Source organism: Isoptericola sp. NPDC019693 (assembly GCF_044389085.1).
Lineage (GTDB): Bacteria > Actinomycetota > Actinomycetes > Actinomycetales > Cellulomonadaceae > Isoptericola.
This window is the reverse complement of the sequence record NZ_JBIRXP010000006.1, coordinates 226850-282378: the sequence shown is the minus strand read 5'-3', so window position 1 is coordinate 282378 and position 55529 is coordinate 226850. Positions and strand designations below refer to the sequence as shown.

The window sequence follows — 55529 nt, the reverse complement described above, 5'->3', positions numbered from 1 at the left end:
CGATCTCGGAACGGATGACCGAACTCGGCGCTCACCCTCCTACTGCGCCGGCTTGACCGCCAGCACCGGGTGCTCGGCCTGCAGCAGGATCCGCTGGGCCACGGAGCCCATGATGAACTTCCCCACCGGGCTGCGGCGGCGCAGTCCGATGACGATGAGGGTCGCGTCGTGCCGCTCGGCGAGCTCGAGGATCTCGTCGCTGAAGTCGTCGCGGTGCGTGCCCCGCACCACCCGGGCGACGACACCGGCGTCGGCCGCCGCGGCGAGCACCCGCTCCAGGTCGGCGTCCGTGGCGACGGTCGTCTCGACGAGCGAGCCCTCCCGTGCCGAGTTCACCACGAGGAGGTCCTCGCCGCGCAGCCGCGCCTCCGTGATCGCGACGGTCGCTGCCGCCTCCCCCACCGGGGTGGGGACGTAACCCACGACGATGCTCATACGGACGCTTCCTCTCGGTCAGGGGTCGGCGCCGAGGCGGGCCGACGACGGCGGACGGACTGGACCAGGGGCCAGACCGCGACCACCACGAACAGGACCAGCAGGGTGGCCGAGATCGGCCTGGTGACGAACCCGGAGGGGTCGCCGCCGAACAGCAGCAGCGAGCGCCGCACGCTCTCCTCGAGCAGCGAGCCGAGCACGAACGCGAGCACGAGCGGCCCCGGCTCGAAGCCGAACTTCTTCATGAGGTAGCCGACGGCGCCGAAGACGACGACGAGGAGCACGTCGAAGACGGAGTTGTTGATCGTGTACGCGCCGATCATCGTGATGAGGGCGGTGATCGGCGCGAGGATCGCGGCGCGCACGCGCAGGATGCGCACGAACACGCCCACCAGCGGGATCGACATGATCAGGAGCAGCACGTTGCCGATGTACATCGAGTTCACGACGCCCCAGAACAGGTCCGGGTGCTGGTCGACGAGCTGCGGGCCGGGCGTGATGCCCTGGATGAGCAGGGCGCCGAACATCAGCGCCATCGTGGCGTTGGCGGGAATACCGAGCGTGAGCAGCGGGATGAACGAGCTGGTCGCGGCGGCGTTGTTCGCCGTCTCGGGGCCGGCCACGCCCTCGATGGCGCCCTTGCCGAACCGCGACGGGTCCTTCGCCCGCTTCTTCTCCGCGGCGTAGGCCGCCATGGAGGCGATCGTCGCCCCGCCGCCGGGCAGGATGCCGAGGAAGAAGCCGAGCACCGACCCGCGGGTCACCGCACCGGACGACTCGCGCAGCTCGGAGCGCGACGGCCAGACGTTGGTCACCTTGCCCGGGGCGTGCACGGCGCGGTGCCGCTCCTCGAGGTTGTAGAGGATCTCGCCGAGCCCGAAGAGACCCATCGCGACGGGGACGAAGTCGATGCCGTCCGCGAGGTCGAGGCTGCCGAAGGTGAACCGCTCCGTGCCCGTGAAGGCGTCGCGGCCGACGGTCGCGAGCAGCAGGCCGAGCGCGGCCGCGATCAGCGCCTTGACCCGCGCGCCGGACGCGATCGTCGAGACGAGGAGGATGCCGAGCAGGGCGAGCGCCGCGTACTCGGGGGGCCCGAAGTCGAGGGCGAAGCTCGCGACCAGCGGCGCCAGGAAGGTCAGCCCGACGATGGCGACGGTGCCGCCGATGAACGACCCGACGGCCGCGATCCCGAGCGCCGTGCCGGCCTTGCCCTGCCGGGCGAGCGCGTGCCCGTCGAGCACCGTGACCACCGAGCTGGCCTCGCCGGGCAGCCGGAGCAGCACGGACGTGATGGTGCCGCCGTACTGCGCGCCGTAGAAGATCCCGGCGAGCATGATGATGGCGGTGACGGGCTCCACGCCGTAGGTGAGCGGCAGCAGGATGGCGATCGTGGCTGCCGGGCCGAGGCCCGGCAGCACGCCGATCAGCATCCCGATGAGCACCCCGACGAGGCAGTACAGCAGGTTGGTGGGTTCCAGCACGACCTCGAACCCGGCGATGACGTTCTGCAGGTTGTCCACGTGACGTCTCCTTCGGGTCGGTCAGAACAGGTGCGGCACGTTGGTGCCGAGGGCGGCGACGAACACGAGGTACAGCGCGGCCACCGCGCCCACGGAGCAGACGACGGACGTGCGCCACGACTCCCCGCCGAGGAACTTCATCCACACGAGGCTCAGCAGCAGGGACGGGATCTCGAAGCCGATCACCGGCAGCAGGGCCACGAGGCCGAGCAGCGTCGCGAGGCCCACCAGCGGCATCCACGAGTGGCGGGTGAACCGCTCGCCGTCGCCGCCGGCGCGCCCGGCGACCAGCTGCGCCAGCGACAGCACGACGAGCGCGACGCTGACGACGAGCGGCCACATGCCCGACCCGGGCTGGGCGGGCGTGCCCACCCCGAGGGACAGGGAGACCACGACCCCGCCGGCGCCGAGCGCGAGCGTGACGAGCCCGGCGCCGAGGTTCGCGAGCGGGCCGGCGGGCGGGGGCCCGTCGTCCTGGGCGGCGGCCTCGGGGGGCACGCCCTCCCCGGGGTCGTGGGCCCCGTCGGGGGGCGAGGGGTGCGGGGCGGTCATCATCGGTCTCCTCCGGCGTCCTCGCGGCTCACTCCTCGGCGAGCGAGATGTCGTACTCGTCGGTCAGCGCCTTGTACTTCTCCGCGAGCGCCGTCCACTCCTCGACGACCTCCTCGCCGCTGATCTCGTGCGGGGTGAGCAGGTTGTTCTCGTTGAACGACGTGTACGCGTCCTCGCCGACGGCGGCGTCGGCCGACTCCACGAGGCGTGCCTTGACGTCCTCCGGCAGCCCCTTGGGCGCGGCGAGCGCCCGGTACTGCGAGACGGGCACGTCGTAGCCCTCCTCGACGGCGGTGGGCACGTCGGGCAGGAACTGGTTGCGCTCGGCGGAGAACGCGAGCAGCGGCACCACGTTCCCGGCGTCGATCTGTGGCTTGGCCTCCCCGAGCTGGATGGTCGCGACCTGCACCTGGTCGCCGACGACGGCGGTGAGCGCGGGCGAGCCGGAGTCGAACGGCACGCTGGTGCCCTCGATCTCGGCCTGGGCGAAGAGCACCGCCTGGGCCAGCTGGGAGCCGGTGCCGACGCCCGTCGTGCCGTAGGTGACCTTGCCGGACGCGGCCTTGAGATCGTCCAGGTCCTGGTAGCCGGACTCCTTGCTGGCGACGAGCACATAGTCGTCCTGCGACAGCCCCTTGAGGACGTCGACATCGTCGAGCGAGACGGCCTCGTCCTCGGACACCGCCAGCGGCGTGATCGTGATGAGCGACGCGTTGAGCAGCACGAGGCTCGAGCCGTCGGCGGGCTTGCCCGCCACCTCCTGGGTGGCGACGGCACCGTTGGCGCCCGCGCGGTTCACGACCGGCACGGAGACGCCGAGGTCGGAGGCCATGCCGTCGGCGAGCGCACGGGCGATGAGGTCGGTGGAGCCGCCGGCGTCCTGGCCGACGGTCAGCGTCACGGGGCCCGAGGGGAAGTCGGCCGAGGCCTCGCCCCCCGACCCGCCGGACACGTTGCCGCCGCAGGCGGCGAGGGTGAGCGCGGCGACCGCGGCGGTGGCCCCGGCGACGGCACGGCGGTGGGCAAGTCTCATCACGGCTCTCCTCGTTGAGATCTCGATCGAGCGGCGCGAGCGTCGGCGCCGCGGCAAGTCCGGTCGGGCGACGACTCTAGGGAGCCATACGATGCCTGTCTAAGCCTCAATCTGCATGACTTGATCCAATGAGGGCATCAATCACGCCACCCGCGAGGAGCGCACCGGATGACCACCGCGTACACGCTCGACCAGGTCCGCTGCTTCGTGGCCGTGGCCGAGGAGCTGCACTTCGGCCGCGCCGCCGAGCGCCTGAGCATGACGCAGCCCCCGCTGAGCCGGCAGGTGCAGAAGCTCGAGCACGCCGTCGGCGTCGCGCTGCTGGAGCGGGACAACCGGCACGTGGAGCTCACCACCGCCGGCGCCGTCTTCCTCGCCGAGGCGCGCCGGCTGCTGACGTCGGCCGACGCCGCGCCCGCCCTGGCCCGCCGGATCGCGGCCGGTCGCGCGGGGGTGCTGCGGCTCGGGTTCACCGCGGCGACGGGTTTCAGCCTCCTCGGCACCCTGGTGCAGGAGATCGCCGAGGCCATGCCCGACGTCGACCTCGACCTCCAGGAGCTCGTCACGATGGAGCAGCTCGAGGCCATCCGGCGCGGGGAGCTCGACCTCGCGCTGGGCCGCCCGCCCTTCGACGACCCGCGGCTCGACTCGCGCCTGCTCCTGTCGGAGGACCTCGTGCTGGTGGTGCCCGAGGGGCACCCGCTCGCCGCGCTGCGGCGGCCCGTGCGGACCGCCGACCTGCGCGACGTCCCGCTCATCGGCCACCACCCGACCAAGGCGCGGTACTTCTACGACATGGTCGTGCGGTACGTGGACGTGGAGCACGCGAACGTGGTGCACGTGGTGAGCCAGGTCCTCACGATGTGCTCGCTGGTCGGGGCCGGGCGCGGCGTCGCGTTCGTGCCCGAGTCCGCACGTCTGCTCGGCCTGCCCGGCGTGCGCTTCTGCGACCTGGCCGACGTGCCGCACGCCGTCGTGGAACTGCACGCGCTGTGGGACCGGGGTTCCAAGAACCCCGCCCTGCACGAGTTCCTGCGCCATCTGCGGACGGTGCACGACTGATCGGGCCGACCCCGGCGGCATCGATGCCCGCAGGGCATGAACCGATGCCATTCAGGGCTTGGACAGGCATCGTGAACGCTTCTTAGGTTGTCCGACGAACTGTCACCGCCGACGTCTGTCACCAGGAGGGGCCATCGTGGCCACGTACTCACCCTCGGAGCTCGCCGCCACCCTCAAGGAGGGCCTGCTGTCGTTCCCCGTCACGCCGTTCACCGCGGAGGGCGAGGTCGACACGGCCCGGTACGCCGAGCACATCGCGTGGCAGACGAGCTTCGGGATCGGCGGGCTCTTCGCCGCGGGCGGCACGGGCGAGGGCTTCAGCCTCACGCCGGCCGAGACCGCGCGCGTGGTGGCGCTCGCCGTCGAGGCGGCCGACGGCGCGACCCCGGTGCTCGGCAGCGCCGCCGGCAACACGGCCCAGGCCGTCGAGAACGCGCGGGCGGCCGAGGAGGCGGGCGCCGAGGGCGTCCTGCTGCTGCCCCCGTACCTCACGGACTGCGACCAGGACGGGCTGCTCGAGCACGCGTCCGCCGTCTGCGCCGCGACGAGCGTCGGCGTCATCGTCTACAACCGCGCCAACGCCGTGTACTCCGCGCGGACGGTCGCCCGCCTCGCCGACCGGCACCCGAACTTCATCGGCTTCAAGGACGCCCTCGGCGACATCGAGCAGCTCACGCGCGTGGTCGCCACCAACGGCGACCGCCTGTTCTACCTCGGGGGCCTGCCCACCGCGGAGACGTTCGCGCTGCCGCTGCTGCAGCTCGGCATGAGCACCTACTCCTCGGCGATGTACAACTTCGTGCCCGAGTTCGCGCTCGAGTTCTACCGCGACGTGCGGAACCTCGACCGCGCCGCCGTCACCGAGAAGCTCACGCGGTTCGTGCTGCCCTATCTCGACATCCGCGACCGGGCCAAGGGGTACGGCGTGTCGATCGTCAAGGGCGGCCTGCGCGCCGTCGGCCGCGACCTCGGGGGCGTCCGGCCCCCGCTGCAGGACCTCACCGAGCGCGACGTCGACGACCTGCGCGCCCTCGTCGACGCCGCGGGCGTCCGGCCGTCCGACGTCGCGCTCGCCCGCTGACCGCCGCCGTCCGCACCCGCGCCCCCAGGAGGGATCACCCATGACCGTCACCGCCACCCTCACCGGCCACTCGATCGTCGGCGGCGAGCCGCTGCCGGGCACCGCCGGCAGCGCCGCCGCCCACGACCCCGCCACCGACGAGGTGCTCGAGCCCGCCTACTCCCTGCTCGACGTCGACCAGCTCGCCCTCGCCACCGCCGCCGCGCAGGAGGCGTTCGCGTCCTTCTCCGCGCTCGCGCCGGAGCCGCACGCCCGCTTCCTCGAGCGCATCGCCGCGAACCTCGAGGCCTCCGGGACCGCGATCGTCGACCGTGCCCGGCGCGAGACCGGCCTCCCCGAGGCCCGCCTGGTCGGCGAGCTCGCGCGCACCACGGGCCAGCTGCGCCTCTTCGCGGCCGTCGTGCGCCAGGGCGACCACCGGGGCGTCCGCGTCGACCCGGCGATCCCGGACCGCGCTCCCCTGCCCCGGGCCGACATCCGGCAGCGCCAGGTGCCCGTCGGCCCCGTGGCCGTCTTCGGCGCCAGCAACTTCCCCCTCGCGTTCTCCGTCGCGGGCGGCGACACCGCCTCGGCCCTCGCCGCGGGCTGCCCGGTGGTCGTCAAGGCCCACGGCGCCCACCCGGGCACCGGCGAGCTGGTGGGGCGGGCCGTCGCGGACGCCGTCGCCGCCGAGGGGCTGCACCCCGGTGTCTTCTCGCTGGTCTACGGTCCCGGCGCGCGCGTCGGCCAGGCGCTGGTCGGCGACCCCGCGATCCGGGCCGTCGGGTTCACCGGCTCCCGCTCCGGCGGGCTCGCGCTCGTCGCCGCCGCCGCCGCCCGCCCTACGCCGATCCCCGTCTACGCCGAGATGAGCTCGGTCAACCCGGTGATCGTGCTGCCGGGAGCCCTCGACGGGGACGACGCCGACGTCGACGCCCTCGCCGCGGCGTACCTCGCCTCGGTGACCGGCTCGTCCGGCCAGCTGTGCACCGCCCCCGGGATCGTGCTAGCGCCGCGTTCCGCCCGCGGGGACGCGTTCGTCGACGCCGTCCGCCGCGCCGCCGAGGCCACCACCGGGCAGACCATGCTCACCGCCGGCATCGCGCAGGCGTGGCACGAGGGCGTGGACGCCCTCGCCGCGCAGGACGGCGTCGACGTCGCGGGCCGGGGGACGCCGGGCGGCACCCGCAACGCGCCCGCCCCGGCCGTCTTCGTCGCGGACGTCGCGACCTTCCTCGCCAACCCGGTGCTCGAGGCGGAGATCTTCGGCGCGGCGTCGCTCGTCGTCCGGTACGCGGACGACGACGAGCTGCTGGCCGCCGTCGGCCGCCTGGAGGGGCAGCTCACGGCCACGCTGCACCTCACCGAGGGCGACGCGGCCACGGCCCGTCGCCTGCTGCCCGTGCTGGAGCGGACGGTCGGGCGCATCCTCGCCAACGGCTGGCCGACCGGCGTCGAGGTGGGGCACGCGATGGTGCACGGCGGCCCGTTCCCGGCGACGTCGGACGGGCGCACGACGTCCGTGGGCACCCTCGCGATCGAGCGGTTCCTGCGCCCCGTCGCGTACCAGAACCTGCCGGCGTACCTGCTCCCGGAGCCCGTGCACCCCGACAACCCGTGGAATCTCACCCGGCGCGTCGACGGCGTGCTCCGACCCGCCGACGCCACCGCGGAGGCGGCCCGGTGAGCTCCCCGACCGTCGCGCGCGTCCAGGTCGTCCCCGTCGCGGGGCGCGACTCCATGCTGCTCAACCTGTCCGGCGCCCACGCACCGTTCTTCACCCGCAACGTCGTGATCGTCGAGGACTCCGAGGGCCGCACCGGCCTGGGCGAGGTGCCGGGCGGGGAGAAGATCCGGGCGACGGTCGAGGAGGCCGCGGCCCTCGTCGTCGGGCAGCCCGTCGCGCGGTTCCGGTCCGTGCTGCGCGGGGTCTCGGCGCGGTTCGCCGGCCGGGACGCGGGCGGGCGCGGCAACCAGACGTTCGACCTGCGCACCACCGTGCACGCCGTCACCGGGCTGGAGTCCGCGCTCCTGGACCTGCACGGGAAGGCGCTCGGCGTCCCCGTGGCCGAGCTGCTCGGCGAGGGTCAGCAGCGGGACGCCGTCCCGATGCTCGGCTACCTCTTCTACGTCGGCGACCCGGACGCCACCGACCTGCCGTACCTGCGCGAGCCCGGCGCGCCCGACGCCTGGTCGCGGCTGCGCAGGGAGGCCGCGAGCACGCCCGACGACGTCGTGCGCCTCGCGGAGGCGGCGCGGGAGCGGTACGGCTTCCGCGACTTCAAGCTCAAGGGCGGGGTGCAGGCGGGCGACGCGGAGGTCGACGCCGTCGTCGCGCTCAAGGAGCGGTTCCCCGACGCCCGCATCACCCTCGACCCGAACGGCGGCTGGCTGCTCGACGAGGCCGTCCGGCTCGGGCGGCGGATGCGGGGCGTCGTCGCGTACGCGGAGGACCCGTGCGGCGCCGAGGGCCGGTTCTCCGGCCGCGAGGTCATGGCCGAGTTCCGCCGCGCCACCGGGCTGCGCACCGCGACCAACATGATCGCCACCGACTGGCGCGAGCTGGGGCACGCGATCCGTGCCGACGCCGTCGACATCCCGCTGGCCGACCCGCACTTCTGGACGATGGCGGGCTCCGTCCGCGTCGCGCAGCTCTGCCACGAGCTCGGCCTCACGTGGGGCTCGCACTCCAACAACCACTTCGACGTCTCGCTCGCCATGTTCACGCACGTGGGCGCCGCGGCCCCCGGGGAGATCACCGCGCTCGACACGCACTGGATCTGGCAGGACGGGCAGGGCCTCACCACCCGTCCGCTCGAGATCTCCGGGGGTGAGATCCGGGTGCCCACCGCGCCCGGGCTCGGCGTCGAGCTCGACCCGGACCGGCTCGCCGAGGCGCACGAGCTCTACGAGGAGCACGGCCTCGGCTCCCGCGACGACGCCGTCGCCATGCAGTACCTCGTGCCCGGCTGGGAGTTCGACGCGAAGCGACCGTGCCTGGTGCGGTGACCGCCCGGGCCGGCAGGGCCGCCGCCCGATGAGCGGCGTCCTGCTCGGCTTCGCCGTCGTGCTCGTGCTCGTGGGCGTCGGATGGGCGGTCACCTGGCTGCTGCCCGCCCGCGCCCCCGAGATGCAGCGCGGCATCGCGCCGCTCGTGTACTACGTGACCAACCCGGCGCTGATGTTCGTGCTGGTCTCGCGGTCCGACCCCGCGGCGGTGCTCGGCACGTACGCGCCCCTGGCCCTGGTGGTCGCGGCGGCGACCGGGCTGCTGTTCGCGGTCGTCGCCGGCGGGCTGCTGCGCCGTCCTGCCGGGACGGTCGCCACGGGCGCGATGGCGTCGTCGTACGTCAACGCCGGGAACATCGGCGTGCCCGTCGCCCTGTACGCCGTGGGGTCCACGGCGCCCGTGGTGTCCGTGCTCCTGGCGCAGCTGCTCGTCGTCGCGCCCGCCTACCTCGCCGTCTTCGCGTGGTGCCGGCACCGCGCCGACCGGGGCGCCGGCGGCGACGGCGACGGGCTGGGGCGGATGCTGGGGCGCGCGCTCGCGAACCCGGTGACGGTGTCCACGGCCGTCGGGCTGCTGGCCGCGCTGCTGTCGGCGGAGCTGCCGGAGGTGCTCGACGTGCCGCTGGGGATGCTCGCGGACGCGTCCGTGCCGCTCCTCCTGCTGCTGTTCGGGATGTCGTTGCGGGGCAGGGCGCGCGGCGACGGCGGCACGGACCGCGCCGCGGTGGCCGTCGGCACCGCGCTCAAGGTCGCGGTGATGCCGGCCCTCGCCTGGGCGGCGGGCCGGTTCCTGTTCCACCTCGACGGCACCGACCTGCTGGGCGTCGTCATCATGGCCGCCCTGCCCACCGCGCAGAACGTCTTCCTCTTCGCCGGCCACTTCCGCCTGTCCACCGCCGTCGTGCGCGACGTCTCGCTGGCGAGCCTGGTGCTCGCCCTCCCCGTGTCCGTGGGGATCGCCGTCGTGCTCGGCTGAGCCGCCACCCGGCACCGGACGGCGCGACCGTCGTTCCGCACCGCTTGCCGGCGGCGACGACCCTGGTTAAGTTAATTTGGATTCACGCTGGGTTGGATCGAGCAGCACACGACCAGGCTCGACGGCGCCGCGGGACAGGGGGCGAGACGACGAGGCGCCGACGATCCACGAACGAAGGGGTTCGACGTGGACGAGATCAGCAGGCGGAGCGTTCTCAGGGCAGGCGGGACGATCGGGGCGCTCGGTGCGCTCGCCGGCGTGGCCCCCGCACACGCGTGGGCGTGGTCGTCGGCCGGGTCGATCGCCGGCACGGGCACCGGCCGCGACCCGCGAGGGGTGTGGGACGAGCTGGCCGACCCGGTGCTCGCCGACCTGCTCGACACGGGCGGGGTGCCCGCGGTGAACACGGCCCTCGCCTCGTGGACCACCAACGGGCAGGCACTGCCGGCCGGGCTCCCCGCCGACGTCGAGCGGCTCGTCACGCAGGCGCGCGAGCTGCCGTCGTGGGCGGACCACGCCAAGCTCGACAGGGCGTTCACCTTCACGACCAAGCGCGGCCTCTACCTCGGCGTCCTCTACGGGATGAACAGCGGCATGATGAGCGCCGCGATCCCGCGAGAGGCGCGGGCGGTCTGGTACTCGAAGGGCGGCGCCGACCTCACCGACCGCATCGCCAAGACCGCGAAGCTCGGCTACGACATCGGCGACCACCACGCCTACCGTCCCGACGGGAAGATGATCGTCACCTGCGTGAAGACCCGCCTGGTCCACGCCGCGGTGCGCCACCTGCTGCCACAGTCGCCGCACTGGTCCGCCGTCGCGGACGAGGCCGTGCCGATCAGCCAGTTCGACATCATGGTCACCTGGCACAGCCTCGCCTCCTCCGTCTGGCAGAAGCTCGTCGAGTGGAAGGTGCCCATCTCCTCCGCGGAGGCGGACGCCTACCTGCACCTGTGGCAGGTGACCGGCCACATGCTGGGCGTGCTCGACGAGTACATCCCGTCGAGCTGGGACGAGGCGCTCGCCCAGCGCGAGCAGGTGCTCGTTCCCCTGCTCGCCCGGACCGACGAGGGCGTGCTCATCGCCGACAAGCTCGTCAAGCTGGGCGAGAGGCTCGACTTCACGCTCGTCACCAAGCCCGCCTTCGAGGCCGTCACCCGGTACATGCTCGGCGACCGCGTGACGGACATGCTCGAGCTGCCCCGCCGGCCGGTGCTCGACGCGACCATCTCGGCCGCCTGGATCCCGTTCGTCCGCGCCCGCGAGCTGGGGCTCCTCCTGCCCGGATCCCCGGCCGTCTACTGGCTGTTCGACGAGCTCCTGCGCAAGGTCGCGCTGCTGTACCTCGAGCCCATGCAGCCGATCAACATCGACATCCCGACCATCAACAACCCGGACTACGACTGACAGCGACCGGCACCTGTCGGCCCCGACCGCTACTTTCGCGCCATGACCGACGACGTGACCGACGACGTGACCGACGACGTGACCGCTGACGCTGCCGCGGTACGAGACCTTGCCATGGAGTCCCTCGGACTGCCGGAGACCTGGATCGAGCCCCAGGGGTACCGGGACTCGCTCGCCCTGTCGGCGATCGACGCCGTCTACTCGCTGCGCGCCCACTACGCGGGCGTCGTGAACATCCTCGACCGGTACCGCGCGCTGCGGCGGTCCGAGGGAGCCGACCCCTACCAGGACTCCGGGCCCGACCTCCTCGCGGTCATCGAGCAGGCGGGAGGCCCGGAGCCCGCCGCGTCGAGAATCTTCAACGACGCCAAGGCGCCGGGGACGAGGCCCGCGGTGCTGAAGTCGGTGGTCCTGGTCGACGCCGTCGACGCCCTGCGCCGCGTCGGCATCACCACCAGCGCCGAGCTGCGCGACGCCACGCCCGCGCGTCTCGCCGCCGCGAGGACCGCATGGCTGTCCGTGACCGGGGTGGGGCCCGTCTCCTGGGACTACCTGGAGATGAACGTCGGCCTCCAGGGCGTGAAGGCGGACACGATGGTCTGCCGCTTCGTCACCCGAGCCGTGAACGCGGAGAAGACGGTCCCGGTCGACCGTGCGCGCGCTGCGGTGAAGGGTGCGGCCGACCTGCTCGACGTCTCCCACAAGGCCCTCGACCACGCGATCTGGAAGGCGCAGTCGGGACGCTCCTGAGGACGACGAAGGCCCGGAACCGCGAGGTTCCGGGCCTTCTGAGGTGAGCCGCCTATCAGAATCGAACTGATGACCTATTCATTACGAGTGAATCGCTCTACCGACTGAGCTAAGGCGGCGTGCCGTGCCCGGCGTGAAACCGGATCAACGAGCGCGCCTACAGTACCTGACGCGCGGGGCGGTCTCCAAAACGTGGGCACCTGGCGGCCCTGCTTCCGCGCGACAGCGCCCGCTGACCTCCGCATACTCGTGCTCATGCAGCCCACGACGACGCAGACCTCGGTCATCACCACGGGCCGAGGGTGGTGGTGGAAGACGCTCGTCCTCGGCGTGCTGCTGTGGGCCGTCACCGCCGCCGTGACCTTCGGCACGCAGAACACGAACCTCATCCCGACGGTGATCCTGCTGGGCAGCTTCCTGGTGCCGTTCAGCGTGGTGCTGTTCGTGGTGGAGCGGGCGCACGGCTCGATCGACATCATGCTGCTGCTGGCGGCGTTCTTCTTCGGCGGCATCTTCGGCGTGCTGGGCGCGTCGATCCTGGAGTCGCACCTGTCGCCGTCGCTGTGGATCTACGTGGGCGTCGGCGCGATCGAGGAGGCCGTGAAGATCGTCGTGTTCCTCGTGGTGGGCGCGCGGGTGGCCGAGAAGACGGGGCTCAAGGGCGCGCTGCTCGGCGCGACCGTCGGCGCCGGGTTCGCGGCCTTCGAGTCCGCGGGCTACGCGTTCAACGCCAGCCTCACCCGCCTCGGCCAGATCGACCTCAACGCGCTGCTGCAGACGGAGGCCGTGCGCGGCCTGCTCACCCCCGTCGGGCACGTGCTGTGGACGGCGATCCTCGGCGCGGCGATCTTCGGCGCGGCGTCGGCCGCCGGCCGCTACCGCCTCACGGGCGGGGTGGTGCTCGCCTACCTCACCGTGGTCGCGCTGCACGCCCTGTGGGACTCGATGGGCTTCCTCTCCGCGTACCTCGCGATCAAGGTCACGGGCGGGGTGCACTACGAGCTCGCGTACGGCCAGCTGCTGCCCGCGGCGTCCGCCGACGCCTCCACCTGGTCGACCGTCTTCTACGTCCTCGGGCTCGTCGTCATCTCCGTGCTGGGCGTGCTCGCCCTGCGGCACTGGTCCCGGACGACCCCTCAGCAGGTGGCGCCGTCGGCCGGCACGTCGCCGTCCACGAGGTAGGACTCGACCGCGTCCGCCACGCACGCCCGCGACGGCTGGTACGCCGTGTGCCCCTCGCCCTCGTACGTGAGCAGGACGGCGGAGTCCAGCGTCTTCGCCAGCCCCTCGGCCCACACGTACGGGGTGGCCGGGTCGTTGGTCGTGCCGACGACGACGATCGGCGGCGCACCCTTCGCGTGGACGTCGAACTCCTGCTCCACCTGCGGGTACTCCGCGCCGGCGCACGTCAGCCCGCCGTAGCCGAAGAACGAGCCCATCGTCGGGGCGTCGGCCTCGATCGCCGCGGCGTCGGCCCGCATCTGCTCGACGTCGGTGGTGGCACGGTCGTCGAGGCAGTTCACCGCGCGCATCGCCTCCTCGGAGTTCGAGGAGTAGCTGCCGTCCGCGTTGCGGTCGAAGTACTGGTCGGAGAGGTAGAGCAGCACGTCGCCCGTGCCCTGGTTGATCGCCTCGTCCAGGCCCTGCGTGAGGGCGGGCCAGCTCCCCTGGTTGTAGAGCGTGACCGCGATGCCGTAGAACGCGAGGCTCTGCGTGACGGTGCGGTCGGACGTCGAGGTGGCGTAGGGCCGCTCGTAGGCGTGGTCCAGCACCTGCCGGATCTGCCGCATCCCGTCGTCCACCGACCCGCTCAGGGGGCAGCCCGCCCCCGCCTGGCAGTCCTGCACGTACGCGCGCAGCGCGTTCTCGAAGCCGACGGCCTGCCCGTGCGAGATCTCCTCCGAGGTGAGCGTGGTGTCGATCGCGCCGTCGAGCACGAGGCGGCCGGCCCGGTCCGGGAACAGCCCCGCGTACGTCGCGCCGAGCTGGGTGCCGTACGAGAAGCCGAGGTAGTGCAGGGTGTCGTCGCCGAGCACCACGCGCAGCATGTCCATGTCGCGGGCCGCGCTCTGCGTGTCCACGTGGCCGAGCACCTCGCCCGAGTTCTCGGCGCACGCCGCGTTCCACGCCTCGTTCTCGGCCGCCATCGCCTCGAGGCCCGCGTCCGTGCTCCGGTCGAAGTCCTTGGCGAGGGACTCGCCCTTGCGGGCGTCGTCGAAGCACGTCACCGGGGTGGAGCGCTGCACGCCTCGCGGGTCGAAACCGACGATGTCGAACGCGTCCTGCAGCTTCTTGCCGAACGTGGAGCCGCCGCCCTGCGCGTCGCTGCGCACGAAGTCCACGCCCGACGCGCCCGGCCCGCCCGGGTTGACCAGCAGCGACCCCTCGGGGTCCTTGCCGTCGGCCGGGTTGCGCACCAGCGACAGCTCGATGCTGCCCGCGTCCGCGTCGTGCCAGGACAGCGGCGCCGACGCCGTCGCGCACTGCAGGCCGTCGTCGCAGTCCTCCCACTCGAGCGCCTGCCCGTAGTACTGCTCGAAGCCCTCCGGCGCCTGGGAAGCGGCCGGCCCCGAGGCCGAGCCCACCGGCGCCTGCTCCTTGGCGGGCGCCGTGCACCCGGCGAGCAGCACCGCGCCGGCGGCGACGGCGGCGAGGGCGCGCAGGCCGGAGCGGCGGGGACTCGGGCGGGCGGAGGTCGTGCGGCGGGCGGTCGGGCGGCGCTCGTCGGAGATCACCCGCCCAACCTACCGTCGTCCCGCGACCAGCCCCGACGCCCTCAGCCGGCGGCGGGGACCCAGGCCACCGGGCCCGCCGCGTCGTCCTTCGCGCGAGGCGTCAGCTCGACCTCGCCGAGGTCGCCGAGCCGCACGGTCACCGGGGTCCCGGCGTCGGCGCCAGGCGGGACGGCGACCGCGCTGGTGGTGGGGACGTAGTCCATCGTGCAGACCTGGTCGGGGTCCGGCTCTACCATGCGGACGTCGACGGTCCCGCCCCCGTCGTCCCAGCCCGCCTCGGCCTCGGCGAGCAGCGGGCACGAGCTCGACCCGTACGTCACGACCAGCAGCACGGCAGGGTCGGGCGACCAGGCGACCCCGGCGGGGCTGTCGAACGTCCCCTCCGCGCCGTCGGGCAGACCCCGCACATGCTCCCCGGGCGCCGGGACGCCCGTGACCTCGCCGGACGCGGACGGCGCCGCCGAGGGCTCCGGGGAGGCCGACGGCGCCCCGGAGCCCGACGGCGCGGGCGACGCGCATGCCGTGACGACGACCGCGAGCACGCTCACGACACCGCCCAGGAGGAGTCCCCGGGCCGTGCGGGCCGTCAGTCGGACGATGGTCACGGAGCGACCGTCTCGCGCACGTCCACGAACCGCAACCGCTCGGGCGTGGCCCCGGGGGCCGCCTTGCGCAGGAAGTCGCGCCGCTTGGCGGAGAAGCCCCGCCGGTCGTCGAAGAGGTCGCGCGCCATCTCGGCCAGCTCGATCGTGCGGTAGTACGACAGCGGACGGCGCGGGGCGCGCACGCCGGCGGCGGCGACGGTCTCCGCGTGGCCCTCGGGCGTGGTGAGCTCGACGGCGCGGTCGGCCAGCCACGCGGCGAACCGCTCGGGGTCCCGCGGCCCCACGGCGTCCACGAGGCCGATCCGCTCCGCCTCGGCGGCCGACACCGGGAGCTTGCTGCTCAGCAGCCGGTCGGCGTCCACCTCGCCGAGCCGGGCCGCGACCGTCCACGTGTGCAGCTCCGAGCCGAAGATGCCCATGTCGTAGTACGGGTTGAGCACCACGCCGTCGCGCGCGACGACGACGTCGGCGCACAGGCCCGCCATGACGCCGCCGGCGCCGGCGTTCGCCGTGAAGGCGGCCACCGTGAGCTGGTCGGCCGCGGCGATCGCCTCGCACAGGTCGTCGATCGCCTGGATGTTCGCCCACGCCTCGGCCGCCGGGTCGTCGGCCGCCTCGATCGCCCCCAGGTGGATGCCGTTGGAGAACGCGTGCTCGGTGCCGCGCACCACGAGCACCGCGGTGTCCTCGGTCAGCGCCTTCTCCACCGCGGTCGTGAGCCGGCGGCACTGCTGCGTGTGCATCGCGCCGCTGTACGACCGGATGGTCAGGTAGCCGACGTCGCCGACGCGCTCGTACGCGGACTCCGCCAGGGCGGCGGGCGCCGGGCGGTACGGCGCCCCTGCGACGTCGAGCACCCACGCCGCGGGCAGCTTGGTGCCGCGCTTCTCGGCCAGGGTCGCGGCGTACCCGACCCACAGGGTGCCCCCGCCCGTGGCGATCGCCACGGCGTCCTCGTCGCGGCCGACGACCGTGCCGGGGGCGGCCGACGGGTCGACCTCGCCGGGGACGGCGACGGCGTCGAACAGGCAGAAGCGGGCGCCCTGGAGCGTCGCGGGGGCGCCGGGCGCGCCGTCGGCCGCGGCAATGGTGCGCGCCAGCTCGGCCGCGGGGCGGGACAGGTCGAGCTCGAACGCGGCACGGCGCAGCAGCGGCAGCTCGCCGGTGCCGGGCACCTCCCGCTCGAGCCGGTCGGCCGGCGTGGGCCCCTCCCCCGCCGCGACCTTGCGCAGCACCTCCTCCACGCACGCCAGGGCGGCGTCGGCCACGAGCCCGTTGTAGAGGGCGGACTTGGCGACCGGCGCGTCCTGGCCCGTCGGCAGGGCGAACGTCGAGGTCGCCCACACCGGGCCGGCGTCCATCTCCTCCACGGTGGACAGGGCGGTCACCCCCCAGCGGTCGCGGCCGTCCAGGATGGCGTGGTCGAGGGACGACGGGCCGCGGTCCCCCACCGGGCCGGGGTGCACGACGACGGTGGTCCAGCGCCGCCACACGTCCTCCGGCACGCGGTGCTTGAGGAACGGCGCCAGGATCAGGTCCGGGCCGATCTCCTCGACGCGCGCCGTGAGCTCCTCCGGCGAGCCGAACGTCGGCGCCAGCTCGACGCCCACGTCGTGGCCGTGGTCCGTCAGGTACCCCCACACACGCTGCGTGAGCCCGTTGAACGCCGAGACGAGCAGAAGGATCCTCATGCCAACCCCCAGTCTGGTCACGGGGCCACCATGGCCCCCGCCGCGGAACACCTCACCGCATCGAGGGGTGATGAGGCAACTGTCGCCCGCGGTCGCGGCGCGGCCGGGTCAGCCCTGGGGGCGCAGCGCGACCGCCATCGCCTCGAGGGCCAGCAGCGGGGCCACGTTGCCCTCGAGGCGCTCGCGCGCGACGCCGATGGCGTCCATCCGGCGGATGGTCTGCTCGGGCGTCGAGTCGGCGGCGAGGGCGCGCACGGCGCCGTCGTGCTCGGCGTTCACGAGGTCGACCGTCGCGCCCAGCTGCACCACGAGCACGTCCCGGTACAGGGACAGCAGGTCCACCATCGACCGGTCGAGGACGTCGCGCTGACGGCGCGTCGCACGCCGCTTCTGGTCGTCCTCGAGCTGCTTGAGCTGCGAGCGCAGCCGGGGCGGCAGGGTGTCGCCCTCCTGCACGCCGAGCGCGCGCATCAGCTCCGCCTTCTCGACGGCGTCGCGCTCCGCCGTGGCCGCCAGGGCCTCGGCCTTCGCGACGTCCACCAGCTCCCCCGCCGCGAGCACGGCGTCGCCGACCCCGCGGATCCGGCGGGCGATCTCCAGCACGGCGTCGCGACGCTCGCGCGCCGCGGAGTCCCGGGCGAGCCGGCGGGCGAGCCCGACGTGCGACTGGGCGGCACGGGCCGCGGTGAGCGCGACCGCCGGGTCGATGCCGTCGCGGCGCACGAGCAGGTCCGCCACGTCCCGGGCCGGCGGCACGCGCAGCACGACACCGCGGCAGCGGGAGCGGATGGTGGGCAGCACGTCCTGCGCGCTCGGGGCGCACAGCACCCAGACGGTGTGCGGCGGGGGCTCCTCGATCGCCTTGAGCAGCACGTTCGTGGTGCGCTCCGCCATCCGGTCGGCGTCCTCCACGACGATCACGCGGAACCGGCCCGACGACGGGGTGCGCGCCGCGGTCATGATGAGGTCGCGCACCTCGTCGATGGTGATGACGACCTTGTCCGTGGCGACGACCGTGAGGTCCGGGTGGGTGCCGGCCAGCGTCGTCGTGCAGGCGCGGCACTCTCCGCAACCGCCGCCGCTCGCGGAACCCCGTGGTCCGGGCGGCCCGGCGCCCTGCGGGCCGTCGCACTGCAGCGCGGCGGCGAACGCCCGCGCCGCGACCGAGCGCCCCGACCCGGGCGGGCCGGTGACCAGCCACGCGTGCGTCATCGCGGCCGGGTCGGTGGCCGCGCGTCGCAGCGTGGCGACGGCGTCCGGCTGCCCGACGACGTCGTCCCACACGCTCACTCGCGACCCTCCCCGGCGATGTCCCGCTCGACGTCCCGCTCGGTGTCCCGCTCGATGTCCCGCACCGCCGCGGCCTCCTCGACGACGGGCGTGAGGTCGAGCCGCGCGGCCACGTCCACGCGCACCTGCGCCTGCACGTCGTCCAGGCTCGCCGCGGCGTCCACGACCACCCAGCGCCCGGGGTCGGCGGCCGCGCGCCGCAGGAACGTCTCGCGCGTGCGGCGGTGGAACTCGTCGCCCGCACGCTCCAGGCGGTCCGGCTCCCCCGACAGGCGGGCGGTGCCGACCTGCGGGTCGAGGTCCAGCAGCACGGTCACGTCGGGCAGCAGGTCGGCCGTGGCCCACAGGGAGAGCGCCTCGATCTCCTCCTCCGAGAGCTCGCGGCCGCCCGCCTGGTACGCCACCGAGGAGTCGAGGTAGCGGTCCGTCACGACGACGGCCCCGCGCTCGAGCGCCGGCCGCACCACGGTCGCGACGTGGTGCGCGCGGTCCGCCGCGTACAGCAGGGCCTCCGTGCGCGGGTCCAGGTCCTCACCGTGCAGCACCTCGCGGCGCAGCGTGGCCCCCAGGTCCGTGCCGCCCGGCTCCCGCGTCACGACCACCTCGCGCCCCGTCACCTCGTGCAGCCAGTCGCCCAGCAGGCGGACGTGCGTGGTCTTGCCGGCGCCGTCGCCGCCCTCGAACGAGACGAAGTACCCGGGTGCGCTGCTCACTCCGCACACCCTAGCCGTGACCGACGACACCGCCGCCGCCGTAGCGCTGGTCCCGGTCCGGGGGGACGATGGCAGTGATCCCTCGAGACGCAGGAGGTTCGATGTCCACCCAGTCGCAGCCGTCGCAGTCCGTGCTCACCGAGGAGGAGAGCTGGGAGCTGCTCGCAGGTCAGAAGATCGGCCGGCTCGCCACGTCGGTCGCGGGCGAGCCCGAGATCTTCCCCGTGAGCTTCGAGGTCTCGGGCGAGCGCATCTTCCTGCGCACCAAGCCGGGCACCAAGCTCGCCGAGGTGACGATCAGCCCCCGCGTCGCCTTCGAGGCCGACGAGATCGGCGACGACGCCGCCTGGAGCGTCGTCGTCAAGGGCCGCGCGCAGGTCCTCGAGCGCGAGGAGGACCTGGCCGAGGCCCGCGGGACCGGTCTGGTCAGCTACCTCGAGGACGGCAAGACGGTGTGGATCCGCATCACGCCGAGCGACGTCTCCGGCCGCCGGCTCGTGCCGGGCGACCAGCGCTGACCGCCGCCGCCGGGCCCGTTCACTCCCCCGGGTAGACCACGCCCACCTGGCGGCGGACATCGTCCATGGTCGCCATGACCTCGAGGGTGCCGTCCCACGACATGCGCGGGCTCTCGACGTCGCCCGCCGCGATCCGGCGCGCCACCTCGGCGGCCTGGTACTGCTTGCCCTCGCCGCGGAAGCCGTCGTACGCCCAGGTGGCGCCGTCGTGCCGCTCGACGGTGAACGACGTCGGTGCGTAGAACGTGCGCGCCACCTCGATCCGCCCCTCGGTGCCCGAGATCACGGCCGTGTTCGCGGTGCGCGCCCACAGCGTGGTCGACAACGTGGCCTGCACGCCGCCGGGGTAGCCCAGCACCATGCCGATCTGCCCGTCGACGCGCGTCTCGGTGAGCGCGCCGACCGCGGTGGCCGTCTCCGGGGCGCCGAGCAGGTCGTGCGCGAAGGACACCGGGTAGACGCCGAGGTCGAGCAGCGCACCCCCGGCGAGCCCGGGCGCGTACAGGCGGTGGGCCGGGTCGTAGGGGAACTGCTGGCCGTGGTCGGCGACGACGCTCACCACGCGACCGATCTCCCCGCGCGCGATCACGCCGCGCAGCGCCGCGACGTGCGGCAGGAACCGCGTCCACATGGCCTCCATGACGAAGACGCCGGCCTCGCGGGCGGCGTCGAGCACCTCACGCGCCTGCGCCGTGTCCTGGGTGAAGGCCTTCTCCACCAGCAGGTGCTTGCCCGCCCGGACGGCCAGCAGCGCGTGCTCGTGGTGGTGCGAGTGCGGGGTCGCGACGTAGACGACGTCGACGTCGGGGTCGGTGACCAGCGCCTCGTAGTCGCCGTGCGCCCGCGCGCCCGGTGCGTGCGCCGCCGCGAACGCCTCCGCCTTCGCGAGGTCGCGCGAGCCGACCGCGACGACGGACGCCGCGGTGTGCTCCCGGACGCCGTCCGAGAACGACCCGGCGATGTTGCCGGCGCCCAGCACGCCCCAGCGCACGGCCGGGGCGGTCCGCGGGTCGGGCACCGTGCCCGCCAGGTCGTCGGGGGTGAGGCCGGGCGCGAACGAGGAGGGTGTGACGTCGGTCATGGGCGACACCGTACCGGCCCCGCGATCTCGTTCGGCACTCCTGCCCATCGTCGGCACCCGCAGGGACCGAACATGGACGGGAGTGCCGAACGAGACCCGCGCGCTACTTCTTGTTCTGCACCGACAGCACGTACCCGGCGTCGAGGAACGTCAGGTCACCGGTGGGCAGGTTCGACACCAGCGTGGCGAAGTCGCGCTGGTTGCCGTTGGCGCACTTCGTGACGAACCCGGCCTGGGAGATCTGGTCGCCCGTGAGCCGGTACACGTAGTTGCCGGCCCCGTCGGTGATCTCGAACGAGCTCGTCACCCCGGGAGTGAGGTCGCACGTCGCGACCACCTGCAGCGTCCAGTTGTTGTCCTGGACCCCGGTGGTCTCGAACCACTGCCCCTCCTCGGACGAGACGGTCGCCGCCGCGCCGTCCACCCGCACGTCGTCCACGAACCAGCCGGTGTCGAGGTACGCCGCGTCGGTGGAGTAGCGGAACCGCACGTCGGTGGCCCCCGCCGGCAGCTGCGCCGTGAGGTGCACGTACTCCGGCTCGTCGACGAAGTAGGCGCCGCCCGACGTGCCCGTCAGGCCGTTGCCCTCGGTGTTGCCGCCGTGCGGGTCGTCGTCCGTCGTCACGACCGTGCCGGCGTCGTCGACGAGCGGCACCGTGACCCACTCGCCGCCCACCTGCGCCTCGACGAAGCCGTAGTCCCAGCCCTCCTCGATGAAGTGCCAGGTCCAGAAGTCCAGGCTGGACACCGCGCCGTCGGTGGCGACGTCGAGCACGTTGTCCGACTGGCTCTCGTACCCGCCGTACCAGTGCGTGTCACCGGAGTGCGGGGCCACCTCGGAGGTGTCCTCGCCGTCCAGCCCGACGGTCACCCGGGGACCGGGGTTGCGGAACCGCTCCACCTGGATGCCGTACGGCAGCGCGACGGGCGACTGCCCGTTGGCCCGCCGGTCCCACTTGGCGGACGGCTGGGCACCCTGGTTGGACCCGCGGCCCTCCCAGAACTGGTCGTCCGCGATGTCGATCGTCCAGTCCGTGAAGGCCGGGTCGCCGAAGTCGACCGCCTTGATGTCGAACACGTCGCTGTCCTCGTCGTCCAGGTACACGGCCACGGCCCAGTCCTGGTAGAGCGTGGCGACGTCGGGCAGGTCGCCGCCCGTGGCGGCGTTGAACTCGTCGATCGCCGCCTGGACGCCGTCCATGCCGTCGGCCTGGTTCGCGAAGATCTGCTTGATCAGCAGGTCGCCCCCGGCGCCGTCGTACGTGAGGTCGGGCGTGTACGTGCCGTCGCCGTTGCCGCCCGCGCGCTCCCACAGGTACTGGAAGAACGTGTACGCCGCGCCGTAGTTCTCCAGCCCCCCGGCCCAGCGCGTCAGCGACGTCTCGGCGTAGAACACCTGGTGGTAGGTGAGGTGCGAGCCGCCGACGTCGTACCCGTTGAGGAAGACCGCGAAGTCGGCCAGGCCCTCGTCCACCCAGGACAGCTCGCCCGGGTCGGAGTAGTTGTGCAGCAGGTGCTCCAGCTCGTGGGCCACGACGCCCTCGTAGAGCTCGGGCTGGTCGTTGTCCGGGTCGTCGTCGTTCCACGGGGAGTCCGCGCCGCCGAGCCGGTTCTGCCAGTCGAACGCGTCGATGACGATGGCGTTCATGCCGACCGAGTCGATGAAGTCCGGGGCGAAGTAGCCGGCGGTGTACGAGTCCTGCTCGCAGTCGTAGTACAGCTCGTCCTGGACGTTGTACACGACCATGACCAGGGAGTCCGTCGCGGGCTGGTCCGGGTCGGCGGCGTCCATCTCGCCGTAGTGCTCCTCGTCCACGGCGACGATCTGGTTCGACAGCTCGTCGCCGAGGAAGTCGATCTGCGCCTGCGTCAGGGTGAAGTCCTCGGCGGTGAGGTCGGTGCACGGCTCGAACTCGTCGTCCGGCGCGTGGTCGAAGGACGGGTCGAGGCTGTCCACCCCGGTCGGGGCGCTGCCGTCCAGCGGGGTGCCCGCCGGGACGTACACGTACACGGGCGTGCCGTCCGGCGTCGCGCCCGCGTAGGCGCGGTCGAAGTCCTGGTCGTAGGTGCCGCCGGCGGCGCTGTCGTTGATCGGCAGGGTGATGGACTCGTCGCCGGGGAGGTTGGCCGGGTCGGCGGCCGCTCCCGCGGGCACGGCGGCCGCGGCGGTGAGGAGCAGCGCGCCGGCGCTGCTCAGGAGGATGGTGGCTCTGCGACGTGCACGCAGCATGGGCGGGTCCCCTCTGGGACGGCCCGCGGTCCCGGGTTCCGGGAGGCGGGCCGGTGGCGGATGCACTGGGCGGTCGAGACTCGGGCAGTGCGGCCGCACGTCCTTGTGCGGTCATCGCTCATGAAACCACCACCGGCGCCACCACGGGGCCTGATTGCCCGAGGCTCAGGCCATGACGCCCTGCGAGGCCGCGACCACCCGGTTCGCGGCGTCGCGGACCTGCTCCAGCTCGGCCAGGCTCAGCCCGCTCGCCGCGACCACCTTCGCGGGGACCTCCTCCGCCCGGTCCCGCAGGGCACGCCCGGGAGCGGTGAGGTGCAGCTCGACGACGCGGGCGTCGCCGGCGCCGCGCCGTCGCTCGAGGAGGCCCTGCCGCTCCAGCCGCTTGAGCAGCGGCGACAGCGTGCCCGGGTCGAGCAGCAGCCGCGCGCTGAGCCCGGTGACCGTCGTCGTCGCGCCGGCACGGTCGTCCTGCCACAGCCCGAGCATCACGAGGTACTGCGGGTGGGTGAGCCCGAGCGGCTCGAGGATCGGGCGGTAGATCGACACCATCGCCCGGGCGGCCGCCGAGAGCGAGAAGCACACCTGCGCCTCGAGGCGCAGCGGGTCGGCGGGCAGGTCCATGCGCCCACCCTACGAGTCGGCCTATAGTTGGTGCACCAATGGTTGGCCCACCAAGTTTTGCTGAGGGAGTGTCATGGCACGCCGCGCACGCCGTGAGGACGACGACCGGACCTGGGGCATGAAGGTCACCGAGAGCCTCCTGATGTTCTTCGGGCCCGCGAACATCCGCCGCACCCCGCCGGTCCCGCCCAGCGCGGAGGACCTCGCCCGCGACGCCGCGCTCCGCAGCTCCCTGCAGCGCGTCACGCGCGCCGACGGCCACGTCTATCTCGTCGAGCGCGAGGACTGACCGCCCGCCCGAGTGTTGTGAGCGCGATTTCGGGGACTATCCGGGCCCGGATAGTCCCCGAAATCGCGCTCACAACATTCGTCGGGCTACTTCTTGGCGGTGGACTTCTTCTTCGCGGCCGGCTTGCGCGTCGTCGTGCGCTTCTTGGCCGGGCCCGCCGCCCGCTTCTCCGCCAGCAGCTCGATCGCCCGCTCGGGGGTGATGCTCTCGGGCGTGAGGTCGCGCGGCAGGGTCCGGTTCGTCTCGCCGTCGGTGACGTACGCGCCGAACCGGCCGTCCTTGACCACGATCGGCTTGCCGCTGGTCGGGTCGTCGCCCAGCTCGCGCAGCGGCGGGGTGGCCGCGCGGGCGCCCCGGCCGCGCTTGGGCTCGGCGTAGATCTTCAGCGCCTCGTCCAGCGTGATCGTGAAGAGCTGCTCCTCCGACGCGATCGTCCGCGAGTCGGTGCCCTTCTTGAGGTACGGGCCGTACCGGCCGTTCTGCGCGGTGATCTCGTCGCCCGACTCCGGGTCGGTGCCCACCACGCGCGGCAGCGACAGGATCTTCAGGGCGTCGTCGAGCGTCACCGTCTCGAGCGCCATCGACTTCAGCAGCGACCCGGTGCGCGGCTTGGGCTGCGCGGCCTTCGCCTTCTTCTGCGCCGCCGCCGACAGGCTCGGGTCGATCTCGGGCAGGTCGAGGACCTCGGTGACGTACGGGCCGTAGCGGCCGTTCTTCGCGATGATCTCGTTGCCGGACGCCGGGTCGGTGCCGAGCACCTTGCCGTCCTCGGCGCCCGCGGCCAGGAGCTCGCGCGCCTTCGCCACGGTGAGCTCGTCGGGGGCGACGTCGTCGGGGATGGACGCGCGCGGCGGGTTCTGCCCCTCGGCGACCTCGGCCCCCAGGTCCTCGACGTACGGGCCGTAGCGGCCCACGCGCACCCGGATGCCCTCGCCGATCTCGACCGAGTTGATCGCCACCGGGTCGATCTCGCCGAGGTTCTCCACCAGCTCGTGCAGGCCCCAGCCGGTGCTGTCGCCCGAGCCGTCACCGAAGTAGAACCGCGTCAGCCAGGCGACGCGGTCCCGGCTCCCCGACGCGATCTGGTCGAGGTCGGCCTCCATCTCGGCCGTGAAGTCGTAGTCCACCAGCCAGCGGAAGTGCGCCTCGAGCAGCTTCACGACGGCGAACGCGAGCCACGTGGGCACCAGCGCCTGGCCCTTGGTGCGCACGTAACCACGGTCCTGGACCGTCGAGATGGTCGCCGCGTAGGTGGAGGGACGGCCGATGCCGAGCTCCTCCAGCGCCTTGACCAGCGACGCCTCCGTGTAGCGCGCGGGGGGCGTCGTCGAGTGCCCCTCGGCCGTGAGGTCGTCGCCGCGCAGCGGGTCGCCCTCGGCCATCCGCGGCAGCCGCGCGTCCTTGCCCGACGCGGCGCCGTCGCCCTCGGCGACGTCGGTGCCCTCCTCGTACGCGGCGAGGAAGCCGCGGAACGTGATGACGGTGCCGGACGCCGAGAACACGGCCTCGCGACCGGCGAGGTCGCCCGCCGCGCCGGTCAGCGTGGCCGCGAGGCGCACGGACGCCGTCGACCCCTTGGCGTCGGCCATCTGCGAGGCCACGGTGCGCTTCCAGATCAGCTCGTACAGCTTGAACTGGTCGCCGGAGATCTCGCGGGCCACCTGGGCCGGTGTGCGGAACGAGTCCCCCGCGGGGCGGATCGCCTCGTGCGCCTCCTGCGCGCCCTTGTTCTTCGAGGCGTACAGCCGCGGTGCGCCGGGCACGTACTCGGGGCCGTACAGCTCGGCGGCCTGCCGCCGGGCCGCGTCCGTGGCCTCGGCGGACAGCGACGGCGAGTCCGTACGCATGTAGGTGATGTAGCCGTTCTCGTACAGCGCCTGCGCGGTGCGCATGGCCTGGCGCGCGCTCATGCGGAGCTTGCGGCCGGCCTCCTGCTGCATCGTCGAGGTGGTGAACGGCGCGGCGGGCTTGCGGGAGTACGGCTTGGTCTCGAGCGACCGGACGGCGAAGGCGGCGTCCGCGAGCCCGGCGACGACGGCGTTCGCGGACGCCTCGTCGAGCTGCACCACCCCGGTGCGCACCTTGAGGCGCCCCCGGTCGTCGAAGTCGCGGCCGGCGGCCACGCGGTCGGCACCGAGCCCGGTCAGGCGGGCGCGGAAGGCCTGCCCGGCGTCGTCGCCCTCGGTGGGCGCGAACTGCCCGGTGACGTCCCAGTAGTCGGCGGAGACGAACGCCATCCGCTCGCGCTCCCGCTCCACGACGAGCCGCGTCGCGACCGACTGCACGCGCCCCGCGGACAGCCCCTGGCGCACCTTGCGCCACAGCACGGGCGACACCTCGTATCCGTAGAGGCGGTCGAGGATGCGGCGGGTCTCCTGCGCGTCGACGAGGTCCTCGTCGAGCTCCCGGGTGTTCTCCAGCGCCCGCATGATCGCCTCGCGGGTGATCTCGTGGAACACCATCCGCTTGACCGGCACCTTGGGCTTGAGCTCCTGGATGAGGTGCCAGGCGATGGCCTCGCCCTCCCGGTCCTCATCGGTGGCGAGGTAGAGCTCGTCGGCCTCCTTGAGGGCCTTCTTCAGCTCGCGGACCTTCTGCTTCTTGTCGGCGTGCACCTCGTAGTAGGGGTCGAACCCGTTGTCGACGTCGACGGCGAACTTGCCGTACGGCCCCTTCTTCATGTCCGTCGGCAGGTCACGCGGCTGCGGCAGGTCCCGGATGTGCCCGACGCTCGCCTCGACCTCGAAGTCGTCGCCGAGGTAGCCCTGGATCTTGCGAGCCTTGGTGGGCGACTCGACGATCACGAGCTTGCGTGGCTGGGGCATCCGTTCCTGCTTTCCCTGGTGCTGCGGCGGTGCGGGCGGCGAGCTGCTGCGGCGGCGACGGTGGCCGGCCGACCGGTCATGTCACGGTACGACATCTGATTGTCACTTCCCCGACACGGCCGCCGGGCGGCACTCTACCGAGACGTGCGGCGGGGCTGCGCGGTGAGCTGGCGCAGCACCAGGAGGGTCGCGAACGCCGCCGCGGTCACGGCGAGCACGCCCACGGCACCCGCCGCGTACGCGGTGAGGTCCGGCGAGAGGGGAATCGGGTCGCCGTTCGTGACGAGGCCCACGAGCGTGCCGCCGGACCCGAGGACGCCGGCCAGCGACGCGAGCAGCAGGAGACCGGCGACGACGTACGACCCGGGCGCCGCGTACGTCGCGCCCGGTCGGCGCAGCTCGTCCGTCGACGACGCCGGGGTGAGGGCGCACACGGCCGCGCCCCACGCCAGGACGACGAGCACGGCGGCGACGACGTCCGACGGGCGGTGCCACTGGCCCACGAGCGTCGAGACGCCGGTCGCCGCGGTGTACGCGGCCCCGAGGATCGCGACGACCGGCCGCCAGGCCCGCGGCGTCACGAGCAGCAGCGCGACGGACACCGAGGCGGCCACCGTGGTGTGGCCGCTGGGCAGCGTGTTGGGCCCGGTCCACCCGGGCAGCAGCTCCGGCCGGTCGAGGACGCCGTGCTTGAGCACCTGGGTGGTCACGTTCGCGCCGCCCACGAGCACCGCGACCTGCAGCGCCAGCACCCATCGCCGCCGCGCCAGGGCGACGAGCATCGCCGCCCCGACCCCCGCGACGACGAACGCGACGGACACGACGTCGAGCACCGGCTCGGCCACCCGCCAGAGGCGTCCCTGGCCGTGGGTAGCACCCGCGAACGCGAGCTCGTCGACCCGCTGGCCCGCGGCCGTGCCGACGAAGAACCGCCAGGTGAACCACACCGCGAGGACGGCGAGGACGGCCACGACCGCCGCGGCGACGCGAGGCGCGGTGCGGCCCTGCGGCGCCGGCCGGTCGCCCCGCCACGCGCCGACCGGGAGGATGGGCGCGCCGACGCCCACCGTCCCCCGCGAGGGGGTCGGCGGTGTCTGGGGGCGCGTCTCGGTGAGCACGGGATCACGCTACCGACTCGGTGTGACGGAAACGTACGCGCGGCGTGGGGACCTCTCCCCTGCTACGGGGCGGTGTGCCGTAGCGTGACCGTGTTGGAGAAGGTCTGGCGGACGTTGGGATCCTTGGGGATGTACTCGACCTTGAGGTAGGACTTCTTCCCCACCCCTTGGAGCATCACCCCGGGCACCCGGATCGTCCTCCACCCGTCGTCGACCTTCCACGACCAGTTGACCCAGCAGCCGGCCCATGTCTTGTGGATGCTGTACGGCTCGCGCGACCACAGACAGAGCTTGCCCCGCTCGGGGACGCCAGCGGTCTTGACCGTGACGGTGGCGCGGACCGAACGACGGGCCGACCAGTCGTTGGGGAACGACGTGCGGTCCAGGCGCAACGTCACCTTCGGCCGCGCATGGATGACCTTCTGGCTCCAGGCCCGCTGCGATCGCTCGAACGTCGACGGCCCGACGTACTTGACCACCATGTACTGCCGGTCACCCTCAGCCGGCTTCACCAGGGTGGCGGGGAGGTAGAGCGACGCCTGCCCCCGCGAGAGCGTGGCGGAGCGCAGCTTGCGGCCGTACGACCACAGCTCGACCCGGCCCGTCGGCGTGGCGCTCGGCGACGTGACCTTCACCGCCACGCGGCGAGCCTTCCCGTAGGTCCACGTCTTCGGGGTCGACACCGTGACGGACGTGGCACGCGGGCGGACGACGACCCGGCCCGACCGCGACGTCGACTCGTACTCCGGCGATCCGTTGAACCGGACCGTCAGTCGCGACTCACCGAACGGGAGCCGGCTCGCGGGGATCCGGAGGGTCGCACGCCCGTCCACCACGACGGCGGACGCCAGGTTCTCCGTGTCGATGCGCTGGAGGTACACCCGTCCCGTGGGCGTCCCGAGCGACGACGTCACCTTGACCGGCACGACGACGTCCGACCCGTAGCGCACGCCGGAGGGCACGGGGGCGGTGAGCGTGACCGGCTTGCTCCGGACCGTCACCGGCAGCGTCCAGCCGGACACGTACGTCCCCGACGCCGAGCGGTGCGTCAGCCGGACGTTCCCCCCGCTGGTGAGCTCCGTGCCGTCGAGGCCGAACGTGGCGACGCCGTCCACGAGCGTCGCGGAGCGCTCCGTGCCGCCGGCCTTGAGGACGAGGCCCACCGTTCCCTCGCGCGGCTCGTCCGTGCCGGTGACGTCGAACCGGAGCTCGTGCCGGTCCCCGTAGTACCAGGACGCCGCTCCCAGGACCGGTGCGGCGGGCTCGGCGACCTCGAACTCGACGGAGTCGGACGAGGTGTACCGCCGCTGCCCGGTCTCCGGGTCGACGGTCGCGGGCATCTCGACGTGCCGCACCTCGACCGTGTGCCGGCCCGCCTGGAGGTACCTGCTCGGGATCACGACGGTGGCGCGCCCGTCCGTGAGCGGGGCGCGCTGGAAGTACGAACCGCGTCCGTCCTCGAACCACTCGACGTACCCGGTTCCCGGCGCACCGTCGCGGGTCACCTGCACGCCGAGGGTGATGTCCTGGCCCGTCCACCACCGCTCCTCGGTCGGGGCGATGACCGTGCTGTCCTCCCCGACGTCCGCCACGGCCGGCGGCACCGCCAGCCCCGTCGACACCAGGGCGAGCGTCAGCATCGCGCCGACCGCCGCCATCCACCGCCGCACACCCGCGTCCGCGCGCATCCTGTCGCCCTCCGTCGTGACTGCGAGCAACCTAGCGGCAGCTCGACCGCGGTCGCCGCGCCTCGCGGGTGAAATTCCGGACGGCGTCCGCCGAGCACGTCCCCGCGCACGACGACGGGCGCGCCCCCGGTCGTGGGGGCACGCCCGTCGCGGGGCCTGTGCCGGCTACGCGCCGCCGGTCACCAGGGTGAGGCCGTAGGCGTCGAGGATCTCCCCCACCGGCTGGAAGAACGTCGTGCCGCCGGACGTGCAGTCCCCGGACCCGCCCGACGTCACGCCCTGCGCCTGGTCGCCCGCCAGCAGCGAGCCGCCGGAGTCGCCCGGCTCCGCGCAGACGTCCGTGCGGATGAGGCCGTCGACCCTGCCCTCGGCGTACGAGACGGACACGTCGAGCGCCTCGACGGTGCCGCAGTGCCAGCCCGTCGTGGAGCCGGAGCGGCACACCTGGGCCCCCACCGGGGCGGGCTCGGCGCCCGCGACGGCGACCTGGCCGCCGGACCAGTCGTTCACGGCGCCGACCGGCGTGCTGCCGGCCCCCACCTGGACGTAGGCGTAGTCGTCGCCGGGGAAGCTCGACCCGGCGAACGTCCCGGCGGGCTGCGACGTGCCGGCGCCGGCGGAGCCGCAGTGCCCCGCGGTGACGAACCCGCCGACGACGGCGAAGCCCACGGAACAGCGCGACGCCCCGTCGATGTAGTAGGCGTTGCCGCCGACGACGTCCTCGAGCACACGAGGCCGCTCCGCCGTCGTGCTCACGGTGACCGCTCCCTTCGGCACGTCCGCCGCGGCCAGCGCGTCCGCGACGTCGGCCCGGGTGCCCGCCAGCGTCTCGACCACGAGCGTGTTGTCCCGCACGTCCACGTGCCAGCCCGTCACGCCGTCGGCCACGTCGTCGGCCACGTCGGCGCCGAGGTCCGCGGCCCAGCCCTCGAGCTGGTCGAGCGAGTACCGGGCGTCGACGGCGTCGACGGCGGTGGCGCCCGCCGCGCGCTCGGCCTGGGCCTCGGTGTCCGCGCCGCCCGCCGTCGCGACGACCAGCCGGTCGCGCTCGGGGTCGAGCCACGCGCCCGCGAAGTCGTCGCCCAGCGCCTTCCGCAGCCGCTCCTGCACGGCCCCGGCGTCGTCCTGGAAGTCGAGCCGTTCGACGGCGCGCTCCCTCGACATGCCGAGGTCGTCCGTCATGGCCCGCAGGAGCCCGGCCGGGTAGCGGTCCGCGCCCGCGACGTCGTCGTCCGGGCTCGGTCCGGCGGCCTGGGCCGTCACCGCGGTCGCCGCGAGCGTGAGCCCGGCGGCCGTGGCGGCCATCGTCCTGAAGGTCGTGCGTCTCATCGGAGAATTCCTTCCGTCAGGGGCCGGACGGTTGCCCGGCGCACCTCACGCTACGGCGGCGACCAGCCCGCGGCCAGGGCGCGCCCAGGCGCCAGCCGGGTGCACACTGAACCTTCGTGCACCCGATCCCGTGGTTGCGCCCGCACCGGGTGCCCGCGACCTCCTCCGCCTCGCCGGCCAGCCTGCGCCGCCGTCCGGCCCAGGTGGTCACCCTCGCGTTCCTCGCGACGATCGCCACCGGCACCGCCCTGCTGAGCCTGCCGATCAGCGCCACCGGGCGGAACGCGAGCTTCGTCGAGGCGCTGTTCACCGCGACGTCCGCCACCTGCGTGACCGGGCTCGCCGTCGTCGACACCGAGCACTTCTGGACGCCGTTCGGGCAGGTCGTGATCCTGCTGCTCATCCAGGTGGGCGGGTTCGGCGTCATGACCCTCGCGTCGCTGCTCGGCCTGCTGCTCACCCGCCGCCTGGGGCTCAGCACCCGCCTGGTGGCGACCGAGTCGACCCGCTCGGTGGGCATGGGCGACGTGCGGCGGGTGCTGCTCGGGGTGCTGCGGTTCACGGTCGTCACCGAGCTGGTGGTGGCCGCGCTGCTCACGGCGCGGTTCGCCGCCGCCTACGACGAGCCGCTCGGCCACGCCGTCTGGTCCGGCGTCTTCCACGCCGTGTCGGCGTTCAACAACGCCGGGTTCTCGATCTACAGCCAGAACCTGATGCCGTTCGTGGCCGACCCGTGGGTCTGCCTGCCGATCTGCGCGGCGGTCATCATCGGCGGCCTCGGCTTCCCGGTGCTGCTCGAGCTGTGGCGGCTGCACCGCACCCGGCGCACCGAGGAGGGGCCGACCGACCTGCGGCGGACGTCCCGCTGGAGCGTGCACACGCGCCTCACCGTGCTGATGTCGGCGGTGCTGCTGGCGGTCGGCACCGTGTTCTTCCTCGCGGCCGAGTGGCGCAACCCCGGCACGTTCGGCCCGCTGGACCCGCCCGCGAAGGTGCTGGCCGCGTTCACGCAGGCGGTCATGCCCCGCACCGCCGGCTTCAACTCGGTCGACCTGTCCCAGGCCAACAACGGCACGTGGTTCTTCACGGACATGCTCATGTTCGTCGGCGCCGGGTCGGGCGGCACCGCCGGCGGCATCAAGGTGACCACGTTCGCCGTGCTCGCCGTCGCGATCTGGTCCGAGCTGCGCGGCGACCCCGACGCCACGCTCTGGGACCGGCGCCTGACGCCGGGCACCCAGCGGCAGGCGCTCACCGTCGCGCTCGTCGGCGTCGCGGCCGTGGTGCTGCCCACCCTCGCGATCACCCTGTCCACCAGCCTGTTCACCCTGGACCAGGTGCTGTACGAGGTGATCTCGGCGTTCAGCACCACCGGCCTGTCCACGGGGATCACCGCCGACATGCAGCCCTGGCACCAGCTCGTGCTCGTGGCCCTGATGTTCCTCGGCCGGCTCGGGCCCATCACGCTCGGCACCGGCCTGGCGATGCGCGACCGGCAGCGCCTCTACCGGCGCCCGGAGGCGGCCGTCGTCATCGGCTGACCCGCCGGTGGGCAACGTGCGTGCTGACTTGTTCCGCATCGGGCCGTATTGAGGAACAAGTCAGCACGCTCGTTGCCTGCCGACGGGTCGTCAGGCGATGGGGCGTCAGAGGCGAGATGTCAGCAGTTCGTGCCGGCGTACGTGCCGACGGCCTGCGCGGACTCCTGGAACTCCGAGCCGGTCATCGCGGACATCGCGTCCTGCAGCTTGGTCATCGCCTCGGCGTCCGTGGGGTCCTCGGCGGCGGCGGCCAGGCCGTCCGACGCGGTGCGGAACGACGTCGTGAGCGCCTCCCAGTCGTCCGCGATCTCCGCGGGGGGCTCGTCGACGCCCTCGAGCGTGGTGGTGAGCTCCTCGAGCTTGTCGACCGTGGGCTGCAGGTCGGTCGGGTCGACGTCGCTCATCGCGGAGGACGCCTCGGTGAGCGACTGGACGGCGCTGCAGACGTCGCCGCCGGCGGCCTCGCCGGCGGGAGCCTCCTCCTCGGCCGGGCTCTCCTCGGCAGGGCTCTCCTCGGCCGTGTCGTCGGTGGCCTGCTCCTCGGCGGCGGGGGTGCCCTCGTCGGAGCCCGCGTCACCGGAGCCGCCGCAGGCGGCGAGGCCCAGCGAGAGCAGGGCGGCGGCGGCCACGGCGGTGGCACGGGTCATGGTCAGTCGGTTGCGCATGGTGACCATGGTCCCCGACCGGAGGCGTTCGCGCGCCCCGGCCGGGCGGGGACAACTCCCCATGCGGCGGCCGCCCCGCGGCCTCGATGGCACACTCGTGCCGCACGCCGGCGCCGACCGGCACGGTGCGGCGGAGCACGCAGGAGGAGGACGGACCGATGGCCGAACGAGTGACGTTCCCGAGCAGCACCGGACCGCTGCTCGCGGGCATCGTCGACCGCCCCGAGGGCGAGGTGCGCGGCTGGGGGCTGTTCGCCCACGGGTTCACGCTCGGCAAGGACTCCCCGGCCGCGGCGCGCATCTGCAAGCAGCTCGCCGCGGAGGGCGTCGGGATGCTGCGGTTCGACAACCTCGGCCTCGGCGACTCGGAGGGCGACTGGGGCGACGGCTCCTTCACCGTGAAGGTCGCCGACACGGTGCTCGCCGCGCGGTTCATGACGGAGCACCTCACCCACGGCGACCCGCCGTCGCTGCTGGTCGGGCACTCCTGGGGCGGGGCCGCCGTCATCGCCGCGGCGCAGGAGGCGGGCGCCCGCGCCGTCGCCTCCGTGTGCGCGCCGTTCGACCCCAGCCACGCCGAGCACCAGTACGACGACCTGGTCGACCAGGTGCTCGCCGAGGGGAACGCCGTGTGGCAGGTGGGCGGCAAGCGCCTGAACCTCAAGCGGGGCATGGTCGAGGACGTCCGCGACGCCGACCTGGAGAACCGCATCGCCGACCTCGGCCTGCCGCTGCTGGTCATGCACTCGCCCACGGACCGTGTCGTGGGCATCGAGAACGCCAGCCAGATCTTCGCGGCCGCGCGCCACCCCCGCAGCTTCGTGGCGCTCGAGGGCAGCGACCACCTCCTGACCGCGCCGGGTCAGGCGAAGCGCGCCGCGCGCATCGTCAGCGCGTGGGCCGACCCGTACCTCGTCAGGCCGCGCCCGTCGTCCCGCTAGCGGGACGGAGGAAGCCGTCGCGCACCAGGCCCCGGACGGCGGGCAGCAGCTCGGCGCGCAGGTCGTCGGCCGGGACGTCGAGCAGCGCGCCGAGCGCGCCGACGATCTGCCCGACGGCGAGCTCGCCGTCGCACACCCCGACGAACGCGGCGAGGCCGGTGGAGGCGTGCACCCCGCGTCCGAGCCCGTCGCCCTGCCGGACCACGACGACGTTCGGGTCCGCCTGGCCCGGGGTGTGGAACCGCTCCTCGGTGACGTCGTCCGCCACCACCAGGTGCGCCTGCGCGAGCGCCGCGTCGTCGCGCGCCTCGAGCCAGTCGTGCGCCGCGAGGGACGCCGCGACGTGGGCCCCGAGGGGCTGGTGCACCGACCCGGTGTGCTCCTCGAGGCGGCGCAGCGTGGGGCGGGCGCCGTCCACCGGACGCCGGAGCGTGACGATGCCGAAGCCCACGGCCTCCACGTCGCGCGAGGCGAAGTCGTCCAGCCACGCGCCGTAGGCGGCCGCCCACGCGCCGGGCTCCCGCTCCGGCGTCGTGCCGCCGTCGCGGATCCACGTCTCCGCGTACTCCGCCGGGTCGAGCACCTCGCGCTGGATCACCCAGCCGTCCAGGCCCGCGGCGTCGAGCCACGTGCCCACCCGCTCGTCCCACGGCTCGCCGCGCCGGTGCTCCCAGTTGCCCAGCAGCTGCGCCACGCCGCCCGGGGCGAGCACGCCGCCGACGTCGCGGACGAGGTCGCGCACGAGGTCGTCGCCGGACCGGCCGCCGTCGCGGTACTCGTAGTCGCCGAGCGCCTCGGCCACCGCGGCCCCCGCGGCGCCGGCGTGCGGGGTGATGACGAACGGCGGGTTGGAGACCACGAGGTCGAAGCTCTCCCCCGCCACCGGTTCGAGCATCGAGCCGTGCCGCAGCGCGACGTCGACCCCCTCCGCCGGGGTGTTCAGCGCGAGGTTGAACCGCGCGAAGCCCAGGGCCCGCCGCGAGAGGTCGGTGGCCACGACGTGGCGGGCGTGGCGGGCGGCGTGCAGCGCCTGGATCCCGCAGCCGGTGCCGAGGTCGAGCACGCGGCCCACCGGCGTGCGCGCCGTGACCTGAGCGAGCGTCGTGGAGGCGCCGCCGGCTCCCAGCACGTGGTCCGTCGCGAGGCGGCCGCCCGTGGCCAGCTCGGCGAGGTCGCTGGCCAGCCACCACGCTGCCTCGCCGCCCGCGTCGACGGCGGCGTACGGCCGCAGGTCGACGACGGCGCGCACCGCGTCGCCGTCGTCCTCGCCGGCGGCGGCCACCAGGCCGAGGCGGACGGCGCCCGCCGTGCCGAGCCCGGGCAGCGCGCGGTCGAGCGCCGCCCGGGGCACCTCGTCGCCGAGCAGGAAGAGCCGCGCCAGCGCGGCACGCGGTTCGTGCGCTGCGGCGACGTCCGCGAGCGCGCGGCGGGCGGGAACCGTCTGCTCGCGGTGCAGCGCCGCCGACGCGACGTCGCCAAGCACCTCGCCGACGCCGTCGACCGTGTAGCCCGCGGCCGTCAGGTCGGTCCGCAGGGCGTCGACGAGGGCGGCGGCGTGACCCGCGGCGCCGGGCACGGGCGTCGAGGCAGGGCCCGAGGCGGGGCCGGCCGTCGTCATCGGCCCGTGCACTCGGTCGACAGGAAGGACGTGATGTCCCTGGCCGCCGTCGTCGCGCCCGCGGTGTCGTCGGCCGTGATCGCGCCGGCCATCGCCGAGCTCACCGCGTCCGCGTCGTCCTCGTCGACCTCCTCGAACGCGGTCGCCGCGCTGTCGAGGTAGTCCGCCATGGTCTCCCACGGCCCTGCCACGCCCTCGGGCGGCTCGACGTCCTCCATCGCCCGGTCCGCCGTGCGGAAGCTCTGCACCAGCGCGCGCGGGTGCTCCGGGCTGAGGTCGACGAGCGCCCGGTTGGTCGTGGACCACGCCTGCTGCAGCCCGACGCACGTCTCGTGGTCGAGGCCCGAGCCGTCGGCGTCGGCGTCGGCGTCCTTCCCGTCCGTGCTGGGCCGGGGGGACGCCGCCTCGTCCTTGGACCGGCTCGGCTCCCCCTCCACGCCCATCGCGAGGTCGCCGGGGATCGAGACCGCCGGCGCGGGCTCCGCGACCGGCTCCTCCCCGCCGTCGGACGCCCCGCACCCGGTGAGCGCGAGCCCTGTCACGAGCATCCCCGCGACGACGACCGGAAGACGACGGGGCAGGAGGCGGGCGCGACGCATCCCCCTATGGTGCGGCACCGCCCGCGCGCGCGGAAATCACCGCTCAGTCGGCGGGCGCGTCCGTGGCCTCCGAGCCGTCCGCGCCGTCCTGCGCCCCGCAGCCGTCCTTGAGGAAGGTCGTGACCCGGTTCGACGCCGCCGTCATCGCCCCGGTGTCCAGGCCCGCCAGCGCCTCGGCGACGGCGGCGTCCACCTCGTCCTCCCCGGCGGCCTCGATCGCGTCGGCGACCGCGCCGACGTACGACGCCACCGTGCCCCAGTCGTCACGCACCGCGGCGGGCGGGCTGACCTCGACGAGGGCGTCACGCGCGCCGAGGAAACCGCGCCGGAGGGTCTCCGGGTCGTCGGCCGTCATGCCGACCTGCAGGCTCGCCGACCGCGACCACGCCGCCTGCACCACGGGGCACTCGTCGGGCGGGCCCTGGGCGAGGACGACCTCCGCGGGGGCGCCCGCGTCCGCGACGAAGCCGGCCGCCAACCCGACGCCCATGCCGAGGAGGAGCGCGACCGCCCCGGCCGCGGCCAACGACGAGCGCCGGCGCCAGGCGCCCGGCACCGGTCGCCTCAGGCGACCGAACAGTCCGCGCGAGCCGCTGGTGACGCGTCTCGTGCGGGCCCTCATGCTGCCGAAGGCTACCGGGAGAGCCTGCGTCGGCGGAACGTCACCGCAGGTGAGAGCACCTCGCTTGACCCGTGGCGGGCGTTCGGCCAGATTACGCGCGTGACCTCTACCACGCCCGGCCTGTGGGTGCATCCCGAGAACGACCCCCGAGCGACGGGCGTCGACCCGGTCGGCGAGAAGGAGACCCTCTGGGAGTACCTGTGCCGGTACCGCATGACGCTGGTCATGAAGTGCGAGGGCCTGGACGCCTCCCAGCTCGCGCGGCGCTCCGTGCCGCCCTCGACGCTGTCGCTGCTGGGGCTCGTCCGCCACCTCGCGAACGTGGAGCACCACTGGTTCCGCCGCGTGCTGCAGGGACGCGACGAGCGCGGCCCGTTCGAGCTGCCCGGCTACCCCGACGTCGACCTCGACGGCGCCCTGCCGGACAACACCTGCGTCGACGAGGCGTGGGACGCCTGGCACCGCGCCGTGGAGGTCGCGGACGACTGCTTCGCCGGCGAGGACCTGGGCCGCGAGGTGCCCTACGACGGCGGCACCGTCGAGGCGCGCGACGTGCTGCTGCACGTGCTCGAGGAGTACGCCCGCCACATGGGGCACGTGGACCTGCTGCGCGAGTGCATCGACGGGCGCACGGGTCTGTAGCCCGCGCTGTGGCCGCGGCCGCGGCCGCGTAGCGTGCCGATCATGACCGGCACGACGGGCACGGGCACGACGGCCACCGCGGGTGTGCGGAGCTTCCTCAGCGGCGTCCTGGTGCTGCTCGCGGTGCTGGCCGCCGTGGTCACGGTGCCGGCGCGGTACGCCGAGCACACGCTGCTGGACACGGACGCGTACGTCGCGGCGACCGCCCCGCTGGCCGACGAGATCACCACCCAGGACGCCGTCGCCGAGGTGCTCACCGGCGCCGTGGTCGGCCGGATCGACTCCGGGGCGCTCGCGGGGGCGCTGCGCCCCGTGATCGGCGAGGTGGCCGACGCGTTCGTGCGCTCCGACGCGTTCGCGCCCGCGTGGCAGGAGGCCACCCGGCAGGGGCACGCCGCGGCCGTGGCGGTGCTGCGCGACGAGAGCGACCTGGTCGACGCGGCCGACGGCGTCGTGACGCTGCCCCTGGACCCGTTCCTGGAGGCGGTCGGGCAGGCGCTGCGCGACCGGGGGCTGCCCGTCCCCGAGGGCTTCGCGGACACCGGTGCGGACGTGGTCCTGTACGCGTCCGAAGACCTTGCCACCGCCCAGTCGGCGGTCGCGACCCTCGACCGGTGGACCCCCTGGGCGCTGCCGGCGACCGTCCTGCTCGCCGTCCTGGCCGCCCTCGTCGCCCGCCCGGGCCGGCGCCTGGGCACGGTCGCCGTGACCGGGGTGGCGACCGCCGTCGCGATGCTGGTGCTCCTGGTGCTCCTGCCCGAGGCCGTCCGGACGGTCTTCGCCGGCGTCGACGTCGGGTCGGCGGGGCGCCCCGTGCTGGACGACACCGTCGACGCCCTCCTGGTGCCGCTGCGCACGCAGCTGTGGTGGGCGTTCGGCGTCGCCGCGGCGGTGGGGGTCGGGGCCGGGGTCGCCGGCGCCGTGGTGCGGAGTATGAGGTTGCGCCGCGACCGCCACGACGGTCGGATGTCCGGATGAGCGACGCGACGCAGCGGCAGTTCCCCGACCTGTGGGTGGACCCCGAGGACGACCCACGACAGCAGTGGGCCGACCCGGTCGGGGAGCTGGAGACCCACTGGTCCTACCTGCGCTCCTACCGCGCCACGATCGAGATGAAGTGCGACGGGCTCGACGACGAGCAGCTCGCACGGCGCTCCGTGCCGCCCTCGACGCTGTCGCTGCTCGGCCTGGTGCGCCACCTGGCGAAGGTGGAGCACTCCTGGTTCCGCCGGGTGCTGCAGGGCGACATGGGCCTGCCGAAGCTCTACGTCGCGGACGGCGGCCCGGACTGGGACTTCGACGGCGCCGTCGCCGACCCGGCGGTCGTCGCGGAGGCGTGGGCCGCCTGGCGGCGGGAGACGGCCGCGGGCGACGCCTGGCTCGCCACCCAGACGGACGCGGACATGGCCCGCGTCGTGGTGTTCGACGACTCGACCTCGACGGTGCGCGACATCCTCGAGCACCTCGTCGAGGAGTACGCCCGGCACGCGGGGCACGCCGACCTGCTGCGCGAGTGCATCGACGGCCGCACCGGCTTCTAGACCGCCCGCGAGACGCTCGGGCCGGGCCGCGACGTGCGCGGCCCGGCCCGGGCTCGTCCGGTGCGAGCCGCCCTATCGCGCGGGGACGCTCGCCGTCTCGTCGGCCTGCTCGCGGTCCACGCGGGCGGCGCGCAGGCGGGACATGATGACCGCGCCGAACGCGATGCCCGCCGCGACGACGGCGATGACGAGACGCAGCGCCTGGTTCGCGTCGGCCGGCACGCTCAGCATCACCACGGCGGGCGCGATCAGCACCGACACGAGGTTCATCACCTTGATGAGCGGATTGATGGCGGGCCCGGCGGTGTCCTTGAACGGGTCGCCGACCGTGTCGCCGATGACGGTGGCGTCGTGCGCCGCGGAGCCCTTGCCCCCGTACGCGCCGTCCTCGACGATCTTCTTCGCGTTGTCCCAGGCGCCGCCGGCGTTGGCGAGGAAGACCGCCATGAGCACACCGGCGCCGATCGCCCCGCCGAGGAAGCCGGCGAGCGGCCCGACGCCGAGCCCGAAGCCGACCGCGATCGGGGCGAACGCGGCCAGCAGGCCGGGCGTGGCGAGCTCGCGCAGCGAGTCGCGGGTGCAGATGTCCACGACCTTGCCGTACTCGGGCCGCTCCTCGTACGTCATGATCCCGGGGTGCTCGCGGAACTGGCGCCGCACCTCGAAGACGATCGCGCCCGCCGCCCGGGTGACCGCGTCGATGGCCAGGCCCGAGAAGAGGAACACGGTGGCGGCGCCGAGGATCACGCCCACCAGCGTCACGGGCGAGACGATCTCGAAGCTGAGCATGGACGGGACCAGCCCCGCGCCCCGCTCGGCGACCTCGCCCAGCGCCGTCGACACGGCGTCGGCGTACGACCCGAACAGGGCCGTCGCGGCGAGCACCGCCGTCGCGATCGCGATCCCCTTGGTGATGGCCTTGGTGGTGTTGCCCACCGCGTCGAGGTCCGTGAGGATCTGCGCGGCCTCGTCGTCGACGTCGCCGGACATCTCGGCGATGCCCTGCGCGTTGTCGCTCACCGGCCCGAAGGTGTCCATCGCGACGATGACGCCCACCGTGGTGAGCAGGCCGCAGCCCGCGAGGGCGACGAGGAAGAGCGACAGCCAGAGCGACCCGCCCGCCAGCAGGAAGACGCCGCAGATCGCGGCGGCGATGACGCCCGCGGTGTACACGGCGGACTCGAAGCCCACCCCGATGCCGGACAGCACGACGGTCGCCGCGCCGGTGCGCGACGTCGCCGCGACGTGCAGCGTCGGCTTCGACGTCGTGCCGGTGAAGTACCCGGTGATCCACAGGATGATCCCCGCCAGCACCACGCCGATGACGACGGCCAGCGCCGCGACGACGCGCGGGTCGGCGGTGAGCTCGCCCAGCTCGGCGGTGCCGGACAGCTCGGCGAACGACGACGGCAGGTAGAGGAACGCGGCGACCGCGGCCAGCAGCGCGCCGACGACGGCGGACAGGTAGAAGCCGCGGTTGATGGCCTTGAGGCCGTTCTCGCTGCCGCGCACGCGGGTGACCAGCACCCCGAGGAGCGCCACGAAGGCGCCGACCGCGGTGACGATCAGCGGGAAGACGAGGCCCTCCTCGCCCATCACCGCCCGGCCCAGGATGAGCGCGGCGACGAGGGTGACGGCGTACGACTCGAAGAGGTCGGCGGCCATGCCCGCGCAGTCGCCGACGTTGTCGCCCACGTTGTCCGCGATGGTCGCGGCGTTGCGGGGGTCGTCCTCCGGGATGTGCTGCTCGACCTTGCCGACCAGGTCGGCGCCGACGTCGGCGGCCTTGGTGAAGATGCCGCCGCCGACGCGCATGAACATGGCGAGCAGCGCTGCTCCGAAGCCGAAGCCCTCCAGCACGGCGGGTGCCTCGGTGCGGTACACGAGCACGACGAGCGCCGCCCCCAGCAGCCCCAGGCCCACCACCGACATGCCCACGACGCCGCCGGTGCGGAACGCGATCCGCGCGCCCTCGGCGCGACCGTCGGGGCGGGTCGACGCGGCCGCCACCCGCACGTTGGCGCGCACCGCGAGCCACATGCCCAGGTAGCCGATCGCCGCGGAGAACGCGGCCCCGAACAGGAACGCGATCGACCGGCCCACCCGGACCCCGCCGTCTCCCGGCAGCAGGAAGAGCAGCGCGAACACCACGACGGCGAAGATCGCGAGCGTGCGGAACTGGCGGTTGAGATAGGCCGACGCCCCCTCCTGGACGGCGCGCCCGATCTCCTGCATGGCTGGGGTGCCCTCGGGGGCGGCGAGCACCTGCCGCCGCAGGGTGCCCGCGCACACGAGCGCGGCCAGTGCGATGACGGCGATGACCGCGACGATCGTGATGCTGCTGGAACCGAACGTGAGCATCCGTCCTCCTTGACGTGCTTCCTCGACCCGGCAGGGACGGCGTCGACCGTCCGTGGGAAGGTCCCGCCGTCGCCGTTGACGGCGGGATGCCGGGGAGTCTACCCACATGTGACGGCCGTCACGAACCGCCGTGGAATCCTGTCCCCAACGTTTCCCGTCCCCCGACCGTCCCAGCGGGTGAGGACGGCACGGGAGGGACCGGTGGATCGACGATGAGTCGCTGGGAGGACGAGCTCGCCGAGCTCGCACGGGCACGAGGCCGCGCCCTGGTCGGGTACGCCTACGTGCTCTGCGGGGATCAACGGCTCGCGGAGGACCTGGTGCAGGACGCGCTGGTCAAGGTGTTCGCGCGACTTCGCCGCGGCTCCGGCGAGGCGCGCGACGGGTCGCTCGTGCACCCGCTCGACGGCGGCGGGACGAGCGAGGCGTACGTGCGGCGCGCGATCCTCACCCTCTTCCTCGACGAGCACCGGAGGAAGAAGCGTTGGGCGGCTGCGCGACCGCTCGTGGCCACCGACGACCGGGTGCGCGGCGCGGCGTCGGGCGCGACGGCGCGGGCGGACGTCGCCGCCGCGCTCGGCCGCCTGGCCCCGCGCGAGCGGGCGTGCGTCGTCCTGCGCTACCTCGAGGACCTCACGGTGCCGCAGGTGGCCGACGTGCTCGGGCTCGCGCAGGGCACGGTCAAGCGCTACCTGGCGGACGCGACGGTGACGCTGCGGGACGTGCTGCGGGTGCCCGACGACGACCGCGCGGAGAGGCCCGACGGCCCGACGGCGGTCATCACGACGAGCACGACGACGGGACGGAGGGCGGGGCGATGAGCACGAACCACGCGCGGGACGACTGGGCGGACGCCCGCACCGACGAGGCGCTGCGGCGCGAGCTGGACGCCCTGGCCGGCCTGGGGGCGTCGGCCTCGGGCCTCGACGGCGCCCTCGGGGCGGTGCGCCGCCGGGTGCGGCGGCGCCGGTCCGTCAAGCAGGCCGGGATCGCCGCCACGACGCTCGCCGTCGCCGCCGGGCTGGTGCTGGGCGGCGCCGCGCTGCTGCCCGACGCGCCGCAGCCGCTGCCCGGGCCGGCGACCAGCCCGACGCCGTCACCGTCGCCTTCCGGCGACCCCTCCCCGGACGAGGGCTCCGCTGCCCCGTCCCCGCCGGAGGTCGCCATGACCGAGACGGGCTACCAGCCGTCGTGGCTCGAAGGCACGGACCTCGTGTGCGGCATGCGGTTCGACGACCTCCCGGCGAAAGCCGACGGCCACCGGCTGGAGCTGCTCGGCGACCCGACGCTCGAGGACGACACCAGCGCCGACGGCACCGAGACCGTGCAGACCTGGCGTGCACCGACCCGTCTCACGATGGAGCAGGCGAGCGACGCCGGGCTCCGGGTGAGTGCGCCCACCCTGCTGTGGCAGGAAGGCGCGTGGGTTGTCGACGTCGGCGTCAACACGACCGAGGGCGGCATCGACCAGGTCGGCGACGCTCCCGCGGACCGCGAGGCGGAGGACTCGACGCTCAGCACCTGCTTCCCCGACCGCCGCACCGTGGACGGCGTCGCCACCGACGAGTTCCGGGCGGTGCTCGGCGCCGGCACTTATCAGGTGCGCGCGTTCGTGCAGCTCTGGACCTCCGACCTCTCGGACGTCGAGCTCGTGGTGTCCGACCCGGTCACCGTGACGCTCGAGGACCCGACGGCCGGGACAGCTTCCGCGACGGCGCCGGAGGGCGCCTCGAACGCGGCCGGGCCGGAGTGCTCCGCGCGCGGGCTCGACCTGCCGGACCCGGACGTCGCGGGCCTCCCCGAGGCGGTGCAGGTCACCGCGGTCTCGCTGTTCGACGCGGCCCGCTCCTGCGACGACGAGCGGCTGACCGCGCTCGCCGAGGCGGCCGACCGGCACGACCTGAACTGGGGCGGGCAGCCGCCGGCCGAGCTCCTGGCGCTGCCCGGGGCCGAGGACGACGAGGAGGTCTACGCGATCCTCGCCCGGCTGCTCTCCGGCACGACGCCCTGCGAGATGGGGTCGGACGGCCGCGAGGACGCCGACCGGGCGTACGCCTGGCCGCGCATGGACGGCGGCGTGTGCCAGGCCACGGCCGAGGACTGGCGAGACGCGGTGGACGCCGGCGCGCTCACCGAGCAGGAGGCGCAGGAGTGGAGCACGGGCCCGCGGCCCGACTACGAGGGCTGGCGGCTGACGATCGACGGAGAGGGCCGGTGGATGCAGTTCGTCGACGGGTACATCGGCCCGCCGCGCGGCGAGTGACGACCGGCCGCGTGGGAAGATGACGGGCATGCCCGACGTCGTTCCCGCAGCAGCCCGCGCCCACACCGAGGACCTGGGGGCGTTCGTCTCCGCCTCGCCGTCGTCGTACCACGCCGCGCTGGAGGTGGCCCGCCGCGCGGAGGCCGCGGGCTACGTGCGGCTGGACGAGAAGGCCGCGTGGGACGTCGTGCCGGGCGGGCGCTACGTCGTCGTGCGCGACGGTTCGGTGATCGCGGTCGCCCTGCCGCCGTCGGCGGGCGCGACGACGCCGTTCACCATCCTCGGCACGCACACCGACTCCACCGGGTTCAAGCTCAAGCCGAAGCCCACGACCGGGCGCGACGGCTGGGTGCAGGCCGGGGTCGAGGTGTACGGCGGGCCGCTGCTCAACTCGTGGCTGGACCGCGAGGTGGAGCTCGCCGGCCGGCTGGTCACCGCGGACGGGACGGAGCACCTGGTGCGCACCGGCCCGATCGCGCGCATCCCGCAGCTCGCGATCCACCTCGACCGGTCCGCGAACGAGGGCCTGACGCTCGACAAGCAGCGGCACACCCAGCCCGTCGTCGGGCTCGGGGACGTGTCGCAGGCCGACGTGCTGGCGGAGCTCGCCGCGGCGGCGGGCGACGACGTCGCCGCCGACGCCGTGCTCGGCTACGACGTCGTGCTCGCCGAGACGCAGCCGCCGCGCGCGTTCGGCATCGGCGAGGCGCTGTGGGCGTCGCCGCGGCTGGACAACCAGCTCTCGACGCACGCCGCGATCACCGCGCTGCTCGCCGTCGCGCCCGAGGACCTCACCGGGATCGGCGTCGTCGCGGCGTTCGACCACGAGGAGATCGGTTCCGGCTCGCGCTCCGGCGCGGCCGGCCCGTTCCTCGAGGACGTGCTGCGGCGCGTGTCCGCCGGGCTCGGCGCGGCGGAGGACGAGCGGGCGCGGGCGTTCGCGGCGTCGCTGTGCGTGTCGTCCGACGTCGGGCACGCCGTGCACCCGAACTACCCCGAGCGGCACGACCCCGCGAACCACCCGCACGCGGGCGGCGGACCGATCCTCAAGATCAACGCCAACCAGCGCTACGCCACCGACGCGCACGGCGCGGCGCGCTGGCAGGCGGCGTGCGCCGCGGCCGGCGTGCCCAGCCAGGAGTTCGTCTCGAACAACGTCGTGCCGTGCGGCTCGACCACGGGGCCGATCACCGCGACCCGCCTCGGCATCCGCGTCGTCGACGTCGGCGCCGCGATCCTGTCGATGCACTCCGCGCGCGAGCTCACGGCCGTCGTCGACCCCTGGTACCTGTCCCGCGCGATGCAGGCCGTCCTCGCCGGCTGACCGGCGACGTCGTGGGCGCCGGCCGGGTCAGCGAAGGCCGAGCTTGCGGGTGCAGTGCGGCCACTGCCCCCAGCCGGCGCGGTCCTGCAGGATCTGCGCGCGCTTGGTCTGCTCGCCCTTGCTGTGGCGGTGCGGCAGCCCCTGGCCACCCACGGCGTGCCACGTGCGCCCCGTGAACTGGTACAGCCCGTAGAACCCGTTGCCGGTGTTGGTGCGGGGGTTCCCGCCCGACTCGCAGCGCGCGAGCTGCCCCCACACGTCGCGCTTCGAGATGCGGCTGGTCGAGATCCAGCCGGTCCTCCCGCCGGGGACCCGCACCTTGACGCGGTTGTTCTCGCGGCCGGTGGTCCGTGCCAGGACGGTGACCCTGGTGCCGAGACGTGCCTGCGTGACCTTCGTCGAGCGCGAGCCGATGTCCTTGGTCAGCGTGACCTTGCCGCGGGTGTACCGGGTGCCGGACACGTCCTTCAGCCGGACCTGAGTCACGGCCTTCTTCGACACCCAGCCGACCTTGCCCGCAGGGGTGCGCACCTGAAGGCGGTACCGGCCCCGGTCGAGGACCCGCAGCCTGGTGCCGGCGTCCGGCCGGGCGACGGTGCGGGAGCGGCTGGACGCCGTCTTCGTCAGGGCCGCCCTGTTCCACTTCACCCAACGGACGCCGCCGGCAGCGGCGGTGCGCACCGGCTGGGTGCGGGCGGACGGAGCGACGGCGGACCGGGTGACGGCGGACTGGGTGACGGCGTCCGCGGGGCTCGCAGTGGCCGCCGCGGCCGGCACCACCATCGTGGAGGTGACGAGCGCGCCGGCGACTGCGGCCACGACGGAACGACGGGCGGCGGATCGAGGCATGCGTTCCAGGGAACGATGTCACGATCGGATCACAAAACTGGTTCGCGAATGGTCACACGCTCTTCACCGGATGCGGACGCCATTCCGTGCCGAACGGCGACATCCCGCCGTTTCGGCCACTTCACCCCAGGCCGGACATGCCCGACTGCGCCCCTCAGGCGCGGCGTCGACGCCGCACGACCAGCAGCACCGCACCCGCCGCGAGCAGCACGGCCGCCGCGGCAGCCAGCCCCGCCACCGCCGCACCCGTGCGCGGCAGCTCGTCGGCGGCAGCCGACGCCTCGACGTCGCCCGCGGCCAGCGCGGCACCCTGATCCGGCGCGGCGGCGTCGACCGCCGCCGGCATCCCGCCCACGACCTGACCGGACGTCGCCGACGTGTCCGGGCGCGACGTCGCGGGCCCGTCCTCGCCCGCGGGCCCCGCATCGTCGCCGGACGGGAGCCCCGGCGTCTCGTCCTCGACGCCGGGCACGGCCGGCTCCTCCGCCGCCCCCTCCTCGGACGGCTCCGCGGGCGACGACGTCTCAGGAGGGGCCGCCTCGGTGTCGGGCCCCGACGGCCCGGGGGGCTCGACGGCGGGCGGCACCGCGGGCTCGGTGGTCGTCCGCGACGGCTCCGGCGACGGTTCGGGTGCGGGCTGCGTGTCCGGCGCGCACACCGGCTGCTGCCCACCCTCCCCGAAGTGCTCGTTGTACCCCTCCACCTGCACCCACGTGATGCAGAGGTCGGCGGGCGGCTGACCGGCCAGCGCCGACCACGGCAGGTAGGACTCGCCCACGTACGCACCTGAGGCCTGCCCGTTGAGCGTCTCGAAGTGGATGTGGGCGGCTCGCTCGGCCGCGCCCGTCGTGTACCGGATGTTGACGTGGCCACCGTCGCGGAACGCGTCCCCCGCGGGCAGGGTCAGACCGTCCGCGCCCACGGTGTAGGGCACGGGGTCGTCCGAACCTCCCGCCGCCGCAGGCGCGGCGGAGAGCAGGAGGAGGGCAGCGGCGGTCGCCGCCACGGTGGCGTGGCGCATCGATGATCCTTCGTCGGCGTCAGAGGAGGGCACAGCCCGGCTCCGAGCCGCGGAGCCGTCGGCAGCGCGAACGATCCTAGGTCCGGATGAACCGACAAGATACCTTTTGATGCGATTTCACCCTGATATCAGGACACAGTTCACCCACTGAGGACCCTGGTCGGGAACGACCGGAGCCGGTCGGTCCGGTGCGAGACTGTGGCCCGTGCCCGCCGCCCCCGACCCCGCCTCCGAGCCCGAGCCCGAGCAGCACCCGCTGCTCGACGTGCTCACCGCGCACGGGGCGCGGGCGGACCGGCTCACGCACGTGCGCACCTTCCCGGCGCGGGCCGGGGCGACCGCGGACTGGCCCGCCTGGGCGGACCCGGGGGTGGTCGCCGGCTACCGCGCGCTCGGCGTCGACCGGCCGTGGGCGCACCAGGTCGAGGCCGCCGACGCCGCCCGGTCCGGTCGGCACGTCGCGCTCGCGACGTCGACCGGCTCGGGCAAGTCGCTCGCGTTCTGGCTGCCCGCCCTCACGGCGGTGCGCGGCCCCGAGCCCGCCACCGTGCTCTATCTCTCGCCCACCAAGGCGCTCGCGGCCGACCAGCTCGCCGGCCTGGAGCGGCTGGTCGCGGCCGTGCCCGGCGCCCGGCCCCGCGTCGCGACGTGCGACGGGGACACCCCCACCGAGGAGCGCCGCTGGGTGACCGAGCACGCCGACGTGGTGCTCACCAACCCCGACTTCCTGCACTTCTCCCTGCTGCCCGGCCACCGGCGGTGGGCACGGCTCCTGCGCGGGCTGCGGTACGTCGTCGTCGACGAGGGGCACGCGTACCGCGGCGTCTTCGGGGCGCACGTGTCGCTGGTGCTGCGGCGGCTCGCGCGGCTGGCAGCCCACTACCGCCCGCTGTCAGACGCACAGCTCACCGGGGTGCTCCGAACGTCTGACGCGTCGGCCGCCGCTCCGGACCCGTCAGACGCACAGGTCACCGGGGTGCCACACGTGTCTGACAGGTCGCTGGTGTTCGTGGTGGCCAGCGCGACGACGGCGGAGCCCGCGGCGAGCACGGCGCGGCTGGTGGGGGTGGCGCCCGAGGAGGTCGTCGCGGTGACCACGGACGCGTCGCCGGCGGGACGGCGCACGTTCGCGCTGTGGCAGCCGCCGGAGGTGGCCGCGTTCGACCGGTCGCGGCCTACCGGCGACGCGCCCACGCACGACGACGACCCGTGGGCGTTGCCCGACCCGCTCGACCCGGCCCGCACGGAGCACGAGGCCGAGGCCGTGCTGACCACCCGCGGCGCAGCCGAGCACCCGCGGCGCTCGGCGACCGCCGAGACGGCGGACCTGCTCGCGGACCTCACGGCGTCCGGCGCGCGCACGCTCGCGTTCACCAGGTCGCGCCGCGGCGCGGAGTCGGTGGCGCAGCAGGCGCGCGACCACCTGCGCCCCGTGGCCGCCGGCCTGGAGGCGCGGGTGGCGAGCTACCGCGGCGGGTACCTGCCGGAGGAACGACGCGAGCTGGAGCAGGCGCTGCGCACGGGCGAGCTGCGCGGCCTCGCCACCACCAACGCCCTCGAGCTGGGGGTCGACATCTCGGGGCTGGACGCCGTGCTCGTCGCCGGCTGGCCCGGCACCCGGGTCTCCCTCTGGCAGCAGGCCGGGCGAGCCGGGCGCGCCGGCGCCGAGGGCCTCGTCGCGTTCGTCGCGCGCGAGGACCCGCTCGACACGTATCTCGTCACGCATCCCGAGGCGGTGTTCGACGCCGCGCTCGAGGCCACCGTCTTCGACCCGGCCAACCCGCACGTGCTCGCCCCGCAGCTCTGCGCCGCCGCGCAGGAGGTGCCGTTGCGCGGCGACGACCTCGCCGCCTTCGGCGACCCGCGGGCCGTGCGCGAGGTGCTCGACGTCCTCGTGGCGCGCGGCGCCCTGCGACGCCGCCCGTCCGGCTGGTACTGGACGCACGCGCAGCCCGCGTCGGCGATGGCGGACCTGCGCGGCACGGGCGGGCGGCCCGTGCGGGTGGTCGAGGCCACGACGGGGCGCCTGCTCGGCACCGTGGACGCCGGGTCGGCGGACGGCCAGGTGCACGACGGCGCGGTGTACGTGCACCAGGGCGCGACGTTCGTCGTGGACCACCTCGACCTGGCCGACCACGTGGCGCTCGTGGTGCGCAAGGACGTGGAGCACGGCACCTGGTCGCACGAGGTCATGGAGATCGCGATCGACGAGGAGGGGCACCGCCCGGTCGAGGGCCGCGACTGGGGCCCGGTGCGCTGGGGCCTCGGGCCGGTCGAGGTGACGAGCCAGGTGGTGAGCTTCCAGCGGCGCCGCCTGCCCGACATGCAGGTGCTCGGCACGGAGGCGCTCGACCTGCCGTCGCGCACGCTCGCCACGACCGCCGTGTGGTGGTCGGTGCCGGACTTCGTGCTCCGGGCGGCGGGCGTCTCCGCCGACGAGACGCCCGGCGCGCTGCACGCGGCCGAGCACGCGTCGATCGGGCTGCTGCCCCTGCTGGCCACGTGCGACCGCTGGGACCTGGGCGGCGTCTCGACGGAGCTGCACCCCGACACCGGCGAGGCCACCGTCTTCGTGTACGACGCGTACCCGGGCGGTGCCGGCTTCGCCGAGCGCGGGTACGAGCTCGGCGCGCGCTGGCTGCGCGCCACCCGCGACGCGATCGCCGCGTGCTCGTGCGCCGAGGGCTGCCCGGCCTGCGTCCAGTCGCCCAAGTGCGGCAGCGACAACGCTCCCCTCGACAAGTCCGCGGCCCTGCGCTTGTTGGATGCCGTGCTGAGCCACGCGCCGGCGGAACCTACCATCGTGAGGTGACTACCGAGATCGACCTCGCCGAACGCCGCCGTTCCCGCGAGGACACGCGCGTCGACCCCGCCAACTCCCGCTCGTGGCTGCTGCTGTCGGCGCTGCGGGACGACCTGTTCGACGCCGCCCAGCTCTCCCGTGCCGACCAGGTGATCCTCGACTGCGAGGACGCCGTCGACGACAGCCGCAAGGACGAGGCACGCCAGAAGGTCCTCGCCTGGTTCTCCCAGGGCGGTCGTGCCTGGGTGCGGATCAACGAGCGCGGGTCGCAGGCGTGGGCCGACGACGTCCGCGCCCTGTGGGACTCGAAGGGCCTGCGCGGCGTCATGCTCGCCAAGACCGAGTCGCCCGACCAGGTGGTCGACACGGCCCAGCGGCTCGGCGGCAGCGTGCCGGTGATCCCGCTGGTCGAGTCCGCGCTGGGCATCGAGGATGCCGTGAGCATCGCGCGCGCCCCGGGCGCCTTCCGCCTGGCCTTCGGGTCCGGCGACTACCGTCGCGACACCGGCACGGCCAACGAGTCCCTCGCGATGGCCTACCCGCGCTCACGGCTCGTCACCGCGAGCCGCATCGGCGGGCTGCCGGGCCCGATCGACGGCCCTACCGTCGGCACCAGCCACGCGCTGCTGCGCGAGCAGTCGGCGGACGGCGTGGCGCTCGGCCTCACCGGCAAGCTCTGCCTGGACCTGGAGACGCCTGCCGTCATCAACGAGTCCTTCAGCCCGTCCAGCGCGGACGTCGCGTGGGCGATCGACTTCCTGGCCGACTTCGAGGCGTCGGGCTCCGTGATCCGCGACGGCTCCGACAAGCCTCGCCTGGCCCGCGCCCGCAAGATCAGCGAGCGCGCCACGCTGTTCCACGTCAACCCGTCCTGATCCCCGCCGTCTCCCGGCCCGGGCGCGCCTCACGGCGACCGCTCGGGCCGGGTGGGCGGCGTCGGCACGGACGGCGACCCGGGCGGCGGCACGGTTCAGGTCGACCCCGCCCCGGTCGGTGCAGACACGGGCGCCGCACCCGGCCGCGGCCCGGCGCGGGCGTGCGCCCCGGCCGCGCCGAGCGCCCCCGCCCACGGCCCCACCTCCGGCCCGACGGCCGCGCGCGACGCGCGGACGCCGACGATGCCGCCGTCCTCCGGGACGCACGCCACCACCTCCCCGCCGTTGCGGCGCACGGCCTCGGCCGCCGTCGCGCACGGGTCGGCGCCCTGCCGCCACGCCGTGGCGGCGGCGAGCGCGCCCAGGTCCGCCGCGGCCTGGGCCGCCCCACGCGCGCGCTGCGCAGCACCGAGCGCGCCGACGGCCAGCGCGAGCAGCACGACCACCGCCGCCAGCGCGAGCACCACGACGGTCCCCGCACCCCGCTCCCGGTGCACAGCCCTCTCGTCCCGGTTCGCCCGGGCGTCGGCGGCGCACCGGTCCCGGTCAGCCCTGCCGACGTCGGAGCTCCCGTCCGTCGTCGTGCGCTCGGTCGCCGTACCGGCCGACGTGTCGCCGCTCGCACCGCTCTCGTGCGTGCCGTCGCGTGCGGCGCTCATGGCTCCACCCACGCCGTCGCGTCGCCGGACGCCCGCACGGGCGCACCGGCGAACCAGCCGCCCACCACCGGGCGGCTGACCGTGACCCGCACCCACGTGCCGTCCCGGCTGACGCTCAGCTCCGCGTCGTCCCCGCCGACCTGCGCGACGGCCTGCCGGGCCGTCGCGTCGTCCTCCCCGATGGCGTAGGCGCGCGCACCGGCCCGAGCCGCGTCCAGGGCGCGCATCTGCGCCGTGGACGCGGCCGCGAGGCTGAGCACCGCGACCAGCAGGAGGACCACCACCGGCAGCCCGACCGCGAGCTCGGCGGTCACCGCACCGCGCTCGCGGTCGGCACCCGCGTGGGCGCGCCCTCCGGGGACCCGCACCGTGCCGGCGCCTCTGCTGCGGTGCGGGCGCATCAGATCGACAGCGCCGAGCTGATGATGTTCTCCAGCAGGCCACGGACCGTGCCGCTCTTGAGCACCGCGATGAGCAGGCCGGCGAACCCGACCGCCGCCACGGTGGCGACGGCGTACTCGGCGGTCGCCAGCCCCGCCTCCGGGTCCGGCCGGTCCGGCGCCGGCTGTGCCCCGGGACCGTCGTTCCCGGCCGGGGGCGTGCCGGCCTCCGTCCCCGGTCCTGGCTCCTGCTCGTTCCTGGCCGCCGCGCGGCCCTCGTCGTCGTTCGTCATGGCTCCTGAGTGCTCCCTTCGTGAGCGTTCCTCGTGGTGTCCTTCTCGCGGCCGGCGCGGACGGTCCGGGCCGGTCGCGGCGCGCCCGCCCGGGGCGGGCGCGGGGACCCGGGCGGCGCCCGGGTCGTCGTGGGCCGGGCACGGTCACCCGGTCAGCAGGTCGATGCCCAGCGCGAGCAGGACGGGCACGAGGCCGACCAGCACGAACGCGGGCAGGTAGCAGGCTCCGAGCGGCAGCACGAGGCGCACCGCCAGCCGGGCCGCGGCCGTGCGGGCGGCCGCGCGGCGGGCCCGCAACAGCTCCTCGCCCGCGGCACGCAGCGCTCCGGTCGGGGACGCCCCGTCGGTCCAGGCCCCGCGCAGCGCCCGGTGTGCCGGGCCGAGCCGGGACGGGGCGTCGCGCCACGCGCCGTCCCAGTCCGCGCCCAGCCGCAGCGCGTCCGCGGCCGCGCGCAACGCAGCGCCGTCGACCGTGCCCCCGCCCCTGTCCGGTGCTGTGCCCGCTGCCGTGCCCGACGCCGCCGGGGCCACCGCGCCGTCCAGCGCCGCGCCCGTGGCCTCGAGGGCGCGCGGCACCCCGGCGCCCGCGCGCAGGGCCGCACCGAGGAGCTCCAGCACGACGGGCACGTCCACGGGGTCCGTCTCGTGCTCCTCGGCCGGCGGGTCCGCAGGGCCGTCCGACGCCAGGCGCGCCACCCTCGTGGCAGTGGCGGCGCGGCCCAGCCACCACGGCAGCACGGCGAGGAGCGCGGCCGCCGCCACCGCCCACGAGGCGCCCGCGACGGCGACGGCGCCGGGGTCGACGGACGACGCGCTCATGCCGCCTCCCCCGCCGCCCTCGCCGACGCGACCAACCGACGGGTCCAGGCCCACCCGGCCGCGAGCAGCAGGAGCCCCAGGCACACCGCGACGGAGCCGACGCCGCCGTCGACCGCCGTCGCCACCGGGTCGGCACCCAGCACCCAGCCGAGCGCCGCCCCCAGCAGAGGCAGCCACATCAGCACGCGCGCGGTCGCCCGGGGCCCGGCCAGCGACGCCTCCCGCTCCCCGCGGGCCTCCGCCTCGGCCACGAGGGCCCCGGACACGGCGTCCAGCACCGAGGCCAGCGGGGCCCCGACGTCCCGGGCGAGCACCGCCGCGGCCACCACCGACCGGGCGTGACCGGCCCCGCCGACCACCGGCGCCAAGGCCACCGGGTCCGGGACGCCGGTGGCGTCGGCCGGCACCCCGAGCGCCCGCGACCACGCCGCCGCCGGCGGCGCCCCGGCACGCAGCAGCGCCACGACCTGCGCGACGGCGACCCGCACCGCGTCCGCCTGCGTGGACTCGTGCCGTCCGCGGCGCAGCAGCCCCGCCGACCAGGAGCCGGAGCGCGGGTGCAGGGGGCGGACGAGGGAGTCCGGGCGCCGTCCGCCGCGAACCAGCACCAGCCACACCGCGAGTCCCACCCAGAGCCCGACGGCTCCCGGGCCGGAGGCGAGGTCCGCGGCGGTCCAGCCGCCGGTCCCGGGCCCGTGGTCCGTCATGACGACCGTCACGGCGCCCACCTCCCCACGAGCTCCTCCCACGCGACGTCGGGCCGCGGGTCCGCACCCGCCTCCCACGTCGCCGCGCGGCGGACCTCGAGCCTGCCGTCGTCGTCCCGCCCGACCAGACCGACCTCGGCGAGATGCCGCCGGCCGCCGTGCCTCCGCAGGTGGAGCACCACGTCCAGCGCGGCGGAGGCCTGCGCGGCGACCGCGTCACGCGGCATCCCCGCGAGGGCCGCGAGCGCCTCGAGCCGCGCCGGCACGTGCTCGACGGCGTTGGCGTGCACGGTGGCCATCCCGCCGTCGTGCCCCGTGTTCATCGCCAGGAGCAGCTCGCGCACCTCGGCTCCGCGGCACTCCCCCACGACGATCCGGTCGGGCCGCATCCGCAGCGCGCCGCGCACCAGCTCGGTGAGCGTCACCTCGCCCACGCCCTCGACGTTGGGCCGCCGGGCGGCGAGGGACACCACGTGCCGGTGCCGGGGCGCGAGCTCGCGGGCCTCCTCGACCACGAGCACCCGCTCGTCCGGCGGCACCAGGGACAGCAGCGCGGCGAGCAGCGTCGTCTTGCCCGTGCCGGTGCCGCCGGTCACCAGGAGGTTGGCCCGGCCGGTGACCAGACCGCGCAGCACGCCCTCCCACCCGGGCGGCAACGCGCCGCCGGCGACGAGGGAGTCCACCGAGTGCGCGGCCTGCCGCAGCACCCGGAGCGCGATGACCGCCCCCGCGGGCGCGACGGGCTCCACGACGGCGTGCAGGCGGGTGCCGTCGGGCATCCGGGCGTCGACGGTCGGGGCGGCGTCGTCGAGGCGCTGGCCGGCCACGGCCGCCATCCGGACGGCGAGCGCCCGCACGGCCTCCGGCGTCCCGAGGTCGAGGTCGGCACGACGCAGCCCGTCGCCGCGGTCCACCCAGACGTCGCGCGGGCCGTTGACGAGCACGTCGGTGACGTCGGGGGTGTCGAGCAGCTCCTGCAGCGGCCCGGCCCCGGTGAGCTCGGCCCGCGCGGCACGGGTGAGGTCGGTCAGCGCCGCCGACCCGAACACCCGCCCGGTCGCCCGCAACGCGTCGCGCACCACGCCGTCGTCGAGCGCCGTGCCCGCCGTGCCGACGCGGGCCCGCACGTCGTCGAGCAGGTCGCGGTCGACGAGCGCGCGACCGGTCACGACGCACCCGCCAGCGCCGTCACCAGCGGTGCCACGGCACGGCCGAGCGGCGTCCCGCGGCCGACGGGCGGGCCGTCGCCGCGGTCGACGGCGGCGGCCAGCCGGGCGTCCGCACGCACGGTCGTGGCCACCGGGAGCCCGACGGCGTCCCCGAGGGCCACCGCGTCGACGCGGCCCGGCGCGGGGCGCCTGGCGACGAGCCACGGGTCCCGGACGCCGAGCTCGACGAGCTCCGCCCAGGTGGCCATGGCCCCGGCGACGCCCGGGGCGGTGCAGGGCACGACCAGGAGCACCACGTCGGCCGCCGCCACGAGCATCCGCACGGCGGCGGTCCAGGCCGCGGGCCGGGGCACGTCGAGCACCACGGTCTCGCCGGCGTGCAGCAGCCCGGTGCAGACGTCCACGACCACCGCGTCGTCGGGGCGTCCCGGGCTCGACCGGGTCCCGGAGAGCACGGGGACGGAGTGCCAGCGGGGCAGCGCCGCGACCAGACCGACGCCGTCCACGTCGCCCCGGGCTGCGGCCAGCTCGGGCCAGCGGGCGCCGGGCTCGTCCTCGATGCCGAGCAGCACGTCGAGGCCGGGGCCGGGAAGATCGAGGTCCACGAGGACCGCGCCGTCCCCGGCCCGGCGGAGCCCCTGGGCGAGGGCCACGGCGACGGTGCTCACGCCCGCGCCGCCGCAGGCGCCGACGACCGCGATCGTCCGCCGGTCGTGCCCCGGCCCGTCGCCCCGCCCGCGACCCGGCGGCCACGACGCCGGGGGCGCGACGGTGCGCACCGGCCCGGGTGACGGGTCGGCCGGGCGGGGCAGGGTGCGAGCGAGGGCGTCGTTCATGCGCCCAGGCTGGTCCGCCGCCGGGGCCCGTCCGGGACGCGCCCGAGGATCTGTGGACGGAGGCCGCCTGGGGGCGGGCTCCGTCCGGCGTCAGGCCGCCGCCGCGTCCTCGGGAACGCCGTCGTCGGCGTCAGCGTCGGCCGGTCGTCGCCCCCGCTCCCGCTCCGCGCGCAGCGCCGGAACGAAGCAGAGCACGCCGAGCACGCTGAACGCCCCGCCGAGCACCATGGCCACGGAGGTGCTCGTCGCCTGCGCCACGCCGCCGAGCGCGGGCGACGCCACCGCGTACACCGCGAAGGACACCATCGACGCCAACGACAGCACGGTGGACCGGTTGTCCCGCTGCGCCTCACGGTGCAGCAGCGCGTTGTACCCCGGGCCGGAGCTGCCGTGCAGGCCGTAGGTGACGAGGTAGGCGACGACCAGCATCGCGGGCCCTCCGGCCAGCCCCATCCACACGG

At 74.7% G+C, this 55529-nt stretch carries 51 protein-coding genes and 1 tRNA gene (1 of these 52 cut by a window edge); 20 read left to right on the top strand and 32 right to left on the bottom strand.

Going from position 1 to position 55529, the window contains the following annotated elements; all coding sequences use genetic code 11:
- Positions 1 to 39 precede the first annotated feature (39 nt).
- The 4 genes from ACH436_RS18150 to ACH436_RS18135 are packed head-to-tail and all read right to left on the bottom strand — an operon-like array spanning position 40 to position 3543.
- Positions 40 to 435 (bottom strand): universal stress protein, encoded by a 396-nt coding sequence (locus ACH436_RS18150; RefSeq protein ID WP_430561593.1) that lies wholly within the window; start codon positions 433 to 435, stop codon positions 40 to 42.
- Positions 432 to 1955 (bottom strand): tripartite tricarboxylate transporter permease, encoded by a 1524-nt coding sequence (locus ACH436_RS18145; RefSeq protein ID WP_430561592.1) that lies wholly within the window; start codon positions 1953 to 1955, stop codon positions 432 to 434. The genes ACH436_RS18150 and ACH436_RS18145 overlap by 4 nt, the downstream gene beginning before the upstream one ends.
- Before the next feature lie 21 nt (positions 1956 to 1976).
- Positions 1977 to 2507, bottom strand: a complete 531-nt coding sequence (locus ACH436_RS18140; protein ID WP_430561591.1) for a tripartite tricarboxylate transporter TctB family protein — start codon at positions 2505 to 2507, stop codon at positions 1977 to 1979.
- Between the two features lie 28 nt (positions 2508 to 2535).
- On the bottom strand, positions 2536 to 3543 hold the full coding sequence (locus ACH436_RS18135; protein WP_430561590.1) for a tripartite tricarboxylate transporter substrate binding protein: 1008 nt from the start codon (positions 3541 to 3543) through the stop codon (positions 2536 to 2538).
- Positions 3544 to 3708: 165 nt separating this feature from the next.
- Between ACH436_RS18135 and ACH436_RS18130 the strand changes: the two genes are divergently transcribed.
- The 7 genes from ACH436_RS18130 (at position 3709) to ACH436_RS18100 (ending at position 11804) form a co-directional block, all read left to right on the top strand.
- Positions 3709 to 4602 carry a LysR family transcriptional regulator gene (locus ACH436_RS18130; protein ID WP_430561589.1) on the top strand — a complete coding sequence of 298 codons (894 nt, stop codon included), beginning with the start codon at positions 3709 to 3711 and terminating at the stop codon, positions 4600 to 4602.
- A gap of 136 nt (positions 4603 to 4738) precedes the next feature.
- A complete protein-coding gene (locus ACH436_RS18125; protein ID WP_430561588.1) occupies positions 4739 to 5683 on the top strand; it encodes a 5-dehydro-4-deoxyglucarate dehydratase in 945 nt (314 codons plus the stop codon).
- A 40-nt stretch (positions 5684 to 5723) separates the two neighbouring features.
- Complete coding sequence (locus tag ACH436_RS18120) at positions 5724 to 7349, top strand: aldehyde dehydrogenase (NADP(+)) (RefSeq protein WP_430561587.1); 1626 nt, start codon at positions 5724 to 5726, stop codon at positions 7347 to 7349.
- A gap of 53 nt (positions 7350 to 7402) precedes the next feature.
- On the top strand, positions 7403 to 8671 hold the full coding sequence (locus ACH436_RS18115) for an enolase C-terminal domain-like protein (RefSeq protein WP_430561643.1): 1269 nt from the start codon (positions 7403 to 7405) through the stop codon (positions 8669 to 8671).
- A gap of 28 nt (positions 8672 to 8699) precedes the next feature.
- Entirely contained in the window at positions 8700 to 9647 is a 948-nt protein-coding gene (locus ACH436_RS18110; protein WP_430561586.1) for an AEC family transporter, read from the top strand.
- A 258-nt stretch (positions 9648 to 9905) separates the two neighbouring features.
- Positions 9906 to 11054: an oxygenase MpaB family protein gene (locus tag ACH436_RS18105; RefSeq protein ID WP_430561585.1), complete on the top strand. Its 1149-nt coding sequence runs from the start codon at positions 9906 to 9908 to the stop codon at positions 11052 to 11054.
- A gap of 42 nt (positions 11055 to 11096) precedes the next feature.
- Entirely contained in the window at positions 11097 to 11804 is a 708-nt protein-coding gene (locus ACH436_RS18100) for a hypothetical protein (RefSeq protein WP_430561584.1), read from the top strand.
- Between the two features lie 46 nt (positions 11805 to 11850).
- Here the strand turns inward: ACH436_RS18100 and ACH436_RS18095 are convergent.
- A tRNA-Thr gene (locus tag ACH436_RS18095) sits at positions 11851 to 11923 on the bottom strand.
- Positions 11924 to 12059: 136 nt separating this feature from the next.
- On the opposite strand from ACH436_RS18095, the gene ACH436_RS18090 reads away from it, so the two are divergent.
- The gene (locus ACH436_RS18090) at positions 12060 to 12986 is read left to right on the top strand and encodes a PrsW family intramembrane metalloprotease (protein WP_430561583.1); all 927 of its coding nucleotides are present in this window, start codon (positions 12060 to 12062) and stop codon (positions 12984 to 12986) included.
- On the opposite strand, the gene ACH436_RS18085 is transcribed toward ACH436_RS18090, so the two are convergent.
- From ACH436_RS18085 to tmk, 5 genes are all read right to left on the bottom strand, one after another.
- Positions 12941 to 14539, bottom strand: coding sequence for an alpha/beta hydrolase (locus ACH436_RS18085; RefSeq protein ID WP_430561582.1), 1599 nt, complete (start codon positions 14537 to 14539; stop codon positions 12941 to 12943). The genes ACH436_RS18090 and ACH436_RS18085 overlap by 46 nt on opposite strands.
- 41 nt (positions 14540 to 14580) lie before the next feature.
- A complete protein-coding gene (locus ACH436_RS18080) occupies positions 14581 to 15144 on the bottom strand; it encodes a hypothetical protein (RefSeq protein WP_430561581.1) in 564 nt (187 codons plus the stop codon).
- Entirely contained in the window at positions 15141 to 16835 is a 1695-nt protein-coding gene (locus tag ACH436_RS18075) for an enoyl-CoA hydratase-related protein (RefSeq protein ID WP_430561580.1), read from the bottom strand. The genes ACH436_RS18080 and ACH436_RS18075 overlap by 4 nt, the downstream gene beginning before the upstream one ends.
- 108 nt (positions 16836 to 16943) lie before the next feature.
- Positions 16944 to 18125 (bottom strand): DNA polymerase III subunit delta', encoded by a 1182-nt coding sequence (locus ACH436_RS18070; protein ID WP_430561579.1) that lies wholly within the window; start codon positions 18123 to 18125, stop codon positions 16944 to 16946.
- A complete protein-coding gene (gene tmk, locus ACH436_RS18065) occupies positions 18122 to 18838 on the bottom strand; it encodes a dTMP kinase (RefSeq protein WP_430561578.1) in 717 nt (238 codons plus the stop codon). The genes ACH436_RS18070 and tmk overlap by 4 nt, the downstream gene beginning before the upstream one ends.
- A gap of 101 nt (positions 18839 to 18939) precedes the next feature.
- Between tmk and ACH436_RS18060 the strand changes: the two genes are divergently transcribed.
- Positions 18940 to 19356: a pyridoxamine 5'-phosphate oxidase family protein gene (locus ACH436_RS18060; RefSeq protein WP_430561577.1), complete on the top strand. Its 417-nt coding sequence runs from the start codon at positions 18940 to 18942 to the stop codon at positions 19354 to 19356.
- Between the two features lie 19 nt (positions 19357 to 19375).
- On the opposite strand, the gene ACH436_RS18055 is transcribed toward ACH436_RS18060, so the two are convergent.
- From ACH436_RS18055 to ACH436_RS18045, 3 genes are all read right to left on the bottom strand, one after another.
- On the bottom strand, positions 19376 to 20437 hold the full coding sequence (locus tag ACH436_RS18055; RefSeq protein WP_430561576.1) for a Gfo/Idh/MocA family protein: 1062 nt from the start codon (positions 20435 to 20437) through the stop codon (positions 19376 to 19378).
- A gap of 103 nt (positions 20438 to 20540) precedes the next feature.
- A complete protein-coding gene (locus ACH436_RS18050) occupies positions 20541 to 22667 on the bottom strand; it encodes a hypothetical protein (protein ID WP_430561575.1) in 2127 nt (708 codons plus the stop codon).
- 165 nt (positions 22668 to 22832) lie between these two features.
- On the bottom strand, positions 22833 to 23291 hold the full coding sequence (locus ACH436_RS18045) for a MarR family winged helix-turn-helix transcriptional regulator (RefSeq protein WP_430561574.1): 459 nt from the start codon (positions 23289 to 23291) through the stop codon (positions 22833 to 22835).
- A gap of 73 nt (positions 23292 to 23364) precedes the next feature.
- On the opposite strand from ACH436_RS18045, the gene ACH436_RS18040 reads away from it, so the two are divergent.
- Positions 23365 to 23580: a hypothetical protein gene (locus tag ACH436_RS18040; protein ID WP_430561573.1), complete on the top strand. Its 216-nt coding sequence runs from the start codon at positions 23365 to 23367 to the stop codon at positions 23578 to 23580.
- An 86-nt stretch (positions 23581 to 23666) separates the two neighbouring features.
- Here ACH436_RS18040 and topA read toward each other — a convergent pair whose 3' ends face one another.
- From topA to ACH436_RS18020, 4 genes are all read right to left on the bottom strand, one after another.
- Complete coding sequence (gene topA, locus ACH436_RS18035) at positions 23667 to 26405, bottom strand: type I DNA topoisomerase (protein WP_430561572.1); 2739 nt, start codon at positions 26403 to 26405, stop codon at positions 23667 to 23669.
- A 134-nt stretch (positions 26406 to 26539) separates the two neighbouring features.
- Positions 26540 to 27523, bottom strand: coding sequence for a phosphatase PAP2 family protein (locus tag ACH436_RS18030; protein ID WP_430561571.1), 984 nt, complete (start codon positions 27521 to 27523; stop codon positions 26540 to 26542).
- 62 nt (positions 27524 to 27585) lie between these two features.
- Positions 27586 to 29211 (bottom strand): Ig-like domain-containing protein, encoded by a 1626-nt coding sequence (locus ACH436_RS18025; protein WP_430561570.1) that lies wholly within the window; start codon positions 29209 to 29211, stop codon positions 27586 to 27588.
- Between the two features lie 165 nt (positions 29212 to 29376).
- A complete protein-coding gene (locus ACH436_RS18020) occupies positions 29377 to 30540 on the bottom strand; it encodes a S1 family peptidase (protein ID WP_430561569.1) in 1164 nt (387 codons plus the stop codon).
- A 116-nt stretch (positions 30541 to 30656) separates the two neighbouring features.
- Between ACH436_RS18020 and ACH436_RS18015 the strand changes: the two genes are divergently transcribed.
- On the top strand, positions 30657 to 32081 hold the full coding sequence (locus tag ACH436_RS18015) for a TrkH family potassium uptake protein (RefSeq protein ID WP_430561568.1): 1425 nt from the start codon (positions 30657 to 30659) through the stop codon (positions 32079 to 32081).
- A gap of 119 nt (positions 32082 to 32200) precedes the next feature.
- Here ACH436_RS18015 and ACH436_RS18010 read toward each other — a convergent pair whose 3' ends face one another.
- Positions 32201 to 32746, bottom strand: a complete 546-nt coding sequence (locus tag ACH436_RS18010) for a hypothetical protein (protein ID WP_430561567.1) — start codon at positions 32744 to 32746, stop codon at positions 32201 to 32203.
- 158 nt (positions 32747 to 32904) lie between these two features.
- On the opposite strand from ACH436_RS18010, the gene ACH436_RS18005 reads away from it, so the two are divergent.
- Positions 32905 to 33687 carry an alpha/beta hydrolase family protein gene (locus ACH436_RS18005; protein ID WP_430561566.1) on the top strand — a complete coding sequence of 261 codons (783 nt, stop codon included), beginning with the start codon at positions 32905 to 32907 and terminating at the stop codon, positions 33685 to 33687.
- On the opposite strand, the gene ACH436_RS18000 is transcribed toward ACH436_RS18005, so the two are convergent.
- From ACH436_RS18000 to ACH436_RS17990, 3 genes are read right to left on the bottom strand one after another with little or no spacing between them, the layout of a single operon-like run.
- Positions 33662 to 35305 (bottom strand): methyltransferase, encoded by a 1644-nt coding sequence (locus ACH436_RS18000; protein ID WP_430561565.1) that lies wholly within the window; start codon positions 35303 to 35305, stop codon positions 33662 to 33664. The genes ACH436_RS18005 and ACH436_RS18000 overlap by 26 nt on opposite strands.
- On the bottom strand, positions 35302 to 35904 hold the full coding sequence (locus ACH436_RS17995; RefSeq protein ID WP_430561564.1) for a hypothetical protein: 603 nt from the start codon (positions 35902 to 35904) through the stop codon (positions 35302 to 35304). The genes ACH436_RS18000 and ACH436_RS17995 overlap by 4 nt, the downstream gene beginning before the upstream one ends.
- A gap of 43 nt (positions 35905 to 35947) precedes the next feature.
- Entirely contained in the window at positions 35948 to 36526 is a 579-nt protein-coding gene (locus ACH436_RS17990; RefSeq protein WP_430561563.1) for a hypothetical protein, read from the bottom strand.
- 99 nt (positions 36527 to 36625) lie between these two features.
- On the opposite strand from ACH436_RS17990, the gene ACH436_RS17985 reads away from it, so the two are divergent.
- From ACH436_RS17985 to ACH436_RS17975, 3 genes are read left to right on the top strand one after another with little or no spacing between them, the layout of a single operon-like run.
- Positions 36626 to 37168, top strand: a complete 543-nt coding sequence (locus tag ACH436_RS17985) for a DinB family protein (protein WP_430561562.1) — start codon at positions 36626 to 36628, stop codon at positions 37166 to 37168.
- A gap of 42 nt (positions 37169 to 37210) precedes the next feature.
- A complete protein-coding gene (locus tag ACH436_RS17980; protein ID WP_430561561.1) occupies positions 37211 to 38146 on the top strand; it encodes a hypothetical protein in 936 nt (311 codons plus the stop codon).
- On the top strand, positions 38143 to 38709 hold the full coding sequence (locus ACH436_RS17975; RefSeq protein ID WP_430561560.1) for a DinB family protein: 567 nt from the start codon (positions 38143 to 38145) through the stop codon (positions 38707 to 38709). Before ACH436_RS17980 ends, ACH436_RS17975 begins: the two co-directional genes overlap by 4 nt.
- A 72-nt stretch (positions 38710 to 38781) precedes the next feature.
- On the opposite strand, the gene ACH436_RS17970 is transcribed toward ACH436_RS17975, so the two are convergent.
- Positions 38782 to 41070, bottom strand: a complete 2289-nt coding sequence (locus tag ACH436_RS17970; RefSeq protein WP_430561559.1) for a sodium-translocating pyrophosphatase — start codon at positions 41068 to 41070, stop codon at positions 38782 to 38784.
- 212 nt (positions 41071 to 41282) lie between these two features.
- Here ACH436_RS17970 and ACH436_RS17965 point away from each other — a divergent pair, with 212 nt between their 5' ends.
- From ACH436_RS17965 to ACH436_RS17955, 3 genes are read left to right on the top strand one after another with little or no spacing between them, the layout of a single operon-like run.
- Complete coding sequence (locus ACH436_RS17965; RefSeq protein ID WP_430561558.1) at positions 41283 to 41891, top strand: sigma-70 family RNA polymerase sigma factor; 609 nt, start codon at positions 41283 to 41285, stop codon at positions 41889 to 41891.
- Positions 41888 to 43333, top strand: a complete 1446-nt coding sequence (locus ACH436_RS17960) for a hypothetical protein (RefSeq protein WP_430561557.1) — start codon at positions 41888 to 41890, stop codon at positions 43331 to 43333. Before ACH436_RS17965 ends, ACH436_RS17960 begins: the two co-directional genes overlap by 4 nt.
- Before the next feature lie 28 nt (positions 43334 to 43361).
- Positions 43362 to 44657: a M18 family aminopeptidase gene (locus ACH436_RS17955; protein WP_430561556.1), complete on the top strand. Its 1296-nt coding sequence runs from the start codon at positions 43362 to 43364 to the stop codon at positions 44655 to 44657.
- A gap of 27 nt (positions 44658 to 44684) precedes the next feature.
- Here ACH436_RS17955 and ACH436_RS17950 read toward each other — a convergent pair whose 3' ends face one another.
- Both ACH436_RS17950 and ACH436_RS17945 read right to left on the bottom strand, forming a co-directional pair.
- Positions 44685 to 45506, bottom strand: a complete 822-nt coding sequence (locus ACH436_RS17950) for a transglycosylase family protein (protein WP_430561555.1) — start codon at positions 45504 to 45506, stop codon at positions 44685 to 44687.
- A 154-nt stretch (positions 45507 to 45660) separates the two neighbouring features.
- Positions 45661 to 46527, bottom strand: a complete 867-nt coding sequence (locus tag ACH436_RS17945) for an LPXTG cell wall anchor domain-containing protein (RefSeq protein ID WP_430561554.1) — start codon at positions 46525 to 46527, stop codon at positions 45661 to 45663.
- Positions 46528 to 46732: 205 nt separating this feature from the next.
- Here ACH436_RS17945 and ACH436_RS17940 point away from each other — a divergent pair, with 205 nt between their 5' ends.
- Positions 46733 to 49339: a DEAD/DEAH box helicase gene (locus tag ACH436_RS17940; RefSeq protein WP_430561553.1), complete on the top strand. Its 2607-nt coding sequence runs from the start codon at positions 46733 to 46735 to the stop codon at positions 49337 to 49339.
- Entirely contained in the window at positions 49336 to 50205 is an 870-nt protein-coding gene (locus ACH436_RS17935) for an HpcH/HpaI aldolase/citrate lyase family protein (RefSeq protein ID WP_430561552.1), read from the top strand. Before ACH436_RS17940 ends, ACH436_RS17935 begins: the two co-directional genes overlap by 4 nt.
- 95 nt (positions 50206 to 50300) lie before the next feature.
- On the opposite strand, the gene ACH436_RS17930 is transcribed toward ACH436_RS17935, so the two are convergent.
- From ACH436_RS17930 to ACH436_RS17895, 8 genes are all read right to left on the bottom strand, one after another.
- A complete protein-coding gene (locus tag ACH436_RS17930) occupies positions 50301 to 50864 on the bottom strand; it encodes an Rv3654c family TadE-like protein (RefSeq protein WP_430561551.1) in 564 nt (187 codons plus the stop codon).
- A complete protein-coding gene (locus tag ACH436_RS17925) occupies positions 50861 to 51232 on the bottom strand; it encodes a TadE family type IV pilus minor pilin (RefSeq protein WP_430561550.1) in 372 nt (123 codons plus the stop codon). Before ACH436_RS17925 ends, ACH436_RS17930 begins: the two co-directional genes overlap by 4 nt.
- Before the next feature lie 32 nt (positions 51233 to 51264).
- Positions 51265 to 51537: a DUF4244 domain-containing protein gene (locus tag ACH436_RS17920; protein WP_430561549.1), complete on the bottom strand. Its 273-nt coding sequence runs from the start codon at positions 51535 to 51537 to the stop codon at positions 51265 to 51267.
- Between the two features lie 144 nt (positions 51538 to 51681).
- Positions 51682 to 52356: a secretion system protein gene (locus ACH436_RS17915; protein ID WP_430561548.1), complete on the bottom strand. Its 675-nt coding sequence runs from the start codon at positions 52354 to 52356 to the stop codon at positions 51682 to 51684.
- Positions 52353 to 53075, bottom strand: a complete 723-nt coding sequence (locus ACH436_RS17910; protein ID WP_430561547.1) for a type II secretion system F family protein — start codon at positions 53073 to 53075, stop codon at positions 52353 to 52355. Before ACH436_RS17910 ends, ACH436_RS17915 begins: the two co-directional genes overlap by 4 nt.
- On the bottom strand, positions 53072 to 54232 hold the full coding sequence (locus ACH436_RS17905) for a TadA family conjugal transfer-associated ATPase (RefSeq protein WP_430561546.1): 1161 nt from the start codon (positions 54230 to 54232) through the stop codon (positions 53072 to 53074). Before ACH436_RS17905 ends, ACH436_RS17910 begins: the two co-directional genes overlap by 4 nt.
- Positions 54229 to 55068 carry a septum site-determining protein Ssd gene (gene ssd, locus ACH436_RS17900; protein WP_430561545.1) on the bottom strand — a complete coding sequence of 280 codons (840 nt, stop codon included), beginning with the start codon at positions 55066 to 55068 and terminating at the stop codon, positions 54229 to 54231. Before ssd ends, ACH436_RS17905 begins: the two co-directional genes overlap by 4 nt.
- Positions 55069 to 55158: 90 nt before the next feature.
- Positions 55159 to 55529, bottom strand: the 3' end of a protein-coding gene (locus ACH436_RS17895) for an MFS transporter (protein WP_430561544.1). It continues 961 nt past the right edge of the window; the window shows 371 of its 1332 coding nt (coding positions 962-1332); the start codon falls outside the window, past its right edge; it ends in the stop codon at positions 55159 to 55161.

What these genes read in the sequence shown, in the direction of transcription:
- ACH436_RS18150 (WP_430561593.1), bottom strand. Translation starts at nt 435, where the DNA reads ATGAGCATCGTCGTGGGTTACGTCCCCACCCCGGTGGGGGAGGCGGCA.
- ACH436_RS18140 (WP_430561591.1), bottom strand. Translation starts at nt 2,507, where the DNA reads ATGACCGCCCCGCACCCCTCGCCCCCCGACGGGGCCCACGACCCCGGG.
- ACH436_RS18130 (WP_430561589.1), top strand. Translation starts at nt 3,709, where the DNA reads ATGACCACCGCGTACACGCTCGACCAGGTCCGCTGCTTCGTGGCCGTG.
- ACH436_RS18120 (WP_430561587.1), top strand. Translation starts at nt 5,724, where the DNA reads ATGACCGTCACCGCCACCCTCACCGGCCACTCGATCGTCGGCGGCGAG.
- ACH436_RS18115 (WP_430561643.1), top strand. Translation starts at nt 7,403, where the DNA reads ATGCTGCTCAACCTGTCCGGCGCCCACGCACCGTTCTTCACCCGCAAC.
- ACH436_RS18110 (WP_430561586.1), top strand. Translation starts at nt 8,700, where the DNA reads ATGAGCGGCGTCCTGCTCGGCTTCGCCGTCGTGCTCGTGCTCGTGGGC.
- ACH436_RS18100 (WP_430561584.1), top strand. Translation starts at nt 11,097, where the DNA reads ATGACCGACGACGTGACCGACGACGTGACCGACGACGTGACCGCTGAC.
- ACH436_RS18090 (WP_430561583.1), top strand. Translation starts at nt 12,060, where the DNA reads ATGCAGCCCACGACGACGCAGACCTCGGTCATCACCACGGGCCGAGGG.
- ACH436_RS18075 (WP_430561580.1), bottom strand. Translation starts at nt 16,835, where the DNA reads ATGAGGATCCTTCTGCTCGTCTCGGCGTTCAACGGGCTCACGCAGCGT.
- ACH436_RS18060 (WP_430561577.1), top strand. Translation starts at nt 18,940, where the DNA reads ATGTCCACCCAGTCGCAGCCGTCGCAGTCCGTGCTCACCGAGGAGGAG.
- ACH436_RS18055 (WP_430561576.1), bottom strand. Translation starts at nt 20,437, where the DNA reads ATGACCGACGTCACACCCTCCTCGTTCGCGCCCGGCCTCACCCCCGAC.
- ACH436_RS18050 (WP_430561575.1), bottom strand. Translation starts at nt 22,667, where the DNA reads ATGCTGCGTGCACGTCGCAGAGCCACCATCCTCCTGAGCAGCGCCGGC.
- ACH436_RS18045 (WP_430561574.1), bottom strand. Translation starts at nt 23,291, where the DNA reads ATGGACCTGCCCGCCGACCCGCTGCGCCTCGAGGCGCAGGTGTGCTTC.
- ACH436_RS18040 (WP_430561573.1), top strand. Translation starts at nt 23,365, where the DNA reads ATGGCACGCCGCGCACGCCGTGAGGACGACGACCGGACCTGGGGCATG.
- topA (WP_430561572.1), bottom strand. Translation starts at nt 26,405, where the DNA reads ATGCCCCAGCCACGCAAGCTCGTGATCGTCGAGTCGCCCACCAAGGCT.
- ACH436_RS18025 (WP_430561570.1), bottom strand. Translation starts at nt 29,211, where the DNA reads ATGCGCGCGGACGCGGGTGTGCGGCGGTGGATGGCGGCGGTCGGCGCG.
- ACH436_RS18020 (WP_430561569.1), bottom strand. Translation starts at nt 30,540, where the DNA reads ATGAGACGCACGACCTTCAGGACGATGGCCGCCACGGCCGCCGGGCTC.
- ACH436_RS18010 (WP_430561567.1), bottom strand. Translation starts at nt 32,746, where the DNA reads ATGCGCAACCGACTGACCATGACCCGTGCCACCGCCGTGGCCGCCGCC.
- ACH436_RS18005 (WP_430561566.1), top strand. Translation starts at nt 32,905, where the DNA reads ATGGCCGAACGAGTGACGTTCCCGAGCAGCACCGGACCGCTGCTCGCG.
- ACH436_RS18000 (WP_430561565.1), bottom strand. Translation starts at nt 35,305, where the DNA reads ATGACGACGGCCGGCCCCGCCTCGGGCCCTGCCTCGACGCCCGTGCCC.
- ACH436_RS17995 (WP_430561564.1), bottom strand. Translation starts at nt 35,904, where the DNA reads ATGCGTCGCGCCCGCCTCCTGCCCCGTCGTCTTCCGGTCGTCGTCGCG.
- ACH436_RS17990 (WP_430561563.1), bottom strand. Translation starts at nt 36,526, where the DNA reads ATGAGGGCCCGCACGAGACGCGTCACCAGCGGCTCGCGCGGACTGTTC.
- ACH436_RS17980 (WP_430561561.1), top strand. Translation starts at nt 37,211, where the DNA reads ATGACCGGCACGACGGGCACGGGCACGACGGCCACCGCGGGTGTGCGG.
- ACH436_RS17975 (WP_430561560.1), top strand. Translation starts at nt 38,143, where the DNA reads ATGAGCGACGCGACGCAGCGGCAGTTCCCCGACCTGTGGGTGGACCCC.
- ACH436_RS17970 (WP_430561559.1), bottom strand. Translation starts at nt 41,070, where the DNA reads ATGCTCACGTTCGGTTCCAGCAGCATCACGATCGTCGCGGTCATCGCC.
- ACH436_RS17965 (WP_430561558.1), top strand. Translation starts at nt 41,283, where the DNA reads ATGAGTCGCTGGGAGGACGAGCTCGCCGAGCTCGCACGGGCACGAGGC.
- ACH436_RS17960 (WP_430561557.1), top strand. Translation starts at nt 41,888, where the DNA reads ATGAGCACGAACCACGCGCGGGACGACTGGGCGGACGCCCGCACCGAC.
- ACH436_RS17955 (WP_430561556.1), top strand. Translation starts at nt 43,362, where the DNA reads ATGCCCGACGTCGTTCCCGCAGCAGCCCGCGCCCACACCGAGGACCTG.
- ACH436_RS17950 (WP_430561555.1), bottom strand. Translation starts at nt 45,506, where the DNA reads ATGCCTCGATCCGCCGCCCGTCGTTCCGTCGTGGCCGCAGTCGCCGGC.
- ACH436_RS17945 (WP_430561554.1), bottom strand. Translation starts at nt 46,527, where the DNA reads ATGCGCCACGCCACCGTGGCGGCGACCGCCGCTGCCCTCCTCCTGCTC.
- ACH436_RS17930 (WP_430561551.1), bottom strand. Translation starts at nt 50,864, where the DNA reads ATGAGCGCCGCACGCGACGGCACGCACGAGAGCGGTGCGAGCGGCGAC.
- ACH436_RS17920 (WP_430561549.1), bottom strand. Translation starts at nt 51,537, where the DNA reads ATGACGAACGACGACGAGGGCCGCGCGGCGGCCAGGAACGAGCAGGAG.
- ACH436_RS17915 (WP_430561548.1), bottom strand. Translation starts at nt 52,356, where the DNA reads ATGAGCGCGTCGTCCGTCGACCCCGGCGCCGTCGCCGTCGCGGGCGCC.
- ssd (WP_430561545.1), bottom strand. Translation starts at nt 55,068, where the DNA reads ATGAACGACGCCCTCGCTCGCACCCTGCCCCGCCCGGCCGACCCGTCA.